This window comes from Bdellovibrio sp. SBM16, from assembly GCF_056175625.1.
On sequence record NZ_JBJKJG010000007.1, the window covers coordinates 114,548 to 170,985 of the forward strand.

A 56,438-nucleotide genomic window follows, 5' to 3' on the forward strand; every position below is an offset into this window, starting at 1 on the left:
GAGTTCGAAGCGGCATACATCGCAGCTGAAGAGAAAAAACAATACGTTAAGCAATTAAAAGCCCGTGATCTTTACGCCCGTATGATGAAGACATTAGCACAAACTGGTAACGGTTGGATGACGTTCAAAGACGCTTCTAACATGAAAGCCAACCAGACCGGCAAACCAGAAAACGTGATTCACTTATCAAATCTTTGCACAGAGATTTTAGAAGTGACTTCAAACAAAGAAACAGCGGTTTGTAACTTAGGTTCGGTAAACTTAGGCCGTCACATCGTCAATGGCGCGTTTGATTTCGAAAAATTAGCTAAAACTGTTCAAACAGCAGTTAAATACTTAGACCGCGTAGTTGATATCAACTTCTACCCGATCCCATCAGCCCAGGACTCTAACCACAAATGGCGCCCTGTTGGTCTTGGTATCATGGGTCTACAAGATGCTTTCTTTCAATTAAAGTACGCTTTTGACTCTGAAGCTGCACAAAAACTTTCAGCTCGTATTCAAGAAGAGATCTACTTCCACGCTTTAACAGCTTCGGCAGAATTAGCTGAAAAGCACGGCCCTCACGGTGCGTTTGCTGACACTAAAGCGGCTCAAGGCTTATTACAATTTGACCTTTGGGGTGTTAAACCAACTGACGAAGCTCGCTGGAACGCTCTTAAAGCGAAAATCAAAAAAACCGGTTTGCGCAATTCATTAATGATCGCGATCGCTCCAACTGCGACTATCGCATCTATCGTTGGTTGTTATGAAGCGACAGAGCCACAAGTTTCTAACTTATTTAAACGTGAAACACTTTCAGGTGAGTTCATGCAAGTTAACCGCTACTTAGTAGCTGATTTAAAACAACGTGGTCTTTGGAATGAAGAATTACGTAACGAAATCAAACTAAGCGAAGGCTCTATCCAAGGTATCGCGGCTATCCCGGCTGACGTTCAGGAACTTTACCGCACTGTATGGGAAGTCCCGATGAAAGCGTTAATCGATATGGCTGCTGACCGTGGAGCCTTTATTGACCAATCACAATCATTGAACTTATTTTCTGAATCACCGACGATCGGAAAATTATCTTCAATGTATATGTACGCTTGGAAACGCGGAATCAAAACAACTTACTACTTACGCTCTCGTCCAGCGACTTCAATCGCGAAAACGACAGTTTCTAAATCTTCAATGGCAAAAGGTGATGCAGCTGGCACTACAGCTATGAATGCAGCTCCGGCAGCACAAGCTGCACCTAAAAAAGAATATTCAGACTCTGAAGTGATTGCATGTAGCTTAGAAAACCCAGAAGCCTGTGAGGCGTGCCAGTAACAACTGGCCCCTTTACAAGAGAGAACGAGGAAATTATTATGATCTTAAATCCAGGATTTGATTTAAACTTACGCCCGATGAAATACCCGCTTTTCTACGAAATGTACAAAAACGGTATTAAAAACACTTGGACTGTTGAAGAAGTTGATTTTTCAACTGACTTAGTTGATTTACACTCAAAAATGACTGAATCAGAGAAGCATTTAATCCACAGATTAGTAGCTTTCTTTGCGACAGGCGATTCTATCGTTGGCAACAACTTAGTCTTAAATCTTTACAAACACATCAATTCTCCAGAAGCACGTTTATACTTATCACGTCAGCTTTATGAAGAAGCTTTACACGTCCAGTTCTATCTAACTTTATTAGATAACTACATCCCTCATCCGGATGAACGTGCAAAAGCGTTTGCCGCAATTGAAAACATTCCATCGATCAAAAAGAAAGCTGAATTCGCTTTCAAATGGATTGATTCAATCAACGAGTTAGAAAAATTAGAAACTTTAGAAGACCGCAGAAAATTTGTTATGAACTTAATCTGCTTTGCAACCTGCATTGAAGGTTTATTCTTCTTCGCAGCGTTTGCTTACGTGTACTTCTTACGTTCTAAAGGTTTACTTGCAGGTCTTGCGAGCGGAACTAATTGGGTATTCCGTGATGAGAGCATGCATATGGCTTTCGCGATGGAAGTAATCAACACAGTTCGCAAAGAAGAGCCAAACTTATTTAATGAACAAATGCAAGAGATGGTAGTTCAGATGTTAGAAGATGCTATCGAGTGCGAAATGACTTTTGCCGAAGATCTTTTAACCCACGGTATTGCCGGATTATCAGTAACTGATATGCGCCAGTACTTAGAATACATTGCTGACCAACGTTTAGAGATGTTAAGTATCCCTAAACGCTACAACGCTAAGAACCCATTCTCTTTCATGGAATTACAAGACATGCAAGAGCTTGCAAACTTTTTCGAGCGCCGTGTATCAGCCTACCAAATGGGTGTATCGGGCCAAGTTGCGTTTGACGAGACGTTTTAGTTTTAAAGCGTACGTCCGCATTTTGTCGCTAATAAAAAAGCCTACTGTTAAAAGTAGGCTTTTTTATTTCTATGAATAAAATTTTAACTAATTGACCGGGAATGTATTAAAAGTACAGCGGTGGTTAAAATCATTCTCGTTATCTGAAACCGCTGTTGGTGGTGACCATTCGCCGACCAGCTCGCCTGCATCATACAAATTATTGCCATTGGTATCGCGGTAATGTCGGGCTGCAAAGTAGTACGGAACCATGGGCTGAAAAGACGTTGTGCCTGACACGGGGTCAATATAAGTCGTAGCAGAAGAACTCTCACGGTCACCGTGAACAAAACACGTTGAAAGCGAGCGGCAATTCGAATCTCCCCCTGTCGATATTAACATTCCAGAATTCGGACTCACCTGCATCCAGTTAGCTGTCATACCTACACGCCATTCCAGCTTATATCCGCGGGTATTAAAGCCGGCCAATGTTAATAAACATGAATTCGGCGTACCGGCTCCCTGATTCTGTTCGTTACGGTTTCCGACGTAAGCCGGATCCATAACACAAGACAATGAACCAGAAAGGTTACTGCGCTCAACAGCTGTTGCGCTGGCGCCGCCGGCAAACTGCTGTTCGTAATCAGTAATCGCCGGATTGCCTGTAAATCGGTAAGAGTAGTCTGCAGAACGCAGTTGATAAGTATAAGTCATACCGGGCATTAAACCGATCGTAGGATCTAATGGCTCACCGAAGTGATAGAAATTCTCAACCGTGGTACCATTGCCTAATGGCGGAAAAGTTGGCTCTTTATCCACATACACGGCACCAGACACCGAGTTAGTAAAAGTTCCGGAAGCTCCCCAGCTTGGGCCGGTCCAGGTTGTGGTCAGAGTGTATCTGATGTCGCGGAACTTCGAAGGACTAAATTTTATCTCACAACGATCGTTGCTTCGGTTTTGTGTAATGGAAAAAGTCGGCGTTTGTAGCTGACGTGATACAAACATCGTCGTCGGGGCAGAATCTGAAGTAATACTGTCAGTTGTACGCAGTTTCATTTTTACCAGATAGCGAACTTTCGGATTGGTGGCGTCAGAATTATCCGCAATCCCCGTATCGCGGCGAATAATACGACCCATACGTAACTGAAAACTGAAACGGCCGTTAAAACATTGTGGATACTGACTAACTGAACTTCCGGTATCAGCAAGACCGATCCCTTGTGCGATCAACATACAGGTTTTACCAACACCGGCAGTCGATTGCAGCGATGAGGTAGAAATATTATCCTGACACATTAAACCGATTGAATTATCAATGATCGGAGCAACCGAATCATCCTCGCCTTCATAGACTTGCACTAAAATACGATTTGCCTTGCGACCTAAATCTTTACAGCTACCGGAAACTTCAACCAAATCAGAACCTTCAGGCGAAGCAAAAATTTCACCGCTATCCGGTAAAATTTCTAGCTCACCGCTGATAGTTCCCGGATCACTGGTGGTGCAATTTTCTTTACATGGCGTGAATGCAGATAAGAGCGTGGAATTATTTACTGCCCCAGTGCAACCCTGAAATATAAGTATAAAACTCAATACCAATAAACGAAGAAACATACTCTGAATTTATCGGTATTTCAGACTAAATTCTTAAAGGTTTTATAGGGTTATAAGCTTTTGAAACTTCACAGGAATAAGTTTTTCCATGAATTGTCTCAGATTGGTACGGTAACTGAATAAAACATAGGTCGAGACCATTACTAATGAAAACGACATAAGTCCTAATAAAACACCAATCATCAGGTGAAACACCACCCCAAGACTTAACCACAACAGCCGCGTGCGCTTAACAGAAACCATTACCCAGAAATAAACTTCAAAGATAATCGTCACAAAAGTTCCGATCGCAAAAAATACCGGAAAGTTTTTTAAGAATAATAAGTCAAAATCGGTAAATTGCGGATTTACCAAAACCGTCCAAAGAGCGGTCCCATCCCACCAGGTTTGACCTTTTAATTTTTCAAAACCTGTGTAGGCATAGATAGTAAAAAGTTGTAACTGCAAAAGTCTAAAAAAAACCGTGCTTAACTGGTCACTCCAGGATTTCGGGTTGTAGATAACCACTTTTTTACGAAATAAACCACGCAACGAAAAGTATTCATTGCAGCGGGTAAAGCTTAAGAAAAATAAAAACAACGTACCGATCACATCGGCACCAAACAGCACTGAGAAATTGCGCTGAATAAATCCCTGCGCAATGATCCAGGTCAAAATCATCAGAATTCTGTTAGATAAACCCAGCGTCGCAAGCAGCAAAAGCACAATGTAGAAAACGTGTACGGCGGCGGCCAGACTATCGGGCCAGAAAAATAATTTAACGTAGGGTTTATAGAACTCGCTAAAAACATCAAAGGCATTAGCCGCTGGAATCAACGCCTCTGGGCCATACTGATCAACATTGAGCTGGCGCCAGCAAGCGATATAAAACATGACACCACAAAGCAAAAAGCGAAACACGCCAAGACGTTCAAAATGACCTTCAGCAAAGAGAAACTCATTAATAAGTTTCTTAAAATTATTAACCTGGTCTTTGGCAGCTATAAACATTTTGATTCAACTCTTCAGTGGTAAGTAGATCGCTATATGGCGTATCTTTTAAGGCAATAACTTTATCTAAACTTGGAATACGGTTTAAGATTAACTGAAACTGAACTTTTGTGGCTCCCGGGTTTTGTTTACAGACCCACGGCACAAAAAACTGCTGCACACGAACCGGATCGATAACTATAAAACGCATCATATAGTTATGACGGCGCACATTCATTGCAAAATCAGAACCGTCTTTTTGCTCTGGATAGAAAAACTCTTTAGATTCCTGGGTCGGATTACCGTAATCATCTTCATAGTGGATGATATAGTGCACATACATGATATGGGCCGGATCAGGAGAGAAAAAATTCCAGGTCGTGTTGACGCCGGTGGTATTAGCCACCGCAAAGTAATACTGACCTAAATAGCGCCCTAAAAACGAAGACCCGTTTCCCATGACGATCATCATGGAAACGAAGTAAATAAATACACAGGTCAGGATAATGCGGCTTATGCAAGCTCTCCATCGATTGGAGTTTCGCCGTCGTCATCGGCTTCTTCATACATCGGAAGCTCATCAGCTGAGTCTTCATCAGATTCTTCAGCGTCATCAGCGGCAAGCATAGCGCCCTCACCCGCTTCGATCTGATCGATATTCTGCTCGGTAGCCTGTAATTCTTCCGAAGCTTGCTCATCTTCAACAAAGTTTGCCGGCACAGAACTGCCTTGTGCGGCCATAGCCAAAGCTTCTTCATATTTTTTTAGCCAGTTTACATCACGGCGGGGAACCTCTTCACCCATCGTCATCGCATCGCGGATATCCTGGGCTTTTTCAGCATCACGTTTTTGTTTTTGACGGATTTTTTCCTGCTCAAAAAAATCTGAAGATGTAGAGATGGTTTGAAGATCTGCCTCGATTAAACCTAACTCTTCTTCACCTTGCGAATAACTGACTTCTTTAACTTCCTGAGACATAGAATCAGTAACCATCGATAAGGTAGGTTTTTCTTCTTCTTCTTCACCGATGCCTTCAGGCAATAATTCATCAATCTGCGATAATGTCGGAAGTTCTTTTAAATTGCGTAAACCAAAAATTTCCAAGAATTTTCTGGTTGTTCCGTACTGCATTGGGCGTCCCGGTAGGTTTTCGGCTTTACCTTCGAAGCTACAAAGGCCTTTTTCCATTAAAGCACGCAGTAAGTGACCGGATTCAACACCGCGGATTTGATCGATTTCATTTTTAACAACCGGTTGCTTGTAGGCTACAATTGCCAAAGTTTCCAAAGCAGGCCCTGATAACTTAAACGAACGTGCCTTAATAGTGCGGCGGATAAAGTTCATATTATCGATCTTAGTACGTAACTGGTAACCGGCTGTAACTTCTTCTAACGTTACCCCGCGGCGGCCACTGGCGTATTCTACGGCTAAATTATCTAAGATACGCTTGATTTTATCCTTACGTACATTTGTGCCTTTAAAAACTTCTTTGATAGAGGCTAAAGAAACCGGACGGTCAGAAGCAAATAAAATAGATTCAATGATGCTTTCAGCATGTTCGTCTTCAACGAATTCAACTTCGTCGATTTGCGCCGACTCAAAACCATCAAGTTCTGATCCTTCAAGATCTACGTCTGCACCGGCAGCCGACATTTCTTCAGACTCTTCTTCAGAGGCTTCAGGTAAAAAACCTTCAGATTCAGCTTCTTCAGACTGAAATAAATTAGCTGTAATTTCGATGTCGCCGCCTAAATCAGCAGATAAATCCTCTACAACCGAGGCCTCTAAGCCTTCAGCTTGCGTGTCTTCGTTTTGCGCCTCTACATTTTGCTCTTCAACAACTGCAGCTTCGACAACTTCTTTAGCTTTTTTAGATTTTCTAGCCATAATTACACTTGCCCTTCTGGTTCACGATTAAATTCATCTTTTTGCTCAACAACTTCTTGTTGTTCCGGCTGAGCCATTGGTTCTGGTTGATCATTAAATAATTCAAAAGCTTCAATTGCATTAGCAACTAAAGTTTCGACCGAAGCAGGAGCTGCAGGAGAAGCCTCAATCGTTTCTGCGGTGTTTTCAAAACTTAAAACCGTCTCTTCCTCAACAAAATCAACTGTCTCTTCGATCATTGGCGTAAACAAAACTTCTTCGGCAATTACCGGCACTTCCGGCGTTTCTGTAATATCTTCGTTAAAGTCTCTAACTACGTTTAAGTCCAATTTAATATCGGCTGAATCAATCTCCATTTCAGCAGCTAAAATCTCATCATCTGAGGCCATGTCTTCAGATAACGACAGGTTTTCGCCTTCTGCCAGAGTTGCAGCAATTGTCTGTTCAAATGACAACTGTTCAGTCTGAGCGTTTACACCGCCATCCTGTAACACGAAGGTCTGCGGCTCAGAATCGATATTCTCAAGCTCTTCTTCTGTAATAACATTTGATTTCTGAAACAGATTTTCAGCTACCTGATCAGCATCAATGTTACCGTATTCTTCAACTTTTGAAAGAACATCACCTTCAACGGCCTTTTTCGGATTGACGTAGATATCGCCGTAGTTTTCTGTTTGGTAAACAGAAACATAGCCCATTTTACCTAGCTCTAATAATGATAAAAATGTGATTAAGCGATTACGTGAACGTTCTTTCAAATCTTCGATAGTGTGATTTAAAAGCTCAAACATCGTAACCTGACGACCAGGAATCAACAGGTCTTTCATTTCTAAAATACGACTACCGATTGACTGCAGTTTCACCGTAACTTTATGAATACGCTTAAGTGATGCCTTAATCATTTTACGGTATGAACCGATTAAAGAAAACAGGGCGTTATCTTCTAATTCAATTTCGTCTTCTTTTTCGTCCATTTTTTCGCGGAATCCGCGCGGCCATTGGTCACGGTTTAACAGCGGACGGTCATAGAGTGCTTTTGCAGCCTCTTTGAATTTTTCGTACTCTAATAGCTTTTGAACTAACTCTTTACGCGGATCTTCAGCACCCTCAACGATTTCACCGTTTTCGTCATACTGCGGAAGAAGCATACGCGACTTAATCTGAATTAACGTCGAAGCCATCGCGATAAAATCGCCGGCAACTTCGATATCAAATTCTTTCATTAATTTAATGAATTCAAGGTATTGCTTCGTAATTTCAGTGACGTTGATATTAAAGATATCCATTTCGTCTTTACGAATAAGATACAATAATAAATCCAAGGGTCCTTCAAATTGTTGAAGCTGAACGCGTATACTCATGCTGCATCTAACCTTATATTTAAACTTGGTTCGTCATTAACGAAACGTTTTAAAACTTATTTGCTCGCATCCTACGAACTATTACGCATCCAGCACTGATAATTGAAGCAAGCGTTTTTGGGTTATTCAACAACTTTCTTATGAATTGCCCAAAGATTAATGCATTATTTTTTGATTAGAAAACGGACATCACGGTCGTAACAATCAAGCGATACAGAAAATCCATCGGATAAGAAAGTATGCTCATCAATACACCAGAAAACAGTAAAACCAGCAAAATAATGCCTGAGATTTGCTCGTGTTTTTCAAGCTCGTAATTTAGCGATGCCGGTAAAAAGCGCGCTAACACTTTACCACCGTCTAAGGGGTGTAAAGGCACCATATTAAAGACCGCTAGCAATATATTGGTGCCGATAAATGTCTGAGCAAACATATTTACACCTGACGCATAATCGGTAAAAAGTTGAAATTTTAAAATAACGGCCCAAATTATGGTTGTCACCAGAGCCAGTAAAACGTTTGAAAGCGGCCCTGCCAGCGCGATCCAGAACATATCCGTGCGCACGTTTTTAAGATTTCTCGATTCAACCGGAACCGGTTTTGCCCAACCGAAGATAATCGGCGAAGCCATTGCACTGGTCATAAGAATCGAAACAATCGGAAAAATGAAAGTACCCATCAAATCGGCGTGCGCCATTGGATTCATAGTTAAGCGCCCCATACGCTCTGCCGTATGATCGCCGCGCCATTTGGCCACTAAGCCATGGGCAAATTCATGGAAACACAAGGCAAATAGCAGAGGACCGAAAAAAATAACCAGTTTTTGTACAATATTAGAATCCATTTCTTCATGGTCTTCTGTACGAGAACAAAAAACACTATTTGACTCAAAGTGTTACTTGCCTCAGACGCATGAAAGTTCTAATTTAATGAGCGAAAAATAAAATTGCATCGAAGGAGATTAAGATGATTGAAAACGCACGTCCCGCTTTAACTATGTGGTCAGAAGATGAAGTGGCTTTCCGCGAAGCCGTAAGATCTTTTGCTGAATCAGAAATCAAACCTCACGTTACACACATGGATGAACAAGCCCAAATGAAACCAGAAATCGTTTCTAAACTATTTGAAATGGGTTTAATGGGTATCGAATCTCCTGAACAATACGGTGGCGCAGGTAGCTCAATTGCTATGGCTTGTATCGCTATCGAAGAATTAGCTCGTATTGACGGTTCTGTGTCTGTTCTCTGCGACGTACAAAACACTTTAGTAACTAACGCCATCATCCGTTGGGGTACTCCAGGATTAAAAGAAAAATACTTACCAAAACTGGCTCGTGAATGGGTTGGGGCTTACTGCTTATCTGAATCGTCATCAGGCTCAGATGCATTTGCTTTAAAATGCCGTGCCGAGAAAAAAGACGGCAAATGGATTTTAAACGGTCACAAACTTTGGATCACCAACGGTAAAGAAGCTTCATTCTTTATCGTATTTGCCAATATGGACCCGGCAAAAGGCTATAAAGGCATTACAGCTTTTATCGTTGAAAAAGGTTTTAAAGGTTTTACGGTAGGTAAAAAAGAAGACAAGCTGGGTATCCGCGCGTCTTCAACCTGCGAATTAGTTTTTGAAAACTGCGAAGTACCGGAAGAAAACGTTTTAGGTGAAATCGGAAAAGGTTATAAAATCGCGATTGAAACTTTAAATGAAGGTCGTATCGGTATCGGCGCCCAGATGGTTGGTATCGCACAAGGTGCTTATGAAGCTACTTTAAACTACATCAAAGGCCGCGAACAGTTCGGTAAAGCGATCGGGCAATTTCAGGGCGTTCAATTTCAATTGGCACAAATGCGTATCGAATTAGAAGCTTCTCGTCTGATGGTTTACAACGCTGCCCGTTTAAAAGACGCTGGTCAGGATTTTATCGAAGCAGCGGCTATGGCTAAATACTATTCGTCAAAAGTGGCAGAAAAAGTAACTTCGATGGCCATCGATCTATTCGGCGGCAACGGCTTTACGAAAGAATACCCAGTAGAAAAATTCTGGCGCGACGCTAAAATCGGTCAGATCTACGAAGGTACTTCAAATATGCAATTACAAACGATTGCTAAAATTGAATTAGACCGCGCCTAGTGCGCAGGATACAAGGCTCAAGTATGCAAGAAGCTGTAGTTATCACTGGTGCAGGTAGCGGAATCGGCGAAGCTGCAGCTTATAAGTTTGCCAGCGAAGGCTTTGATTTACTATTGATCGGAAGAAATTCTGAAAAATTAGATAAAGTTAAAGCCCAAGCCCAAGCAAGAAATATCAATATCAAAATCGAAACCTTGAGCATGGATCTTAAGGATTTCGATGCCGCTAAACTTCAAACAAGTCTTTCCAAGCTTTCAAAGCCGACTATCTTAGTAAATAACGCCGGTGTTTACACACAAAATAAACCCGACGATACAAATATTGATGTCTGGAAAGAAATGTTTGAAGTAAACCTATTTGGTTCAGTTAAAATCACGCAAGCTCTGTGGCCGATTTTTAAAGCCAACAAACGCGGCTCGATCGTTAACGTAGCTTCTACACTGGGTGTAAAGCCAGCACCAAACACTTCAGCCTATTCAGCTTCAAAAGCTGCTATGGTGAATTGGACAGTGGCGTTGGCGCAAGAAGGTGGCGAATTCGGAATTCGCGCAAATGCAATCTGCCCGGGCATTGTCGAAACCCCGATACATGGGTTTTACCATGCCAAGGCCAGCGATAAAGATAAAATCTATTCAGGTATCACCGGCATGCAGTTACTTAAAAAAATCGGCCGGCCTGAGTTTATTGCCGAAAGCATTTTCTTTTTCGGTTCAGAACAATCGACCTGGACAACAGGCGCAATCCATAACATCGATGGCGGGATCAATATCAAGTGAGCGAACCAATTCGTTTATCTAAATTAATGTCAGAACGCGGTATCTGTTCACGCAGAGAAGCTGATGAGTACATCGCCAAAGGCTATGTCTTTGTTAACGGCGAAAAAATCACTGAGCTCGGAACAAAAGTTCTGCCCGATGTAAAAATCACCCTTTCTGCTGAGGCGATGAAACAGCAAAAAGGCTTAATAACAATTATGTTAAACAAGCCAATTGGTTATGTCTCGGCCCAACCGGAACCAGGCTACGAGCCGGCGATTAAATTAATTACGCCGGAAAACCAGTTCAAGGATCACCCAACCTACAAACAACGATTGAAAATTGGTGATTTGAAAAATATTGCTGTCACTGGGCGCTTAGATATCGACTCACAAGGTTTACTGATCTTTACCCAGGACGGGCGTATCGCAAAAAAAATTATCGGCGAAAACTCAGAGGTCGAAAAAGAATATATCGTGCGCGTAAAGTACCTCGGGCCTGAGGGTAAGCTTCCGATGGAAAAATTAAAATTATTAAATCATGGCCTTGAACTTGATGGCGAAAAATTGAAACAGGCCAAAGTCGAATGGATCAACGACGATCAATTGCGTTTCGTTCTGAAAGAGGGAAAAAAACGCCAGATCCGAAGAATGTGCGAATTAGTTAATTTAAAAGTTAACGGTCTAAAACGCGTACGCACCGGCAAATTGAAACTAGGCGATCTTCCAGAAGGCCAGTGGCGTTTTGTCACTGATAAAGAAGAAATCTAAACGCTTCAACATTTACACAAAAAATTGCCTTTTAGCTATTTTTTAGCCGATGGATGCTTTTCTAAAAAAGATTCACGCAGATTTTGTAAATATTTAATTTCTAAGTCAGTAAATCCCGCTTTTTTACGAAGATCGATATTAATCGGCTCCATGCGTTTTGGAAGCGACCAGCGCAAATCACGCATGCGTTTTGGGTAATCGGTTTCAGGATCGATGTTTTCTTGCTTACAGATTTTTACATACCACTCTGAGCCAAATAAAACGTGCCCGACTTCTTCACGGTTAATTCTTTCAACGGCCATTAAAACTGATTTTGAATCGACTCCCTTTAACCTACGGATCAAAGTGTCGCCAGCATCCAGCCCGCTACCTTCCAGATAGCGGTGCACTATGAGAATACGGTCAAGTAAAGTGTCTTTAGTGCTGGTGCAATCCCATAAAGCCGTGTGGGCCGGCCAGTCACCCCACTTGTGCCCGAGCTTTTCAATTTCGATAAGGCACATTTCTAAATGGTCGGCTTCGGATTTTGTGACCGCGAACAATTCTTCTTTAAAGGCCTGTGGAGCTTCGGGAAAATCACAGAGCGTACGAAGACCTAACTCCATCGCCTGCAATTCAATATTGGCCAAATCATGCAGCATACGGGCCTGGCCGGCAGAAGTTGATAGACCTTTTTTATCCGGATGAAAGCGTAAAGGCATTACCGGGACATCCCGGGCTGGGGCTAGATTTTCAGTTGATAGCCCCACACTGTTCTCTAAGCTGGTCATCGACTTAACCATTTCAATTTTCTTAAAGATGTTTTTTTCAGCAAATGCCCACATAACAGCCTAATGAAATAGTCCAAATTCACTTCTTGCGCAAGCTCATCCCTAGACAAAGTATAGGGCTTTTTATTACCATATCCCTTTAATACGACTTCAAGTTTAATTAGGAGCTAGTCATGGGTAAAGGTTGGAAAGCCGCCGGCAAAACAGAAAACGCACAGAAAAAAGGACAAATGTTCACCAAAGCTGCCAGAGAGATTGCGGTAGCCGCAAAAGCAGGAGGCCCCAACCCTGACATGAACGCCCGCCTGCGGTTGGCAATTGATATGGCTAAAAAGATCTCTTGCCCGAATGACACTATTGATCGTGCCATCAAAAAAGGAGCAGGCCTTTTAGATGATGGTAAAGTAATTGAAGAATTAACCTACGAGGGCTACGCCCCACACGGTGTTGGCGTGATCGTTGAATGCCAAACCGATAACAAACACAGAACAGCTCCCGAAATGCGCGCGATATTTAAAAAATACGATGGTAACTTAGGCGAATCTGGCTCGGTTGCCTGGATGTTTACGCACTGTGGATTTATCGTGGCTGCTAAAACTGGCTCGTTTGATATCGACGAAGAAGCTATTGAGTCTGGTGCCGATGATGTTTCTAAAAATGAGGATGGCTCATATGAATTCATCACCTCATCCGAGAACTTAGCCGCTGTCGGAGAAACTTTAAAAAGCCGCGGCTGGGTTGTGACTGAATCATACTTGGGATATAAAGCCAACAACACCACGGAACTTACCGAAGAGCAGCTTAAAGATGTACAAGAGTTTTTAACTGCGGTTGATGATCTTGACGATACCCACAAAGTTTACGCCACAGTTTAAGATCATTACACGGCTTAAAATAAAAAAGAGCGCTTAACAGATTAAGCGCTTTTTTTATTTTATCTTTTAAACAGTAAAATTAAGCTCTGCGAGAGTTGCTGGCCACTTTACGCTTGGAGCGCGGGCGGGATTTTTTCTTAGATTCACATTTTGGCAACTCAAGTTTATCAGTCGCCTGCAACTCGCCCAGCTCGCAGTCGTCTAAACTGATTTTTACAAACTGATACTGCCCGTCATTCTTCATATACGGATAAAGTGCATTTCTTTGTTCATCGATATAAAAAGTGAATTTAGAAAGATCGCCCAAAGCCTGCCATTTATCGCTTGGCCATTGGCAGATTTTTTTTCCCAGATCGTTCACGATAGAAATATCGTTTTCTAAAATAACGCTGTTTCTTAAAGTTCCAAAAATACGCTTATTACCGCGCGATAAAAGCTTATCTTCTTCCATCACTGAGCATACTTTTGGGGCATCTTTAACTTTGCGCATGCGGATACGTCCAGCTTCCGCGGCAATACAAAACGAGATCACAATCCATAGTGATAAAATAAGTTTCATAATAATTATGGTAGGGGCTATTGTTTCGAAAGTAAATAGGCAAAAGCTGTCGCGTAGTATTTAATTTGTTTTATCATCGAATATAAGCCATTTGTACGAGAAGGAGACAGTCCTGAATCAAGACCTATATCCTTTAAAAATCCCGCGTCATATTTAATGATATCTGAGGGAGTTTGCCCCGAATAGACCGATAAAACTAGAGCTACTAACCCACGTACGATAATCGCATCACTATCGCCGATAAAAAAAACTTTACCGTCTTTTAAGTCGGCCTTAATCCACACCTGCGACTGACAGCCTTTAACTTTTAAATCTTCTGTTTTTAGGTCTTCCGGAATGCCCGGCCAGGCTTTTCCAAGCTCAATTAATTTTTCGTATTTCTGTTCCCAGTCAGTGATTTTTGCAAACTGGGCCACCATTTCCTGAGCTTTTACTTCGATAGACATAGGTAACTTTCTATCACTCTTTTTTCTAAATTCAAACCTTGTTCACCTAAAATTTCGCGGAAAGATTTACGCGTTTGTTTTTGAACAAGCTCATAGCAAGACAGATAAAACTCTTGCACGTCTTTATACCCGTTCCAGAATGGTTTTAAGTCATTTGCTGGGATTGATTTTAAAGTTTTTTCGGCTTTGCTAAATTCACGTTTATTCAAAAACACGAGCTGATCCGAGATATCCCGGGGCGAAAAATCCTTCATCACCAGGCAATCTTCAGCTAAGGCCATCTCGACGTAGCTTAAATACTCCTTCATTTCTGTCCATAGATTTTGGCCAGATTTTCCGTAATCACTGCGGCAGAAAAACGTCGTGCAAACAACACCACGAAACTCCCAGATGCTGCAGCGGTTTTTTTCTGTGTCGTAGTAGTGGCACAACAAATCTTTACGATTACCGAAGTCGTGCTGTTTTTTATTGATAAAACGATACTGGTAATCAAAGTCAGGAAAAATACCAAGCGGTAGAGCAAACCGGCTTTCTTCGATCATTTTTTCAATGACTTTATGCCCATCTAATTTTTGTGCTAAAATCCCGCCGACGGCAAAATTAGGGATAAACGGAACAAAAGTACAACATTTTAAATTGGCCTCATAGCTATAAGGAAATCTTTTGTCTCGGGCGCGCAGGCAATTATCACAGGTCGCTTTTGTTTCTGCGATATCGAGATTTAAAATTTTTCGGTCTAAAAATTTTTGATAGACCTCGGGCAAAACCTGTTTAAATGCCATACTCTCACTTTGAGACGGGTGTTATGCCCGTTCCTACACCTGTTATTAAACTAACACCCCTTACAGGGTCAAATCCACCCTATTTGCTTAAACTGGATCAACCTGAACCGGTCTATTGGCACAGCGATTGGATATAACTCCTATATACGACGAGCTTTAAAAACAAAGGAGCACTGTATGAAAACAACATTACTACTTATCACCCTAGTAACAGCATTAGGTTCGACTTCCTTCGCGGCTCCGAAATCGTGGTCTTTTACCTACAAACCAAAAGCAAAAGACGCTTTCACGCTTACATTACAGGCAGAAACAAAACAAGAAGCCTTCAAAGTTGCGTCAAAATCATGCTTCCAAAAACTTACCAATGGCGAATACCCAGGCGAAGAAAAAGGTCTAGAATACATTGATATTTGCGCTAATCCAAAAATGTAGTTATGATGGTCTCTATAACGGAGATCCTATGGGTATTTTAAAAACAATTGGCGATGTGCTTTTCGGTAAAGATCCTGAAATTTTCGACGACAAAGGCAACGTGGTCCATAAGCTTCCTAAACGTAAATGGGACGACTGGGCAAACCGCTATATCAAAGGTGATGAGTACAACTGGAGAACCCACGTAGGCACAAAAGCGGGCGCAAAAAACGATCCAGCTCCAAAAAACGCCAAGAATTAATATATAATTAAATTACTAATAAAAAAGAGCAGCCGATAAAGCTGCTCTTTTTTTTATTCTCAGCTCAATAAACTATGAGTTCAAAGAGCAGCTAATTAAGCTGCTCTTGCCATTTAGCAATCTGGTTTAACGCCTGTAACGGCGATGTGTTTGAGATTGAAAGCTGTTTTAACTCATTCATCAAAGCCTCGGCCTTTGGATCAATAGCAGGCTTATCAAACAGCGATAGCTGGTTTGTCGATTTTGTTGGTTTTTCATTTTTTGCTGCTTGCGGCGCTGGCGCTTCAAGGACTACTTTTTTATTTTCTAAATTCGCCAGTAATGATTTTGCCCTGTCGGTGATTGACTTAGGAAGCCCCGCAAGTTCAGCGACCTGCACCCCGTAACTTTGCCCTGCCGGACCGAAGTTTAAGATATGTAAAAATTCGATTTTACCGCCGTGATCATGAATCTTCATATGCACGTTTTTAACCTGTGCAAAAACTTGATCCATCGAAGTTAACTCATGGTAATGAGTGGCAAAAAAGACCTGCGATTTAACGTTGTTTAAAATATGCTCTAAAATACTTTGCGCCAAACAAAGACCATCAAACGTAGCGGTACCGCGACCAACTTCATCCAGGATCAAGAGTGAATTCGGCGTGGCCTGTTTTAACATCGCTGCTGTTTCTGTCATTTCAACCATAAATGTTGAAAGACCTTCTGATAACTGATCACTCGCGCCGATTCGGGTAAAAATAGAGTCGTACAATGGCAAAGTGGCTTCAGTGGCTGGAACGTATGACCCCATCTGAGCAAGTAATGCCGTTAAGGCCACTTGACGCATTAAAGTCGATTTACCGGCCATATTCGGGCCAGTGATCAGGTAACAGTCGTTTTTATCCAGAGTGATGTTATTAGCTACGAATTTACCACGTTGAAATTGTTCAACCACTGGATGGCGGGACTGGATAAGTTTTAGTTCACCAGTTGCTGCAAATACCGGACGGCAATAACTTTCTTCTAACGATAACCACGAAAGCCCTGATAGAACATCTAACTCTGCACAGTAGCTCGCAAGTTTTAAAAGCTCGCTCGCTGTATTTAAAACTTTATTTCTTAAGGCATCAAAGATGGCAAACTCTAAGTCATTACGCTTAGTCTGCGCAGATAAGACCTTTTTCTCTAATTCAATTAACTCATCCGTACAAAAGCGCTCTGCATTGGCTAACGTTTGTTTGCGCTGATAATGGCCTGGCACCTTATCTTTGTGTAAATGTGTGATCTCGATATAGTAACCAAACACATTGTTATAGCGGATTTTAAGCGAGTTAATGCCTGTAGCTTCTTTTTCTTTAGCTTCAAGGTTTTCAATGTGTGCCTGTGCATTAGTCGATAATTCGATTAATTCATCAAGTTCTGCGGACACACCTTTTTGAATAAGAAAGCCCTGTTTAAGTGTTAGCGGCGCATCTTCTAAAATCGTGGCTTTAATTTCGCTGGCTAAAGCCGTTAACACTTCGGTATTGATTTGCGATGCGAGGATATTCTTAGATTTCGCGAAAGCATCCAGAGCGTAATCGACCGAAGTTGCAAGACTTGTTAAATCGCGGGCATTACATTGCGGCTGTGCGATCTTAGACATGCGACGTTCGATATCACCCATACCGGATAAAATCTCACGTAGTTTTTTAAGCAAATACATATCTTCACGGAAGAAATGAATTAGGTCTAAGCGCTTTTCGATAGCTTGTTTATTGCGTAGCGGAAATAAAATCCATTGCCGCAATAAGCGGGCTCCTGAAGATGTCTTCGTGCGGTTAATAGCCTGAAATAACGAACCCTGCTCATCCCCTTTGTAGGTAGAAAAGATCTCAAGGTGACGTAATGTTTGCGTTGATAGATTTAACCGGTGCTCAGTTTCACGCTGAACAAATGGCTTTAGAACTTTTTGAATTTTTTCATCAGCCAGACTTAAGACATATTGCTGTAATAAATCAGCCGATGCCGGGGAATTAGGTAAAACTTTATCTGCAACTTTAAAATTTGTAACTAACGGTAGCGACTTTTTAATGATCTCAAGCTGTTCAGCAGTAAATTGTGAATCATCAAGCACGAGCTCTGCCACCGGAAGAATCTGTATTAATTTTAACTGAGCCGTTAAATCAGCTACTAAAAAATAAAACGCTTCACCGGTTGTGGTATCAATAAAACTTACCGACTGGGCATCAAGAGCTGTAATGTAGTGGCTTTGCGTTGATTCTAACGTGTCCGAATCATAAACCATACCTGGAGTTAAAATGCGGGTTACCGCACGTTTAACCAAACCTTTAGCTAATTTCGGATCTTCGATCTGGTCGCAGATTGCAATCTTTAAACCCGCGGCCAACAGCTTATTGATCGGACCAGAAATTGAATGATGGGGAACACCGCACATCGGGGTTTGATCTTCGGATTTTTTATTTCTTTGCGTTAACGTGATTCCTAAGATCGGCGCAGCCTTAACCGCATCGTCATAAAACATTTCAAAAAAATCACCCATGCGAAAAAGCAAGATCTTATCTTGATGCATGGATTTAATATCCCAAAACTGTTTCATTAGGGGTGTTAATTCGCCGTCTTTTTTAGCCACGTTTTACCTCTGATAAAGTCCAATTATAAGGTGTAAAAAAGGGCCTATAAAGTTTCAATGTAAATAGGTGGTTTTTGCCTTTTTTTGCTGTGCGTATTATGGGTGCTTATTTAAGTGGCTTTATCATCTCAAGTTGCTGCGGAATAAAGCCTAATTTTTGATTAAAAGCGATCATCTTCTGATTGGAATAATAAACCTGCGTGCTGATAAGTTTTGCGCCCTGAGATTTAGCCCAGTCTTCACCGCGTTTTTTAAGTTCAGATCCTATGCCGTTTTTTCGGTAATCATCATGCACCCAGAGTGAATAAATATGTCCGCGCAGCTGACTATGTTTTTCTTCCAACACCAACCAGTGCATACCGATGACTTGATGTTTTGGGTTTTTAGCAACCATCAGCCAGGCCGTTGTTCCAAATGCCATTTTTTTTAATTCTTCGACCCAGAATATCACCCTGGCCTCAGTTACTTTGTGGTGCGGATCCCAGTTCTGCGGAGCGCTCTCATGAATGTAGGCTACCGATCGTAACTCAGCTTCATCATTAATGTTTAAAAGCGAGTATTTGATTGGCTGCATCTGTTTTACCCTAAAGCTGCAAAAAGCTTTTGATAAATTCCGTCAAAGCCACCGTTTGACATAATCAAGATAACATCTTTTGGCTTGGCCGTTTGTTTTAAATACTTAACGATGTCATCGGCAGAGGCCATCACGTGCGCCGGCTTATTCTTCTTTTTTAAATCAGCTACAAGTTCTGCTGAAGAAAAACGGTCGGTCTCGGCAATCTTACCCTGATCAAAGGCTTCGGCGATAATGACTTCATGGCCTTCACTGAACGCATCGACGTAATCTTTTTGAAATACTTTACGCCGAGACGTCGCAGAGCGCGGTTCAAAAACTGAAAACACTTTGCGGTTTTTATATTTATTCTGAATTGCCAGCACCGTTTCTTTAACTGCGGTCGGATGATGTGCAAAATCTTCGATCACCAGGATCCCGCCCGGCTCACCTAACACATCCTGACGGCGCTTTACGCCGGCAAACGTAGATAAACCTTTCATCACACCATCAAGCGGCAGCTGGTTAGCAAAAGCCTGGGCCACGACCGCCGTCGCATTTAAAATATTATAACGACCGGTCATGGTTGTGACAAAATCAGCCAGCTTTTCACCGTTATGTGTCACTGAAAACTTGGTATAGCCTTCAGTTTCTTCCAGAACTTCACAGACAAAATTATTAGATTTACCAAAACCGTATGAAAATTTATTTTTAATCTTGCAGTGATCAGCCACTTCACAAACGTTTTTATCATCACCCCAGAAAACAAAATTGCCGTTGTCTGGTATGAGTTTCATTAAACGCAAGAACGCGGCCTTAACGGCTGCAAAATCTGCATAGATATCAGCATGATCAAATTCAACCGAAGTTAAAATCACATTATGAGGACGGTAGTGAATAAATTTCGGAACTTTATCAAAGTACGCCGTATCGTATTCATCTCCTTCGATAACAAACACATTCTGCTTCGGATTTCTAAAACTTTGCGAAAAGTTTTTTGCGATTCCACCAATTAAAAAACCCGGTTCAAACCCGGCTTGATCCAACACCCAAGACATCAAAGATGTAGTCGTCGTTTTTCCGTGCGTTCCAGAGATCACATAAGATATACGCTCATCAATAATAAACTCGCCCATGGCTTGCGGCAGTGAACAGTAAGGGATATCCAGCTTAACCATTTCTTGTGCCTCTTCATTGCTGGCTGAAATAACGTTTCCGACAATAACAAAGTCGGGCTTAGGGGTAAGATTCACTTTACTATACGGTTTTTGAATCTGGATTCCTAAACTCTCAAGCTGAGTCGACATTGGCGGATAAGGATTTGAGTCGCTGCCGGTTACCTTATACCCTTTATCTTTTAATAGCCCTGCCAATGAGGCCATTGCCGTACCACAGATTCCCATTAAATGAACATGAGAACCCGGTTTGATTGATTTTAAACTTTGCTGAGCCATTATCTAAATCCTTTTAGATGGGTTAAAATAATTTTTACTAAATTGTTCGTTTAATCGCCTCGTAAATCCAAGAATGAATCTGAGGACGCAGTTGCACATAGGCGCGGTTTTCACGGCCGTAATTTACACGATTACTTAAAGCTAATACCAGTAAATCCTGACGGGGGTCATACCAAAACGATGTTCCGGTAAAGCCGGTATGTCCGATCGAATGAATCGAAAAATGCGGGCCACAACTTGCGTTTTCAATTGAAGGCATCATATAGCCCATTGCCCAATCCCCGACTTCTTGATCGATCGCACGGGCCGCAAATAACTGCGCAGTCTTTTGTTTGATCTTATACCTTGCAATTCCGTGTAGCTGAGAGCGCAAATTCAAGCCAAAAGCTGATACGTCATCGATGGAACCAAACAGTCCGGCATGCGAAGAAACGCCTCCCAGTGCCCATGTATTTTCATCATGGACTTCGCCGCGCATGACTTTATGCCGAAACGGACACTCCTCAGTTGGAGCATAATGACTGATATCGTTTAGCGGCACATTATCAACATGAAAATCCAGGGATGTGGTCGGATAGAAATCGTTTTTAGCTTCTTGCCAAACCTGCAGAAGATCTTTCTTATAAAAAGCTTCAAGGATAAAACCCAGAGTCATAAATCCTAAATCTGAGTACACGGCCTTGCCGGTCGGCTTCAACTCGGTGTTATTAATCTCTTTAAACAACCACAGGCGTTTAGTCTGCCAAGAATCATTTAAGCGGATATCTTTATAGAACGGACGCCACCACTCTAGACCTGATGTATGAGTCAGAAGCTCGGTGACCTTCATCTGGGCAAAAGCAAAATCCGGAAGAATGTCTTTTACTTTGGTTTCTAAATTCCACAAGCCCTGGTCGTAAGCCCGCATCATGGATTGCTGCGTAAAAATAACTTTGGTTAAAGAAGCCAGATCATAGATAGGAAAAGTTTGTCCAACCTGAATATCACAAATCATACGGCCGTGATGATAGGCGCGTACAACAACCCCGGGAGTCACATCCTGAATTGCAATCTGAAGTTTTTCGATTAAAGCACGTTCAATACTGTTATGGCGCATAAGAATAAACTACCATGTTAGGTTTTTTGTCACAAGTTAGCACTGCACGCGTATTAAAAAATAACGGACGCTGGACGACGGCGTGGCCGGACTCTACTCCTGAAAAAACCGGGATCTTGGTTTGTTGAGCAAAACGCAGCAATGTTTCCTGCACCAGACTTTGCCCGTTGGCTTCTAAACCATCGGTAAAATCACCAAACACCACGGCCGCTACATTGGTAAAAACACCGGCCTGGCTTAGGTGCTGCAAAAAGCGGTCAATTTTATACCCCCGCTCGCCGATATCTTCAAAAAACAAAATCACGTTATCTTTTTTCTGATACTTTGGGTGCAACTTGGTTCCGACAGAAACCATGAAGGTGCAAAGATTTCCACCGCGCACCGTACCTTTAATGACTTTGCGCTTTTTTGCTGCCGCATTCATCGCGGTCAAATCAGTAAACGATACAGCGTTTTTCTCGCCGGTAATCGTTTGAATAAGTTCAGCTTCTACCGCTGCAGGCAATTTGTTTTGCCCGACACGGTCAAGCAGTGACCCATGTAAAGATGGCCATCCCCATTTTTGATTCAAAAACTGGTGCATACTGGTGATGTCGCTTAAACCAATAAACAGTTTAGGCGGCGCTTTTTTCTTGAGCTTTAGCATTTCCGGCCAGAGACGAAAGCTGCCGTAACCGCCGCGTAAACACCAGATCGCTTTTGAATCTTTGGCGTAGAGGGCTTTTTTTAAATCCTGAAACCGGAAGCTGTCCGAATTAGAGAGGTATAAATCTGGCTGCAAGATATGCGGATTAAAGCGCGGCTTAAACCCCATACTTTCAATCCACTTAACCCCCAAACGAAAATTTTCTTCAGAACAGGCCGAGGCCGGCGCAACGATATCAACGATATCGCCACGCTTAAGAAAAAAGGTGTCTGTTTTTGCTGATTTACGAGATGACTTTTTCATACTTCTTTAATCTTTTCTGAATTGCATCGGTGTAACGATCACCGGAGAATAATGTTTTTAAATCTTTATCTGAAAAATACTTTTTAACCGCTTTATCTTTAACGATCGCATCTTTTAAATGCGCACCGCTTGTCAGACCATGGGCTAATTTTTGGATAACAGCATAGGCCTCTTCACGAGAAAAATTATGTTTCTCGACCAGGTGTAATAATAAATGCGAACTGTAAAGTACACCGCCTAACAGATGAGAATTGTTTAACATTTTCTCGCTATCAACAAACAACCCGGATAACAAAGTATTCATGCGGCGAACGATATAGTGAGTCGCCGTAAAACTATCTGCAAAAATAACACGTTCATTTGAAGAGTGAGAAATATCGCGTTCATGCCAAAGCGGAATATTTTCAAATGCAGTCCAGGCATAGCCTTTGATCAAACGTGCAAGGCCCGTGATATTTTCGGCACTGATCGGATTTTTCTTATGCGGCATCGCCGACGACCCCTTCTGGCCCGGCGTAAAACCTTCGATAACTTCTGAAACCTCACTGCGCTGCAAGTGCCTTAGCTCAATAGCCAGGCGTTCTAGACCTGCCGCCAAATAGGCCAAAGACATAAACACTTCGGCGTGCCGGTCACGTGGAATCACCTGGGTGGCAAAGGGCTCAACTGTAAGCCCTAACTTTTTAGCAACCTCGGCTTCGATATCCATATCAAATGATGCCGATGTACCCACAGCACCTGAAAGTTTACAGATTTTAAATTGCTGATGCGCCTTTTTAATACGAGTCTCTGCGCGCGATATTTCCGAATAAAAGCCGGCCAGCTTAAAACCGAAGGTCGTGATTTCGGCAAAGATTCCATGGGTACGTCCGGCACATACTGTTTTTTCATGCTTTTTGATCAATCTTTTCAGCGTGGCCTTCAATAATTTAATCTCTGCTTCGAGAACGTCAAAAGCTGCCGACATCTGCAAGCTCAGAGCAGTATCTAACACATCTGAACTGGTCAGACCGAAGTGAATAAAGCGGCCGTTTGGCCCAACCGTTTCCGCGACCTGGCTGACAAAAGCAATCACATCATGCTTGGTCGTTTTTTCGATCTCCAAAATGCGGGCCAGATTAATCCGGCTTTTTTTCTTAATATCCTGATAGGCCTTAACCGGAATCAAACCCTTCTGGCTCTGCACTTCAGCCACAACCGTTTCTACCTGTAGCATGTAGTGAAATCTATTTTCTTCTTGAAAAATATTTTTCATTTCTTCGGTTTGATATCGACTAATCATTAATTAAACCCTTTGATCTGCACTTTTAACTTTATGCTTTTTATTAAATTCACGCGAAAACTGATTAAACCATTTGTAAACATTCTGGCTTGAGTAAAAACTAAAGCACGGAAAGCCAGAAACACGAGCGTTAGCATTGACCTGTAGTTTATGGCTGTTAGCTACGTGCAGGGTGTAATCGGCAAGGCTTACAAACGACAGACTGGCAAAACCAAACCGCGACTCAATTTTTTTACGCAAACGATCTTGAAAATCATGATGAAATTGTTGATTTAAATATTGATGCTGGGGGATCAGAGTCCAGATACTTAGCTGGCCGTCCCGCGGCTGCAGGTAAAAACAATTATCAAAAATTGACTGGTAGTTGCGGTCTTCCAGATACCAGAAATCTTCACGGGTAAAGTCAGCCGACATCTTGTAATTGTAGCTTACCCAAATCAGATCCGACCTATCCGAGCTTTTAACGAGTGGCGCTGATTTTTCTTTGACAAACTCCAGACAGGAATCCGTCTGCTCGATAAACAAATGATCAAAACTTACCAGCCCTTTGTTTTTGATTTCGAGCTGAATATTCTTAGCTTGCTTATTAAATTTCAAATCCACGACATCTTCTTTGACAAAAAACTGAATGGGATCGTTGGAATCAGATATAACCAGCGACGGCGGCAGCTCTTTGCTGAGATTTAAATCTTCTAAGAAATAATCTTTTAGTCGCTGGATAAACCCCTCGGTTAACCGGTAATTCTGTTGATGGGCATGAACCGAATTATCCTCTGGGTTAAAATAATGAACGACGCCGTTATGGTACATCCGGTGCTGATCAAAGGCTGCAAAGGCTGTATTTTTACTGTGATCTAAAATTAAGTACGAAACCTCAACCCCGAGGGACCTGAAAAGCGAGCTATATTTTACAGCATTTGAGCTAGATGAAATGACCAATGAGCTGAGCATAACAAAAATTAAACCAGCCATAGGTAAATTGCACAATTGAAGATTGAAAATCTAACGCCCGTAGACTTAACCTGTTGATCATAGCTTCAGCTTACCCCTATACTAAGAATTAAGAACATGAAAAAACAGCTTTTGCGCCACATCTTAAGATTTCTTTTTGCATTCGTTTTAGTCACAGCGGGTCTGTTCATCCCGACGACCACACTGGCACAAACAACGGCACCAGAAGCCGATGACTCTTTCGATCCGTTTTCTGATTACAATGACTTTGAGCAAGAGACAGATGAAGAAGCAGATATTCATTTTTTACGCAATGGCCGCTATCTGACCCTGGGATTATTGGCAGGCTACCGTGGTTTTACCAAGGGTTTTGCCGAGGGCTACGAGCCTTCACTAAACTATGGTGTGCAGTTTAGTTATTTTTTCGATCTAAATCTGGCAGCCGCATTAAGTTATTCAACTGGCGATCATGGCGTCGCTTTTCAAAGTTTTGATGACACGGGCTTAACTGACCCGAGCCAGTCTTACACCGGAACGGTCAATATCCAGATTTTCGATATTCACCTAAAATACTACATTAACACCGACAACGTCACAAAAGGTCTTGCTGAACTGAACCCATACCTGATGGTTGGAACCGGAATGTTTGTCAGAACCTATAATCTCAACGAAAGTTTCGCCAATGACCCGGATAAAGTTGTCGGCTTTCGCTTAGGCGGCGGTATCGAGATCCCGCTTGTGCAGCGCCGTTTTTACATTGGCGCACAGGGCTTATTTAACTATGTACAGTTTCCGGATGAAAACAATTACTTCATCGACGAAGGCGGTTCAGGCAACCCGAACTTAAAAAGCATATCACCGCATTTAGACGGTGATATCTTTGAAGTGAATCTGATTTTAGGTACGAATTTTTAGTTTCTGACCAACGCAACGATCTGCAAGATAATACCGATCGCTATCAGCGCCGGAGCCACGTATTTTAAGATCGCCTGCCAGTAATTAATCAAAGCATAGCTGGATTCTGACTTTTCATCTAAGAACAAATCCTTTTGATCCGCCAACGGCAGGGCTTTAAAAAATAAAAAAGCCATCCCTAAACCAGAAATCGGCAATAGATAGTTGATCAGGAATGAATCGATATTTTCAAGCAGCGTCTGATCAAAGAGTTTGATGTTCTTTAATCCAGAACCAGAAAAGGCCGGAATAACCGTAAATCCGAGCGTAATCAGAATAATCAGCCAGATTGATGTTTTGCGGTCAGACTTTAAGTATCTCTCCGAATAATTTGAAGCCAGAGTTTCAAGCAGCCCGACACTGGCATTAAGTGCTGCGGCCCAGAGACAGATAAAAAACGCCAGCCCAAACAGGGCGCCGAACTGGATTTTCATAAACAGGCGCGGCAGAGATTCAAACAATAAGCTTGGATCGGTAAGAGGTTTTTCGCCGATCGCAAAGGCAATCGGAAACACCAGTAAAACCGAAAATAACGAGATCATCACATCGACCATCATTACGCGAAAGCCGACCTTTGGCAGATGATCTTCATCTTTAAAATACGATCCGAATGTGACCAATGCCCCAACCCCGATAGATAAGGTAAAAAACACGTGCCCGATGGCATGGCCCAGCGAGCGTAAGTTAAGTTTTGAAAAATCTGGATAAAAGATAAATCGCAACACTTCAGGTGTCGAATCGAGCGAAAGTGACCGCACCAATAACATTGCAAATAAAAAGACAAACACCGGGATAATAATCGTTGTAAGAATTTTTTCAAAACGATTGGTCATTCGCTGCCCTACGATCAACGCAGCTATAATTAAATGCACCGAAGCCAAGGCAAACTGTAGCCAACCATTATCGGTTAATACCTTCATATTCAGAGACGAAATATACTGAAGCGTATCGCCACGAAAAAAACCGACCACAAACTGGGTGATATAGTGCAAAACCCAGCCGCTGATCACCGAGTAATATGACAAAATCACCAGCGTGATGAACAGCGTAAGCCGAGAAATCCAGAAGTATGGTTTTTTATGGGTTGTTGAAACACGCTGGGTAATTTTTAACAGGCTGGCTTCCGATTTTTTACCCAACATCAGCTCAGCAATCAAAATCGAAACACCGACCGTAAACGCCAGCAGAAGATACAACAGAATAAAAGCACCGCCCCCGTTTTCACCGGCCACGTACGGGAAACGCCAGATATTACCAAGACCGCAGGCAGAACCCACAGCCAGAAGGTAAAATGCGAAGCGGTTTCGCCACAGAATTTTTCCGGTGAACTTGTTATTAGGCATTATAAATTACTTTCACCGCCGCGACGAGATTTCATACAGAAAATTCTGATAGGAATTCCGTGGAGGTCAAAACGCTCTTTCATGTTTTTGATCAAGAAACGGCGGTATGAATTATCAACGCCTTCCGGATGATTACAAAAGGCAATAAACGCCGGTGGCTTTTGGTAGGTCTGGGTTAAGTAATAAAATTTAACATTCGTGTGTCCCCATACCGGAGCCGGAGCTTTACGGATGGTTTCAAAGAAAAAGTCGTTTAATTCAGACGTTGAAATTTTTAAACCACGCTTGTCAGCCACACGCTCGATTTCATCAAATAGATCTTTTATGCCATGGCTTTTCAAAGCACTGGTAAATACCAACGGCACATCGACAAAAAAGTGAAATACCCGGGCGATCTGCGCACGGAATGTTTCACGGTAACTCTCGATTTCTTCCTGACCTAAGTCAGATTTGTTGGCCACCACAATCACACCTTTATGGTCATCTAAAATCGCCTGCATGATCTTAGCATCCTGCTCCGAGGGACCAAGGGTTCCGTCAATAACCAGCAAGACAACATCAGCACGACGGATAGATTCCTGTGACTTAAACGCAGAAATGATCTCGATATCTTCTTCCCGTTTTGACTGACGACGAAGACCGGCCGTATCAACCAGGATATAATCACGGTCATTATAATGAAATGGAGCATCGACCGAATCAATAGTCGTTCCCGCAATATCACTCACTAACATCCGGTTTTGCTTTAAAAGACAGTTACAAAGTGATGATTTACCCACATTTGGTTTGCCGACCATCGCAATACGCAATGACTTGCCGGTTTCTTTCGGAACTTCCGGAACATTTTTAACGATCCACTCCAGCACATCACCGACGCCCCGGCGTTGCTCGAAGCTTGCATCGATAACATCTAAACCAAATTCATAAAAATCAGCTTTTTGCATGTCGGCTTCATGGGCACGGTCAACTTTATTGATAACCAATAACATCGGCTTACCAGTCTGTTTGGCGATTTTGATAATATCACGGTCTTCGGGCACTAATCCGACACGGCCATCCATTACACAAACTATGTAATCCACCGAAAATAAAAACTCGGTCACTTGTTCTTTGATCAGTTTCGAAAATAAATCCGAGGCCTCTGTCACACCGCCAGTATCGATAAGATCAAATTTCTTACCCCACACATCCACCGGCTGAATTAAGATATCACGGGTTACACCCGGCTGATTTTTTACCACCGCTTTACGTGAATCAGTTAGAATATTAAAAAGCGTAGACTTACCGACATTCGGACGGCCAATAATAGCTACCTTTGGCGAATCAACAAAACCCTCATCTGAACCATTATTCTGAATCAACGACATACTTCAACTCTTTCAGGGTTTGTTTATTCTCAAACCAATTTTCTTTAACTGTTACATTTAATTCTAAATACACTTTTTCGCCCATTAACGCTTCGATTTCTTTACGCGAAATCTGCCCGATCTCTTTGATTACCGAAGCGCCTTTTCCGATAAGAATCGGCTTATGTGATTCTTTGCCGACCATGATATCCGCGTAAATTTTAGGGCACGGCTTGGCATCTTCGTCGAACTTTCTGATTTGCACCGCCAGCTGATAAGGAATTTCGTGCGTCAACACTTCAAAGCATTTTTCACGGATAATCTCAGAGGCCAGATCACGCATATTTTCGGTAGTAAATAATTCTGGATCAAAAAGAGGCTTTTCTGATTCCGGAAGAATTTTAATCATCTCTTTTAGTAATTCTTGGCGTTCCGGATCTTTGTGCTTCTTATTGGAAACTGTTAAAGCACGGCCACCAAATTTTTCAACCAAACCGCGTAAAATCATCACCCGGTGTTCAGTTTCTTTAAGGTCTACTTTCGTGATCACAGCTAACCAAGGCTTTCTTGATTTTGAAACAAGCTCTAAGATCTCTTCATTTCGCTCAGCTGTATCTTCATCTACCGACAGTACGGCAACAATTGCATCCGATGATTTAATAACGTCATGAGCCTCTTTTTCTAAAAAGGTATTAAGTCCAGATGTTGATTTTACCAGCCCCGGAGCGTCGATAAAAACAATCTGTCCTTCTTCGGTTGTATGCAATCCTGTAATACGACGGCGGGTCGTTTGTGGCTTTGGTGTTACAATCGACACCTTTTCTTTAACCAAAAAATTTAATAACGAACTTTTGCCAGCGTTCGGTTGTCCGATCAGGCCTAAAAATCCGGCTCTGAATCCTGCTTTTGTCTTAATCATATATTTTTCCTCTTGGCCTGGTCATTTTCTAACGCTTGCATTAACTGCTGAGCGGCACTTTGCTCGGCAGCTTTTTTACTCTTACCCGTCGCACGAAACTTCTCAACAGATTTGCCTTTTTCATTTAAGAAAATCCCGACTAAAAACTCTGGGTTATGCGACGGACCTTCAGTACCAATCAACTGATACTCTGGGGTTCCTAGTTTTAATTTTTGTGTCAGCTCTTGCAGACGTGTTTTGTAATCACGTTCAAACTCAAGATCTGGTTTAATTTGTTCTATATCTGCCTTAAATTCTTTCTGAATCCATGCTTTGATCTGTGCAAGGTCAGAATCTAGATACATCGCACCTAAAATAGCCTCGTAGACCGAACAAAGAATTCTTGGTTTTAAATTTGATTCCTGCTCTTTTTCGCCCGGACCCATGATCAATAGACTATCTAGTTTGAAAGCTAAAGCTTTTTTGGCAAGCACATCCTGGTTGACTAGGCTTGCACGTTTTTTTGATAACATCCCTTCATTGTCCTGCGGAAAGATCTGCATCAACTGTTCTGCTAAAACAAAACCTAAGATGGCATCCCCTAAAAACTCTAAACGTTCGTTGTGAGACATTCTTCTTTTATCGTTAATGCAATAACTTTTGTGCGTTAAAGCTTCGACCAAAAGTCCGGGTTTTTTGAACTTGTAATTGATTGCCTGTTCTAAACTTTGCGGAGTCATAAAATAACCCCTTCTAACTGGCCTTCGCCGGTTTCAAAATTTACTCCGGTAATTTTAACCTGCAGCTCTTTGCCGGAAAGCTCTTTAAGTTTTTCTTCACTTAAGTTTAAACGCACGGGCCAATAATTACGCGTTAAACCTTCGGCCTTTCTTGAGGCCTTATTGAGAATCAATGTCTGGTGCACATTGCCGACCTGTTTTAACGCCTCTGCCTGAAAGCGATGAAGACTTAATTCACGCAAACGCGCTGCCCGCTCTTTACGGACATGATGCGGAACCTGTTCCATCACTGCAGCGCGAGTACCCGAGCGCTCGCTGTAGGGAAAAACATGCAATCTTGTCCATGGAGTTTCGCTTAAACGTTTGTAAGTGTTTTCGAATTGCTCTTCAGTTTCACTCGGAAAACCGGCGATCACATCCATACCGACAAACACATCTTTAATCTTTGAAATCTTATGTAACGCACTCTCGACGTGTTGCTCAGTGTATTTACGTTTCATCTGTTGAAGAGTCTCTGTATCGGCAGACTGAATACTCATATGAAAATGAGCACAAAGGCGCGGGTTTTCATACATGGCTATTAAACGATCCGAAATTTCAATGGGCTCTAAAGACGATAATCGAACGCGGGAAATCGTTGTTTTCGCCAGTACCGTTTCAACCAGATCGTCCATGTTTTTTCCGTTATCTTCATAGTCACCGATATGAACGCCCGTTAAAACTACTTCTTTTTTACCTTCGGCGACGACCTGATTAACTTTTTCTACGATATGAGCAATTGAAATAGAGCGGCTCTTGCCGCGCGCGTAAGGTATAATACAGAACGAGCAAAAAGAATTGCACCCGTCCTGGATTTTTAAGAATGTTCTGGTGTGCGAAGCTTCTTCACCGCCATCAGCTTCAAGCTCTTCTTTTTTAAAGATGTTCGACTTGAAAGTCTTTTGACTTAATTCACCACGAAAATGTTTTTTTAATAAATCCGGAAGCAATCCCTTATGCGAATTAGCAATGACCAAATCCGCTCCCGGAAGATTTTCAAACGCACCGGTATCAACCTGTGCGGCGCAGCCGGTAACTACGATCGTAGAAAATGGCTGCTGTGCCTTAATTTTTCGAATCGTCTTAACGGCTTCTTTGGTGGCTTCAGCGGTTACCGCGCATGTATTTAAAATGTGGATCTGTGTTTTCGCCTTGTCTAAGTTATCAAGACTTAGGCGACCAATCCCCAGTTTAAAACCATTCGTCGTCATATTCTTCTGAATAAGACCGCCATCGTAAGTATTTACCTTACAACCGAACGTGTGCACCACGAAGTCATTAGCCTGCGACGTTATCAGATTTTGATCCATCCGCCTCCTAATAGTACTTTTTCTTTTGAATAAAACACCGCAGCCTGACCAGGTGTGATCGCGCGCTGAGGTTCTTTAAATTTTAATTTATAGCCGTTTTCTGATTTTACGACTTTTGCTACCGAACCTTTGTGTTGGTATCTGATCTTTACTGACAACTCATCACCGTCATTAAAAGCACTGATAATATGCGGCTCAATCACATCAACTTCGTCGTGAAACAGGTATTTTTCTTCGCCGACCCAAACCGTATTATCGGTGGCATCGATTTTGAGAACAAATAATTTTTCGTGATAGGTCATGCCAAGACCCTTACTTTGCCCGATGGTATAATGATGAATACCGTCATGCTTAGCCATAACTTCATTTGAAGGATAGCGTTTGATCACGCCTTTTTTTGATGCAAGAACGCTTTCGGAAACCTGACCTTTAATAAAATTATCGTATCCCATATTGCCAACAAAGCAGATGCCTTGCGAATCTTTTTTCTTGGCTACAACTAAACCTTGCTGTTCTGCGATTTTACGCACCTCTGGCTTTTTTAAATGCCCGACCGGAAACAACAGCTTCGGCACGATCGCCGGATCAATCGTAAATAGGAAGTAAGTCTGGTCTTTCCAGTCGTCTTCAGAGGTTTTTATTTGGTAGTCCCCGTTGGCGCCCTGAATAATCTGTGCGTAGTGCCCGGTAGCCAGATAATCGCACTCAAGTTCTTTCATTTTTTTAACTAAGTGGTCAAATTTTAAGTAGGTATTGCAGTTCACGCACGGAAGCGGTGTCTGCCCCTGCAGATAGGCATTAACAAACGGGTCTATAACCGAAGCTTTAAATTTAGCTTCGCAGTTTAAAACATAAAACGGGATATCCAGCTTATCCGCTACTGAACGGGCATCATCGACATCCAGTGACGAACAGCATGTGCCATTACCTTCAGTGATGTCGCAGTTAGTGTAATCCCAGACCTGCATCGTTGCGCCGACAACATCATAACCTTGTTCTTTTAAAAGTGCGGCTGCCACCGAGGAGTCAACACCCCCGCTCATCGCAACCAATACTTTTTTCTTTTTCGTCTCATTAGACATTTGCATTTTCCATTTCGTTCACACTGCGTAAGTGCGCAACTATTTCAACTAAGTGGTGAATAAATAAATCAATATGTTCGCGGGTTGTACTCCAGCCAAGACTTACCCGTAGCGAATTCTGCGCCTCTTGGCGGCTAAGGCCCACGGCCAACAACACAGGGCTTGGTTCCGGGTTACCGCTTGAACAGGCAGCTCCGGTACTTACGGCAAACCCCTTTAAATCAAGACTGACCAACAGAGTTTCGCCGTCAACACCTGTGATAACCAGACTTGAAGTATTAGCCAGACGTTTTGAACTTGCGCAGGTAACACTGGTATGAGGTATTTGTGCCAGCACTTCGCACTCAAAATAATCGCGCAACTCTTTTAACTCTGCTTCTTTGACTGCAACCTGATGAAGCTGATCAAGCATCACGCCTAAAGAAGCGATACCTAAGATATTTTCGGTGCCGCCACGGCGTGAACGCTCCTGACCACCACCGTGAACCAGGTTGATGTACGGCGCGTTCTTACGCACGAATAAAACGCCGCAGCCTTTGAGCGCGTAGAATTTGTGCGCCGAGATCGTAGCGTAATCAACCCCAAGTTCTTGCAGATTAAAGTCGGTCTTACCAAAAGCCTGCACACAATCAGAATGCACCAAAACATTTTTGCTTTTAGCCAATGTCACGATTTCTTTAACGGGAAATACCGAGCCGGTTTCATTATTGGCGTACATGCAGCTGATCAGCGCAGTACGCTCAGATAATTTTTCTTTGATAAAATTAATATCTAACTCACCATCTCGGGAAACCGGGATCCAATGAATCAGTGCACCTTCAGATTCTAAAAACTGGGCGGTCTTAGTGATGCTCGGATGCTCAACCGAAGAAATCAAAAATTCATTTTTGACCGGCTGGCCAAAATGATTACCGGGGCGGTAGGTATTCCAGACGGATTTTAAAACCGTGTTATTACCTTCACTGGCTCCGGAATTAAAAATAATCTCTAAGCTTGAAACTTTTAAATAATCAGCCAGCTTCTTTCTGGTTTCACGTAAGATCGTTTTCGGACCACGCGAAGCCAGATGAATTGATGATGGATTTCCCCACAGTTGCAGTAACTGCGGCATCTCGGATAGAACCGATGGCGATAGCGGAGCTGTCGCATTGAAATCCAGGTAGATTGGTGATTTAAGCATAACCCCAGACTTGTACACGATAATGTTAAAATTGGAAAGTTCTGAAGGCTAATAACAGTTAAATTTATCTATGTAAAATTAACCATTTACAATGAAACAATAAGACTAACTATCGGCTAAAACTTTAAGCCATTCTCGTCGTGCGGGTATAGGGCTTTTTCTTTAACGGCGGATAAACAGGCCTAGGTTCATTCTTTGACGGCATATCCTCAACCACCGGCGCCTTATAATCGTTATATTTGACTTCGCGGTTTTGCACCATAACAAAGGCAAACATTCCGACAATACTTGCAACTGAGAACCATTGGATAAGCTGTGTAATCATAGTTTCCTCCTGAAACTACCTGTAAGACACCGCCCACCCCGGACCAAGGTTAAAGTAAACGTCAAAAATATCGACGATTTTGTAGAATTTACCGGGCAGCAAGTCATGGTTTATACCGGCTGCGCCAGAAGAAAAGCTTGTTTAGGCTAAATTTCGCAAGGCAAAGGTCCGATAAAAAACCATGGGATTTGAACAAAACTGGGAACATTTTTTTCAAGATGCGATTTTATCAGTCGAAGAACTTTTAGCGTCTAATCCCGATCCAGAGCTTTTAAAAAAATCAAAATTAAAAATCGCCTTCGATCACAAATTTATCAGCTGGAATGAATATAAAACCTGGGCCTCTGCATTTTACGGTGTTCCGGTTTTAGAAAAACTAGATGAACAATCAATCACAAAACTTCGCAAACAACATCTTGAAGTAGTTGAGGGTTACAGCCAGTACACGGCGCTCAATTCCGAACTTATCCCGCTGCAAACCTGGGATGGGCATCTGTTGGTTGCAGGCTTAGAGTATAGCGAAAAAGTTTTATCCCTGCCGCAGGCTATTTTTGTTTTGTGTTCGCCGGAAAATCTGGCTTTTATTTCAAACACACCGGTAAGAAAAATTCTTGAACCACTCGATCCGGTTATTGAGATCAGAGAAAATACACCTGCGCCGCAGTTACATGCTGTGTCTGAATCCGGCATGACCGGGCAGCATGTATGGCAAAACTTAGAGACCAATCACGGAGATTTCTCTGAGATCGCTCGCAAAAATTTTGACGCCTACGTCGTGCTGCGCGTAACCGCGCAACAAAAAACCGAACTCTATAAAATGGATGAAGATCTCGAAAAAGAACAGCTGGATCTCATGCTATTTTCTTATGATTTAAACGAAGATAACCCGTTTGCTAATGTTTTTAAAAATCATTTCACCGAAACTTTTAACATCAACCAGCTAGGTCTAAAAATCCTGGATTTTAAATACGCTTGTATTTCGGCAATCAAGCTTGGACCAAAAGTTGTTGGCTTTCTTGTAGGATTTAAAACCACTCACCTTTCTCAAGACGATATCACCACCCTGGAATCAATCTCGGAAAAAGCCGTTTAATTGCCAGGCCTGGCGTTTTAAATTTTCTTCTCCATAAAATGCACTTCCGGGTGATCTAAGCGCGGCCCCAGATCGAGCCACCCGTTTTTTTCGTAGAATTTAATCGCGCGAATATTCGTTGGGCTTACGCTAAGCCGAAGTTTTGTTAAATTCATATTTTTGAAGAATTGAACAACATACTGATCTAATTGATCTCCGATACCATGCCCACGAACTTCAGGCGTTAAATAGTACAAATTCACATAACCACAACTTGGATCTGTATTTAAAAAACCTAATTCAAGTTGCCCTATGATGTTACCATCACACCAACAGTGCACAGCGAGCCATGGGTCTTTGGCGATTTTTGCGGCTAACCACTCAAGGTAACGTTCGGCCCCTTTACCATCGCTTTCGTGAAATTTTGAGGCATCACCAAAACTTGCAACAAATGAATCTTCACGAAACTTAGTGCAGACTGCTTTATCCAGAGGTAAATTTATCGGCTTAAACTCAATAGTCATAAAAATTACTTCCCGGGTTTTCTACTTACGACCTGCCAGCTTAAAGGTTTTCGAGTGTCACTTCGCGTTCAGTTTCAGAAGTTTTAGTAATGTTGATGCGGGTGATATCCCAGTCGAGCGGCCATAAATCATCAGAAATCTTGGACGACCATTCGACAAATACCATCGCATTTTCGTCTGCAAATATCTCCCAAAACCCCGTGGCGTCGATTTCTTCCATATCTTCTAAACGGTAGAGATCAACGTGAACCAGGTTTTTATACTGCTGAATCAATGAAAACGTTGGTGAACTGACCAGATTGATATTCAGTTTTTTCGCCACTAGACTAACAAAAGTTGTTTTGCCCGCACCTAAATTTCCTTCAAGTAAAAAAAGATTTTTACCTTTTAGCTTAGGCGTAAGAAACTCTACAACCTTGTCCCAATCAGACATGCTTTTTATAAAAAACACATCTTTAGACATTAATTTAAAGCTTTCACCATTTTTTGCACCGAAGTTTTTAAACCATCGGTTAACGAATAACAAATCAGGCTGTGCCCGATATTCGCTTCTACTAAATACGGAAGTTTTTTGATCAACTTCGCGTGGGCGTAATCAAGGCCGTGACCTACGTGTACACGTAAACCTAAACGATTGGCTTCATGTGCCGCTTCAACCAGGCGATTGTATTCAGCTTTTTTCTTTGCGCCTTTGAGCAACACCCAGTGACCAGTGTGAAACTCGACAGCGTGCGCCCCGCACAGCGCCGAAGCTTCTACCTGAGCAATTGAGGGCTCGATAAACATTGAAACTTTAATTTTGGCTTTCGCCAATTTGTGCGTCATTGCCTCGAGCGTTTTAAAACCTTTTAAAACATTTAAGCCCCCCTCAGTGGTCAGCTCGGCTCTTTTTTCAGGAACCATGCACACCCAGGTCGGTTTGTGTTTTAGAGCGATTTTAAGCATTTCATCGGTTGCACCCATCTCGAGATTGATTTCGAGAGGAGACTTTTTGCAAAGTAAGGTGACATCGTAATCCTGGATATGGCGGCGATCCTCACGTAAATGGATAGTGATTTGTTTAGCCCCACCGGCCTTGGCCAGTTTTACCATCTCAAGCATATTAGGGTATTCTGTGGTCGCCCCCCGCACCTGTCTGAGGGTGGCTGCGTGATCAATATTAACACCTAAACGAACTTTATTCTTTGAACTCATACTAACTTAACTCTTTTTCTAAAAAGGTAGCGATCTCTTCTGCGATCGCCGAGATTTTTTCTTTTGATGAACCTTCAGCTAAAATTCGGATGAGCGGCTCTGTGCCGGAAAAGCGGATAAATAAACGGCCATCGCCGTTTATTTCTTTTTCTTTTGCGGCAATTAATTCTTTATAACCTTTTATTTGATCTAGCGGCTTGCGGTTACGTACGCGGCAATTGATTAAAACCTGCGGCATCTCTTCAAAGATGGCGGCTAAGTCACTTAATTTACGGCCGGTTTGGCGCATAACCGATAAAACGTTGAGTGCGGCCACCGTGCCATCTCCGGTTGTTGAGTGATCAAGAAAAATGATATGGCCGGATTGCTCGCCGCCAAGATTGTAATTATTCTTACGCATCTCTTCGACAACGTATTTATCACCAACATTAGTCTTAATGGTCTTAATGCCAAGTTCGGTCATCTTTTTTTCCAAACCGAAGTTAGTCATCTGGGTGACAACGATGGTGTTGTTTTTAAGTTCGCCTTTTTTCTTCATGTGAACTGCACAGATAGCGATGATTTTATCACCGTTAATGATCTGACCTTTGTCATCGACCATAACGATACGATCTGCATCCCCGTCTAAACCGATACCCACATCTGCGCGGTATTGGCGAACAGCCGCCGCAATATTTGCTGGATGAAGGGCACCGGATTTATCATTGATGTTGGTGCCGTTGGGCTGTGAGCCCAAATGAATTACTTCAGCCCCCAGCTCTTCAAAGATCGCAGGACTTACTTTGTAAGCTGCTCCGTGAGCCGTATCTAAAACAATGCGCATGCCTTCTAAAGTGTGCTCTAACGGGAAGGTGCTCTTTGCATGCACAATGTAGCGCCCCTGGGCATCTTCAATACGGCGGGTACGGCCGACTTCATTTGATGGCGGCAATAATGACAATAGATTATCTTCGGCAACCAATCGTTCGATGTCCTTTTCTAAAGTATCATCTAATTTAAATCCGTCTGGCCCGAAGATTTTAATGCCGTTATCCTGATAAGCATTATGAGAAGCCGAAATAACAATACCGGCAACGGCACGCATAGTACGGGTTAAATAACCAATACCCGGCGTTGGCAATGGCCCTACCAGCTGAACATAAATCCCCATCGAGTTTAAACCGCTGGAAAGCGCCTGTTCAATCATGTAACCAGAAAGACGTGTGTCTTTTCCGATAACAACTTTCATGTTCTTAGACGTTGAAGAAATTCTTCCGGTACGGATCAGGTATCCGATGGCCTGACCGACTTTAACAACCACATCGGGCACCATCGGAAACTGATTTGCAGTTCCGCGAATGCCGTCTGTACCAAACAATTTTGTTATTTTTTTATCTGCGCTTTTATTCTCTGACATAGAGTCAGATTCTAGTTTTTTATCTTCGCTATTTCAACACGAATCACGTTAGGCTTAACATTTAGAACCTTTACCCCGGACGGCACATCGATACGGCTGTTCGGGACATCAATCTCAATTAAACCTTCACCACTATCAGAGAGGTCGAAAACAACTTTTTTGAAGATATCCTTATATTTTTTAAGCACCGGTTGGGCACCAGAAATCTTAACACGGAGTTTATCATGGCTTTGGCCTGCAACCATGTAGCCTGGAGGCAACACCAGCTGAACATCCATCTCTTTTGTGGTCACAAAATCACGGCGGCCCAGAATTGAAATCCAGAGGATTAAAGCAACAAATAACGAGACCACTTTGTAACTTAAGTTATCTGAGAAGAACGATTTCACGAAACGTAACTTATCGACTTGAGGTTGCGGCATTAAGTAGCCCCTTCGTGATGATGAACTTTATATTTTAATCCAAAAGCTTCGTACAGGGCCATACGCACATCGATCAATTCGACGTTCGGCCGCATATGGCCGCCGGTTACGATACTGATGGATTTTGTCTCTTCTGAGACCACCAAAACCACCGCATCTGTTTCTTCCGTTAAACCAATGGCTGCACGGTGACGCGTACCCAAATTTTTATCCAAGGCCGGGTTTTTACTGAGCGGTAAAAAACATCCCGCATAGGCAATTTTACCGGAACGGATTAACACGGCCCCGTCATGCATTGGAGCCTGTGGGTGAAAAATCGAAAGAATTAATTCAGCCGATACGCGCGAATCCATCTCGGTACCGATTTCAATGTGGTAGTCGACCATAATGTCTTTTTCGATAACCAGAAGTGCACCATAGCCTTTTTCGGCCGCAGTAATTACCCCTTTGGCAATTTCTTCGACCATGTGGGTTTCCATCACTGCTGAGACGTCAGAAAAAAGCGGATGACTGCCGATTTGCGCCAAGGCTCTGCGAATCTCGGCCTGAAATAACACCACAATGATAACAAATAAATTCGAGAAAAATTTATCCAAAAGCCAGTTCATCGTGAACAGCTCAAACCAGATCGTCATGATGTAAGTGATCGCCAGAATACCAAGACCGGATAAAATCTGAACCGTACCCGTGCGGCGGATAATCATCAGCACACGGTAGATAACCAACCACACAAGCAGGATGTCGAAAACATCCTGCGCTCTTAAGTGTGAACTAATAAATACTAAATTTTCCCAGAACGTTTGAAAATAAGCCATGCTTTACCGGTAGTACTTACGATACCGGTACTGGTTTTTTTCCAGTCGGGATTGGTGTCGTATTGTCTGGATCAATAATCATACCCTGATTGCCCCCACCGCTTGATGAAGAGCTGCTTTCTTTTTTATTGGCACGAACTTTATGAATCTCAGAAACCGCAGCCCCTTTAACCAACATATCAACTTCAGAGCCGTCGATAGTTTCAAACTCTAACAGAGCTTGCGTGATTTTTTCTAAAGCTTCACGGTGATCTTTTAAGATTTTTAACGCCGTTGAGTAACCCGTATTGATGATTTTTGAAATCTCAGCATCGATTTCCTGCGCCTTAGCTTCCGAGTAATGCTTTTGCTGATTTCCGTGCCCCATTCCTAGAAACACCGGACCATCGTTTTTCTCAAAACCAATCGGGCCTAATGGAGACATACCCCATTCGCAAACCATTTTACGGGCCATACCGGTGGCACGCTCAATATCGTTTGCAGCACCTGTCGTGTAATCTGTAAAAATCAACTCTTCTGCCGCTCGTCCACCGAAAGCAAAAGCAATCCAGTTTTCTGCCTGACGTTTTGAGAAAGAAACGGCGTCTTTTTCAGGTAAAGTCTGCGTAAGCCCTAAAGCCATACCACGAGGGATAATCGTTACTTTGTGGATAGGATCAAGACCTGGAAGCATAATACCTACAAGCGTGTGGCCTGCTTCGTGGTATGCCGTATTTCTACGGTCTTCTTCTGAGATCACCATCGACTTACGTTCCGCACCCATGATGACTTTATCCTTCGCTTTTTCGAAATCTTCCATCTCAAGGTATTTTTTATCGGCACGGGCCGCAACTAACGCAGCTTCGTTGACTAAATTTTCTAGATCAGCACCGGAAAACCCAGGAGTACCGCGTGCAATTTTAGATACATCGACATCAGGGCCTAGCGGCGTTTTTTTCATATGCACCGTTAGAATCTGCTCACGGCCTTTAAGATCTGGTTTACCCACAACAACACGACGGTCAAAACGACCCGGACGAAGTAAAGCCGGATCCAGTACGTCTGGTCTGTTGGTCGCAGCAATTAAAATAACCCCTTCAGTCGATTCAAAACCATCCATTTCAACTAACAATTGATTTAGGGTTTGTTCGCGCTCATCATGACCGCCGCCCATACCGGCACCACGGTGGCGTCCGACAGCATCGATCTCATCGATAAAGATTAAACAAGGCGCATTTTTCTTACCCTGCTCAAATAAGTCACGTACACGGCTTGCGCCCACGCCCACAAACATTTCTACGAAGTCAGAACCAGAAATTGTAAAAAACGGCGCACCGGCTTCACCGGCCACAGCTCGCGCCAGTAAAGTTTTACCCGTTCCCGGAGGGCCAACCAACAGTACGCCTTTAGGGATACGGCCACCGAGCTTGGTAAATTTTTTCGGGTCTTTTAAGAAGTGAACGATTTCTTGTAAATCATCTTTGGCTTCATCTACACCGGCTACGTCTTTGAATGTCACGCGGTTTTTATTTTCAACTAAACGGGCACGTGATTTACCAAAAGACATTGCTTTACCGCCACCAGCCTGGATCTGGCGCATGATAAAAATAAACATACCGACGATAAGCAGTAACGGTAACCAGTTAATAAAAAATGAGGATAGAAAACTGTCCGACTGGGCGTTTTCATATTTCGGAATGTAACCGAATTTTTTAATCTCTTCGTAGGCTTTATCGGTATCGCCAGAAAATTCGAAACGGTGGCCTGAGTAACGTTTTTCAAATTCGGGTTTAATTTCACCACGGATGACTTTTGCATCCGGCATGAAAATAATTGAATCATCTTTAACTTCTTTTAACTCGACCGCTTTTAAGAATTTTGGATAATCAAAATCTACAATTGTTTTTTGACGTTTAATTTCCCAGGCCTGGAAAACAAAAATCGACATAATTAAGATAAAAAACCATAGGGCCAGTGTTTTTTGATTTGTCTTCATCGCTGAATACTTTCTGCGCGCCTCCAGCGCGACTTCCTACTTGCTACGAATCTGTTTTTACTAATTCTAGCACAACTTGCTGCGCGTTAATAAACCAATTAACGCCAGCCACAGAAAATATGAGGTCTTTTTGATTTTTGTCGAGCCGCTTAATCACTTCTTCTAGTTGACCCTGTGAAAATTCGCGCTGCCCGATCCCCTTCAGGGCCCTTGCTAAGCATTTAAACTGGTCTGAGTGACCCAATTGCAGAAATAGTGTGCGATCAAACAAGGCTTTGGTCGGAGTGTGGTGTTTATCAAGCTCATAATTAATATCAATGAGTTCATCGTCATTGTGAATCTCATTTAATAAACGCGCCAAGGAGTCGCTCAAATTACCCAGTGACCCCGGAACTTTGGCCGCCAAAGTTGGCAACCATTCATTGCGCAGCCAATTACGCAGATAGTCGTTACGCTGGTTACTCGGGTCTTCAAGCCAGGTTAAACCTTCAACAGCGGCGTAAACTTTAAGTTCATCCTTGGTAAAAGATAATAACGGACGTAACGTCTGCCCGTTCCAGAATTTAAAGCTGGTTAACCCCTCAGGACCGCTTCCGCGGATCATTTTTAACAGCCAGGTCTCAAGCAAATCATCTTTGTGATGGGCTGTCACAAACACGCTATGCGGAAAATCACCCTTAAGCTTGGCAAAAAACTGCAGGCGTTTTTGCCTGAATTCGTCTTCGCTTTTTAATTTTTCCAGGGATTTACCGGAGAAAAACTCTAAGCCATAGGCCTCGGCCTTGGCCTTTACCATTTGCATCGCCTGATCACGGTATGTTTGCACGTCGGCTGAAGCGGATTCACCGTGATGGAAATGGCCCACGATCATTTGGGCTTTTGGTTTTAGTTTGTGTAAAACCGATAACAGCACCATGGAATCCAGGCCGCCGGAAACAGCCAAAATAAAAGAATCACGGTTTTCCAGCCCGTGCTTTTTTAACTGTTTCCAGACTGAATGCTCAAAATCATTCCATGACATAAATAACTTTTATGTAAATCTTGTCGTACTGACAACCTGAATATCGGTAAATTCGGTAAAACCGTGCATTCCCAGCTCGCGGCCGATTCCTGAAGTTTTAATGCCGCCAAACGGAAGCATCGCATTCGAGGCCACCGCATCATTGATTGCGACAAGTCCGGATTCGAAACGCAGAGCAACTTCCTGCGCATGATGAATGCTTTCAGAATACACCGAACCGCCCAAACCAAAGTTCGTCTGATTGGCAAGCGTAATGCCTTCTTCAAGGGTATTAAACTCAAAAACCAGCAAGGTGGGCGAGAAAAACTCGGTGTTTTTTAAATATTTAGCCAATTCATCGGTCATTTTTTTAATTTTAACAATTCGAATAGGCACAAAAGCCTGCCGTGAAGGTTCATCCGCCAAAGCTTTTACTAAAATATCTTCCGGGCTTCGCTCATAAACAACATCGCCAAAATTTTTTAACACACTAAAGCGGGCTTCATCTTCGCCTTTAAAGCGGGCCGCAGCCAACGGCCCCAAGGTGGTATTGCGGTCAAAAACACTTCCCCATTGGTATTTGTCAAAATTTAAGATCAATTTTTCAATGAACTCTTTGCAAACTTTTTTATCGACAATCGCCCGCTTCGCCGCAATACAGCTCTGTCCGGTGTTTTGCAGTCGCGAGCGCGTGATATTTATCGTTGATTTTTCTAAGTTGGCATCAGCCAAGACCAGGTGGGCATCGCTGCCGCCAAGTTCAAACACCCCGCGCTTCATGTACTTGCCAGCATATTCAGAAAGGGTAAATCCGGCCTTCACCGACCCGGTCAGACTTACGCCGTGCACACGACTATCTGCGATGACTGATTCAGTTAAACTGTGATCAAAAATTAAATGGTCAAAAATATTTTTAACTTCAACCTGAGATAAGATTTTTTTAATATAGTTACCGGTCGAAGGCGTATTTTCCGAGTGTTTCAGCAAAACCGTATTACCAGCAAGCAGTGCCGGAAAAATCATGCGCACCGATTGCCAAAATGGAAAATTCCACGGCATCACCCCGAGAATAATACCTTTTGGTTTATGGTAAATCTGATGGCTGATATTTTCGGAATCAGAAAAGGTTTTAACCGGCTTAACATCAAGCTCTGGACACGGATTCGTGCACATATACTCAAGAGCCTGCAACGACTTGTCGATTTCTGCGAGTGACTGAGCATAGGGTTTACCCATCTCTTCAGTGATGGCCTTGGCTAACTCATCCTTGGTCTGATGAAAAAGACCCACCGCCGGGCGTAAGACTTTTTGTCTTTCGGCAAACGAGAGCGCTTTCCAGCGGTTAAAGCCAATATGCAGATTCTCTAGGGAGCGCGAAATATCCGTAGCTGTTGCAAACGGATATTCATGCAAAAATGCCCCCGTTGCCGGGTTATACGTTTTAAATGTAGCCATAGGATTATGTCTTAAGTTTTAGGGTCTTCTTTTTTCATAATTTCAATCTCTGCCGTCACTTTAAATTTGTGATTTTCGGCAAATTTCGAAAATTCTTTTACGAAATCGATCTTTTGAATCAAAGTGATCATTTCGTTTGTCGCTTTTAACGTGATATCGTCCTTGGTTTTTAAAACCTGTCCGACAACTGTCGTTAATAGTTCTTTAGAAATATCAGTAGGCGAACCGGCGGTTAAAATCTTTTTAATCGCATCAGTGATTTTGGGATCTTTTTTTTCGTTGTCTCCGTTAGCCATAGTTGAGCACCCGCATCCTGCGCATCTTGCGCTACTTCCCGTAAATGGTTTTGATTCGTTTTTTAAAATTATTGATCATGATCGGCAAATTCACACTGACCAGCGTGTTAGCCATCGGGCCCGGAACCAGCATCCCAAAAGTGGCCTCAACTGAGTAGTTCACCTTACACTTATCAGCACCTTCCGGGGCAATTTGCCAGCTGCCTTTCATGGTTTTAAACACATCGCCGCCAATAAAATGAAAATCCAATTTTGACGGAGCTGTTTCAGTTGACTGTAACTTGTATTTGAATGTTTTAACCAAAGAAACATTGTATTCCATTTCTTTAACTTTGCCGTCGTTTTTGGTGATTTTTACCGATTTAACCTCGGGTAAAAATTCAGGGTATTTTTCAAAATCAGATACGATTTTGAAGAATTCTTCCGGTGTGCAGTTAAAAACTTCCGATGTTTGTGCTGTTGCCACGATAATCTCCTTATTGATCTTTTAACTTTTCTTAAATAATGCTTCAGCGGCGGCTTTCAGTTTAGCCTTTTCATCAACAGCCGGACCTTTACCGGACGGCTGAAAAAAATCACAGAAATTAAATTTTTCTTTATCGCGAACGACATCCGCCGATGGTTCACGACATTCGTTATAGGCTTTAGGATCGTAGAAATGACAGTTTTTACATGCGTGCAGATCTTGCCTGCAGTGCAAACACTCTTCGCGGTAGCCGACTTTTGCATCGACTTGATTCACCTTTTGGCATTTAAAACAAATCAGTTCCATAGTTTACGCTAACCCAAGGTTACTTGACTTCGGATTTAATTGAAAAATCGTGGTAAGTTTCGACATTTCTGATTGTGCCGGTTTGCGAACGCATCACCACCGAGTGCGTGCGTGCTTTACGACCCGGGTAAACTTTAACACCTTTTAGTAAAGGGCCGTCGGTTACGCCGGTTGCACAAAACATCACATGCCCTGAAGCCAGTTCATTTAAAGTGTATTTTTTATTTAAATCTTTAACACCCATGCGGGCCGCTCGCTGTTTTTCGTCTTCGTTTCTGAATTTCAGACGACCCTGAAAATCTCCGCCTAAACAGCGCATTGCGGCCGCAGAAATAACACCCTCAGGTGCGCCGCCGATACCAAACAAGACATCAATGCCAGAGTCTGGCCAGGCTGCTGCCACGGCGGCAGATACATCGCCATCGCCGATTAAGTGGATACGTGCGCCGGCTTTTCTGACTTCGGCGATTAAAGCTTCATGGCGAGGGCGGTTTAAGATAACCGCTGTTAATTCATTAACAGGTTTTTTTAAAGCTTCTGAAATGCGGTTTAAGTTTTCAGTCGCTGATTTATCAATATCGATGCAGCCTTTAGCTTCTGGGCCCACGGCGATTTTATCCATGTAAGTATCCGGAGCATGTAAAAAACCACCACGTTCAGCCATGGCCATCACTGAAATCGAACCTACACCGCCGGTCGCACAAATCGTTGTTCCTTCTAACGGATCTAAAGCGATATCAATGGCCGGAGCATCGTCCGTTTTATTACCAACTTTTTCACCGATATATAACATCGGCGCTTCATCACGCTCCCCTTCACCGATCACCACAGTTCCATCCATACGGACAGAATCAAAGGCCTTTCTCATTGCATCTACGGCAGCCTGATCTGCGGCTTTTTCTTGGCCTGAACCAATCCATTTAGCTGAGGCAATTGCGGCTGCTTCGGTAATACGTACAAATTCTAAAGCCAGGTTTCTGTCCATGGGGTGTCCTTTTTTACTGCGTCTTGATATTTGCCTGCCAGACGCTTGGGTTTTAACTTTTCATTTACACTACAGTGAGTGGTCTCAGCAATGGCACAAATCTTTGTGTCATTAAATACTTTGTATTGAAATCGCAACACGATGCCTTCAATTTGCGCCTGCATCTCGATACGCACATTGTCGTTATATTTAATCGGTGCTTTATGTTTTACGCGGGTTTCAACCACTGTCAGATCGAAAATATTCTGATGTTCAAAGGCCAATTCGCTTGGCAAGTGGGCAACAAATTTTTTGCACCATGCAACGCGCGCCTCTTCTAAATAGCGTAGGTAGTTCGTGTGGTGAACAATCCCCATCAGATCAGTCTCGTAAACGTGTACAGTTCGCGCATAAGTAAACATCGACATATCTTGACATAAGGGCACCTGCTCACTCAAGATCATTTCTGATGAAGAAACTTCCTCTCATTCTTACGGTGGCCCGTATCTTTGCGACGATTCCAGTGGCAGTGTTGTTACTCTACAGCAGTGACTTTCCCGGTTATTACTTTGACTGGATTGCGGTAGTTCTTTTTTATGCAGCCTCTATCACTGATTACTACGATGGCTATTTTGCCCGTAAATATAATGCCGTAACTAACTTAGGTAAATTCTTAGACCCGGTAGCCGATAAGATTTTGGTCATGGCTATTTTGGTCATACTTCTGCAACAGCAGAGAATTGACCCGTGGATGGTCATTCTCTTTTTAACCCGTGACACCTTGGTTGGCGGCATCCGTGCTGCGGCTTCAGCGGACGGCCTGGTGATCCCTGCCCAAACTACGGGCAAATGGAAGGCGGCATTACAAATGATCGCCGTTCCTTTCATGATGGTGAATGAAATACATCCCTATATCCCCAACCTTAAAATAGGCTATGGACTTCTCTGGTTCAGTGTTTTATTAAGCCTTATCAGCGGATGGGATTATTTTAAACTCTACTTGGACGAGAAAAAGTCTTAAAAAGGGATAGGTCATGCTTCACTATATGCAAATGAGAAATTGGTTTATCGTGTTCATGGCTCTAACACTTACCTACATGATTCATCAGAAAATGAACCAGCAGCGTGGCGGTCACTCAATGGCCGGCCTGCGTGCACAGGCGTTCGTGACCTCAATCTTTAAATAGTTGCGCTGCTAATTTAATCAGCCAGCGCCACTACTCACTTTAGACTTACAGTAAAAAGAAAAATTTTAACCAGCTTAAGAAGCCTTCTTGGCTCGGAATATCGGCACAATTGGTGAAGTTTTGCAGTAAACGGGCATTTCTGTCAGTCATACCTTTTGACAAGCGCCATGGCTCGTACGGAAAAAACGCAGCCACCACACAATTGCCTGCTTGTACAGCGCCCCACTTGCGGTCTTCACTCGAAGCCATATGAATTTCGTTTGTACGTAGATCTTTAATCGCAACTGAAAACGAGAACACCTGCGCATTAAAGGGCTGGTCATTGGTGATCACGGCCTGTGGCGCGACCTGCTCAATTTTTTGCACTTCACCGACAACTTTCGATTTAAATACAAATGAAAAATTCCAGATAAACACCCAGAAAAGAAAAAAGAAAACGATGAAACTAATTACGGCTTTTTTTGCTGTTGATAATATTTTTAACCACATTCTTATTTTGTACCACATAACGCAGGACGTTCACAAAAGAAAACCTTTAAGAGACTACTCTCAAAAGATAGACTTTAAGGATTGTGTTTACCAGCTTAGAGAAAAAGATATTAACAGTTTTAGCTTTTGTTCAATTTAACCACATTGTGGACTTCATGATTATCATGCCGATGGGTACACAATTGATGCGCCTATTTGATATTCAAGCCCAGCAGTTCAGTCTTTTGGTTTCAAGCTACACCTTCTTTGCGGGCCTTTCCGGTTTTTTAGCTTCATTCTATATGGATCGTTTTGACCGCAAAAAAAGTCTGCTGTGGTTATTTACCGGCTTTACCTTAGCTACGATATTTTGCGGAATTGCCCGCGATTATCACACTTTATTGGTTGCGCGTGCGCTTACCGGTTTTTTCGGTGGCGTGATGAATTCAATCATCTTATCCATTACTTCCGACCTGATCGATTACAAACGCCGGGGCATGGCGATGGGATTTTTAGCGACGGCATTTTCCGCAGCTTCGATTTTTGGCGTACCGTTTTCAATCTTTCTTTCACAATCTTTCGAATGGTATGCGCCGTTTATCTTTTTAGCCCTTCTGTGTGTAATTATTTTAGTTGGTATTTACCGTTACGTTCCGAGTGTTAATAGCCATCTTACCGAAAAATCTATTCCCAATGTCCCGCGCCCGACTTTCTGGGCACCGGTATTTGCGGTGTTGCAATCACCAGTGCAAAGAATTTCATTGGTCTTTATGTTTTTTGTGATGTTTTCGCATTTCAGCATCATTCCATTTATCGCAACTTCGCAAGTGGTGAATGCAGGGTTAAGCGAACAACAGCTGACCTTAATCTACTTGATCGGCGGTATTTGCTCATTCTTCAGTGCGCCGATTGTCGGTCGCATGTCCGACAAATACGGTAAAGCCAAGATTTATCTTTATTCGATTTTATTTTCAATACTGCCGATTTTTTTAGTGACCCACCAGGGTAAAGACAGCCTTTGGGTTGTCTTGCTGGTTGCCAGCCTGTTTTTTATTTCAGCAGGATCTCGCATGATTCCGGCCCAGGCTCTGGTCTCAGCGGCAGTTTCATCACAACAGCGCGGAACTTTTATGAGCCTTCTCAGCTGTTTACAGTCTTTAGCCATGGCCGCCGGCTCATACATTGCAGGCCTTATCGTCTCGATCGATCCTAAAGACGGTCGTTTATTAAATTACCCCGCTGTTGGCTACATGGCCATCGGTGCTGGTTTATTCACATTAGTTATTTTACAAAAATTAAAATATTTAGATCAGCCGACCGCTACTGACCATGAATCAATGGTTGAGGCTGAAGTACAAGGACAGATATAATTATGAGTTTAGATGTTATTATCAATTTTATTATTGGCTTAACCGTTGGTGGCATAAGTATTTTTGCCATTTCACGTGCGGTTCAGCGCATGGTGCTTAAAGAAGCCAAAGAAGAAGCCGCCGATATCGTTAAAGAAGCGCAGGATCAGTTTCAGTTAGAAGAAGACGAACGCAACGAAGTCGTCCAGGAAATCGAACTGACGGCCTGGGGTAAAGTCGAAGAAGCGCATTTACTGATGGAAGGACGCTGTTCTGATCTAGAACAACAGATCGCCGAACGTAAAAAATCACACGAAGAAACCGATAAGACAAACCGTGCGAGTCTTTTTAAACTGGAAACCGACTTACGTGATCTATCTATGCGCCTTGCTGACCAGCAAAAATCATTTCAGGTATTTGTCGAAAAACTAAACCAGCTAAAACAGAATTATCAGACTCAGTTGCAGAATAAAACCCAACTTAAAGAAGCAGATGTTATCCGCGACATCACCACCCAGCTGATTACTGAAGCTAACCAAGATTTTGAAAATTACATTAATTTTGCCGAAGAAGAGCATAAAGAGTTTGCCGAACAAAAAGCCAAACGTATCTTGGGTTTATGTATTGACCGCTTCACCAAAGAAATGAGCACGGAAAGAAATATCGCTTCGAGCTATTTTCCAGATGAAAAAATCCGCGCTCACTTTTGCCACGCTTTAAAAGAAAATATTGCAGCGGTTGAAGAAGTTACCGGCTGTGATATTTTTATCGATGAAAATCCAGATCCAGAAAGATTACTAAATATTCAGGTCATTGGTTACGATCCTGTTCGCCGTGAACTGACCCGCCGCTTGTTTGAAAAAATCTTTAAAGACGCAGAAAAACACAACAAGCCGCTGCCGGCCGAGCACATCCGTAAAACCGGCGAAAACTTAAAAAATGAACTATTAAAACAAATCAAAAAAGACGGCGACTTACAGGCAAAAGAACTGGGTATGCAGAATATCCACCCTGAAATTCGCCAGGTCATGGGTTCGTTACGCTACCGTTATTCATACACCCAGAACCAATACTTTCACTGTGCTGAGGTGGGCTGGTTTGCTTCACTTTTGGCTGCAGAAATTAAAGCTGATATTAAAAAGTCTAAGCGAGCCGGCTTACTGCATGATTTAGGTAAAGCCCTGGATCATCAATTCGACGGTTCACATGCCGTAATCGGCGCTGATTTTATCGAAGCCCGCGGCGAAGACCCGGAAGTCGTACATGCCGTACGCGCCCATCACTACGATGTACAGCCGGAGGCCGATATGGATTTCTTAGTTATCGCAGCCGATGCAATCTCGGGCGGACGCCCAGGCGCTCGTCGTTCAACAATGGAAACGTATACACAAAAAGTGACCGGTCTGCAGGAGATCTCAAAGCGTTTTCAAGGCGTTACCGATGTGTTTGTCTTAAATGGCGGACGCGAGTGCCGTGTACTGGTTAACTCACGCCAGGTTGACGATCTAGGAGCCTTACAGATCGCTGAAAAGATCGCCAAGACCATTGAAGATGAAATGCAATACCCAGGTCAGATCAAAGTCGTTGTTGTACGTGAAACCATTGCGACCGAGTCCCGCCAAGGCCATCAGGACGGCGGACACCGGGGCAATCACGGACACCGCGATGGCCACCGTGAGCGATCTCGCTAACTAAAGCTTTGCTGCAATAATCCGGGTGACAAACTTTTGTACACCCGTGAAATGAATTCCACATAAGCGTATTTTAATTTATAGAACACCGTTTATCTGCGAAAACATGAGTTCAGAAAAAAACTAACAGAAAACTAACGATTTCTGAGGCAGGCCCATGTTTGATTTCGGAGTATTAAATTCAACCGCAACCCACGTCAGTGAATTTTCAATTCTTTTCGCATTCTGTTTATCCTTTGTCATGGGATGTACGATAGCTTACACCTACATCAAAACCTTCCGCGGGCTCTCGTATTCGCGTAATTTTATTCATTCTTTAATTCTAAGCCCGATCGTAACGGCCATCGCCATGCAGGCCATCGGGGATAACGTAGCCCGCGGTATCGGCATGATGGGCGCAGTCTCACTACTGCGTTTTAGAACTAACATCAAAGACCCACGCGATATGTTTTTTATCTTTGCCTCGCTGGCATTGGGTTTGGCCGCCGGAGCGCATTCTTACATTATTGCGGTATTTGGTACGCTGGCTTTTGCGATTGTCGCTGTCATTCTTCACAAAACGCCGTTTGCCAACGAAACCTACTTTGACGGATTATTGCGCTTAAACCTGGATAAAACCGGTGATGACGTTCGGGCTTTAGAAAAACTGCTATCTGAACATTGCCAACAGTTTTATCTGCTCAATGTGCGCGAAGTAGCTCAAGGTGACCGCGTCGATTACACATATCAAATTAAATTTAAACCCGGCAAAACATCACATGATCTGGTTGTGCAGGTGCAAAAGCTTCCTACTGCCAAAGCCGTCAATGTGATGATGCAAGAAACTGTCGTGGATTTATAGGGTGAGTGCTATGAAACAAATAACCAGTAAAAACCATAATGTTCTGATCGCTTCCCTCATCGGCGCGCTGGTGATCTGCGCCGTGCTTTATAATTCAATCCGGGTTGAGCGCATCGGCTTTTTAGGAATCGCTGATTCAAAAGAGCTGCAGATCAATTTTGAATATCCGGTTGAAGTTAAGCGCGTGCATGTCATCCAGGGGCAGAATGTACGCAAAGGCGATCTGATTTTGGAACTTGATCAGTCTGAGTTAAATACCCGTATCCGTGATGTGGATTTTAGAATGAACCGCCTTCAGTCCGAGATCACTTTACGCAAGCAGATCGGCCGCATTATGCCAAAAGCCAAGCCTGCAAAAAATGCCGGCGTTTTTATGGACCCATTACAGTCTGAATATGATGATCTGGTTAAAGAAAAAGACTACCTTGAGAAAAAGAAAAAAAATCTCTATGTGTTTTCGCCTGCTGATGGCGTCGTCGGACAGATTAACTTTAAAGTCGGCGAAAAAGTCGATGCTTTTGTTACACTGATGTCTCTGGCCAACAGCTCGCCGACTTTTGTAACCGGCTTTATTAATGAAGGCATGGATGTGTCGTTAGTCGAAGGCCAACAGGTCAAAGTCCGTTCGGCCGCAAGAAACGATGTAACCACCACTGCGGTGATTAAAAGTATCGGTCGCAGAACGGTTGAGATGCCATTGCGTTTATTAAAGTATCAAAACGTTGTTGCCTATGGCCGCGAAGTAACTTTAGAGCTGAGTGAACATAATCAATTTTTAATCGGTGAAAAAGTGATCGTTGACCCGTCGAAACCACTTTTTAGCTTTATGGCTATGGCGAAAGCCTCAAAATTTGAGATACTTCCAAATTTTGAACAATCAAGCCATTTTTCGCTTAAGAAAATGGAAATCGGATCAGCCATTTACGAACAGACTAAACTTGAGCCCTCTGGTGCCATCTGGTTAAACGATTTAAACAAATATCTCGTGATCAGCGATGACACCAATGCCACGCACTCACCGCTACTGTTTTTAATGAACCGTGACGGAAGCGTTGATAACGCCTTACTTAAAATAAAAAACTTACCTGAAATCATGGATATTGAATCGATCGCCCAAGATGAGAATTTTATCTACCTTCTCTCATCCCAGTCGCGTAATTCAAGTGGTGATGTTAAAGCACACCGAAGTTTAATGGTTAAAGTTAAGCGCGATGGTCTGGATTTAACGGCAGTAGCCAGTTTTGAACTGCGTCCGTTATTATTAAACGCTCTGGCAAAATCGGCAGATGCAGAACTAAAACAGCTTGGCCAAACCATACAAAACGGCAGCAGTAAAAACGGCGATCTTGATATTGAAGGTATGACGTTAATCGGAAACGATATTTTATTGGCTCTAAAAGCCCCTCACACCGCGAATGCTGAAAGCTATGTGCTGCGCTTAAGTAACAAAGACTACATTTTTACCCATAAATATTTTTACAGCCAGCAGGTTTCTCTGGAAGCAAAGCTTAATTTTACCGGCCGAAGCGAGACCGACGAAAAAAACACTATGGGCTTAAGTGACCTGGTCTATGCAGATGGCAGCTACTACCTGTCTACGACTTGCAGCAAAGGCAACTGCTCAGCTCTGTGGAAAACAGATCAGTTAAAAACAGATCGTTTAAAGCTATTAAAGACGTTTCCGGTAAACCAGCTTGAAGGGATCGCCATCGGCTTTAAAAATGAAATTTTAGGCGTTTTCGATGAAGGTAAAAACGAACCGTACTATTTTATCAATGAAGCACACTAATCTAACCTTACTAGCATTATGTTTCGTTGCGATTCAGGCATCTGGTTTTCAGTCACCATTTAAAGATGCGCAGCTAAGCGTTGCTAATAAAGATCTCGAAGGACAAAAGTACGAATACACTCTGCAATTTAAGCTGTATGGCTTTGATGAGTACCGCAAGTGGAGCAAGGTTAAAGAAATTGACTCGCGTTTTCGCAGCCTAAACAGTCAGTTTGTAAACTCTGAAACAGATCTCAATAATATCCGTAGCTACATCCAGGCACTTGATGTTAAGCAAAAACAAAAACAGTTTGCCGAATACAACAAATGGATGAGCCGTTTTCGTGATTCATTGACCGCTACGTACGAAAACTCAAATGCCGATGTAAATACGGTCTTAAAAATCATCGCCCAGGACGAAGAAAAACAAATCATGGGCCTTGAGCTGAATGAACAAAAAAACGAATTAGTACCGCTGCTGCAGCAAATGAAACTAAACTGGGAGCAGGTTCCGGAAGAAGCGGTCTTAAATGTTAAAAACATTCATCAGCTGATTGATTCTTTCAGTACCAACTACTTAACCACTCAGTCAGCTAAAGCCTACGATTTGTATTCAAAATTAGCTATGGCCGAGTACGAGTTTAAACGTGCCGAAGACAGTGCGATCTTTGACGGTTTTGAAGTGATCTACGAAAAAGATTATGAAAAAGCCAACAACGAAGCTGCTTTCGGGTTAAAGGCCGTATTTAATTTAAACTTTTTGCGCGAAGACCAGACACTGTACTACTCGGACCGTTACAATTTACAGCGAAAGCTGTTGACCGAAAGAACCAGTGCGCAGACACGAACCAATGAGCTTAAAAACATCAAAGAGACTTTAAAGAATGATATTGAACTGGTGCAGCAGCTACAGAAAACCAGCTTTAAAGAAGATAAATTTTTAAATAATAAAAAGAATATATATAATGTCATTGATCTGCAGACTATTCAAAGTATGCAAAAAAATAAGTTCGACAAAAATGCAAAGCTGATTTCTCTAAAAACCTCGATCTTAGATAAAATTTTGACCTTGATGTACGAATCTGAACGCCCATTAACTTTGGCGGAGCTTAAAAAGTATGTCAGATAACCAAGCCGGCGTTTCACCGCTGTTCTTTGAACGCTACGAGATCAAGTATTTGATCCCTTACCGTTTAGTCGATCCGATCTCTGAGTATGTAAAAGCATACTGCGATATGGACTATTATTCGCAGATTTCGCCAGACAGCTTTTATACCATCAACTCGCTCTACCTGGACTCGCCGTCACACACTTTTTATCATTTTTCTGACGGCGTAAATCCAAAGCGCCAGAATATGCGCATACGCTCGTATGGAGATGAGCCGAAGCCTCCGTATTTTTTCGAAATCAAAGAAAAAACCGCAGACTTTGTTAAAAAAAGCCGCGCCAATGTTAAAACCGCAAATATCCAGTCTGTCCTCGAAGGAACTTACAAACCTGAAGACGTAGATATGGGATCAAAAAAAAATCTGGAAAAATTCTTAAGCTATGCCCAGATCTACAATGTACGCCCGCAGGTCTTAACCCAGTACCGCAGACGGGCTTTTTTATCTAACGTCGAAGATTACGTACGCATTACTTTTGATGTTGATCTTAAGTGCAAAGAAGAACATGAGTTTAACCTCTGGCCAAACCCGCGCGAGATGCTAAGCTATGATTCTTCCTTAATTTTTGATGATGGCGCAAGCCAAGAGAGCCTGGCTATCTTAGAGCTGAAATGCGAAAGTCGTGTGCCACTGTGGTATTTAGATCTAATACGTGTTTTTGAACTCGAGCGCGGCTCGTTTTCAAAATATAAAAACTCACTTGAGCGCGTAACCCGTCTGTACCTATAAAGCACATCGTCTCAGTGTGAGACAATATGCTTAAAACCACTTCTGTCAGCCTAAAATGTTACCTTACGGTTTAATTCCCTGATTAAAGCGGCCTATTGCAGCTCAGTTGGCAACTCACTTGCTTTACCGTAGAGCATGATCAAAACACTCACTTTTTTAATGCTTTTACCTGTATTAACTTATGCTTCACCAAAAGCTGGCTTTATCCAAACGTCGATGTTTGAAAATTCGTTGCGCCGCGATGCCGTTGATGTCGAAAAGCTAGGGATCGTGAAGATTCAGACCAACTTAGGTTCAAAATCCGGTCGTTGTACCGGCTATTTTGTTAAAAACATCAATGAGCGATTTTTTATCGCCACTGCCCAGCACTGTGCTAAATATAATTTTGAAAAATACTGCAATGACAAAGGTGTGCACATCACAACAGCCAGCGGCAACCACAAAGGGTTTTGCGAAAGCGTGTTAATTACCCATGATAAGAGTGATTTCGTGATCATCGAAGCGCGCTTTATCAATCCCGAGGCCGTTAGAAAAAGCATAAAATTTTTAACCTTGGCCGACAGTGTTCCGGCCGCAGGCACCAATCTTAAGTTGATCGGTTATCCGGGCGACGAAGAGCGCAGAGGCCAGATAACTGTATCAGAAAAATGTCAGGTTTTATCAACTAATCGTTCAGCCATGCAGGAGTTAACCAAAGAAGAACTGGAATTCTTAGGGGCGAAGAAAAGTCTGCCTCAGGCTCCGCACGTTCAGGCTGATCCAATCAGGCCTCAGGCGGTTGATCCTGAAGTCGCTGCAGCCAAAAAATATGCAAAAGACATCAAGGCTTATGCGGTTAAAAAATTACATAACTGCTCAGTCTACGGCGGTAACAGTGGCGGACCTCTTTTAGCATTCGGTAGCGATGTCGTTGTCGGCATGCCAATGAACTACCTTCGTCTTCCGGTGACGCGAAAATTTAGCGAACACAGTGGAATGCACTTTGAAACCACGCAAAGCTTTATCGAAAATAACCGCCGCGCTTTTGAAGATCTAAAAATAGAACTTCACACCTTGCCCGTGGGCGGTTTGTATTTCTAGATAATTTCGGCACCCTTTAAAAGGACTTTTCCTGAGCCTTGCTTTACCGTGCCTAAAACAAAAGATTTTTCACCCATTTCGTGCAAAGTCTTTATGACAGCCTCGGGCCGATCAGTCGCCACCACAAAACCGACACCCATGTTAAATGTTTTGTGCAGCTCTAATTCAGATAAACCACTCATCGCACATACCGTCTGCATAAAGGCCGGAAGTTCTGCAGTTTGAGAGACCTCGTAA

60 protein-coding genes (2 of these 60 running past the window's edge) are annotated in these 56,438 nt (G+C 42.7%); 19 read left to right on the forward strand and 41 right to left on the reverse strand.

Features of this window, described 5'->3' with window-relative positions:
- Both AC04MM_RS08780 and AC04MM_RS08785 read left to right on the forward strand, forming a co-directional pair.
- On the forward strand, positions 1–1,314 hold the 3' portion of the coding sequence (locus AC04MM_RS08780) for a ribonucleoside-diphosphate reductase subunit alpha (protein ID WP_475380099.1). 1,134 nt of this gene lie to the left of the window's left edge; the window shows 1,314 of its 2,448 coding nt (coding positions 1,135–2,448); the start codon falls outside the window, past its left edge; the stop codon is at positions 1,312–1,314.
- Positions 1,315–1,352: 38 nt separating this feature from the next.
- Positions 1,353–2,351 carry a ribonucleotide-diphosphate reductase subunit beta gene (locus tag AC04MM_RS08785; RefSeq protein WP_475379971.1) on the forward strand — a complete coding sequence of 333 codons (999 nt, stop codon included), beginning with the start codon at positions 1,353–1,355 and terminating at the stop codon, positions 2,349–2,351.
- Positions 2,352–2,438: 87 nt separating this feature from the next.
- Here AC04MM_RS08785 and AC04MM_RS08790 read toward each other — a convergent pair whose 3' ends face one another.
- From AC04MM_RS08790 to AC04MM_RS08815, 6 genes are all read right to left on the reverse strand, one after another.
- Positions 2,439–3,947, reverse strand: coding sequence for a hypothetical protein (locus AC04MM_RS08790; protein WP_475379972.1), 1,509 nt, complete (start codon positions 3,945–3,947; stop codon positions 2,439–2,441).
- Positions 3,948–3,989: 42 nt separating this feature from the next.
- Entirely contained in the window at positions 3,990–4,937 is a 948-nt protein-coding gene (locus AC04MM_RS08795; RefSeq protein ID WP_475379973.1) for an HTTM domain-containing protein, read from the reverse strand.
- A complete protein-coding gene (locus AC04MM_RS08800; protein WP_475379974.1) occupies positions 4,909–5,376 on the reverse strand; it encodes a hypothetical protein in 468 nt (155 codons plus the stop codon). The genes AC04MM_RS08795 and AC04MM_RS08800 overlap by 29 nt, the downstream gene beginning before the upstream one ends.
- A 53-nt stretch (positions 5,377–5,429) precedes the next feature.
- Complete coding sequence (gene scpB / locus AC04MM_RS08805) at positions 5,430–6,803, reverse strand: SMC-Scp complex subunit ScpB (protein ID WP_475379975.1); 1,374 nt, start codon at positions 6,801–6,803, stop codon at positions 5,430–5,432.
- Between the two features lie 2 nt (positions 6,804–6,805).
- Positions 6,806–8,164 (reverse strand): segregation and condensation protein A, encoded by a 1,359-nt coding sequence (locus tag AC04MM_RS08810; RefSeq protein WP_475379976.1) that lies wholly within the window; start codon positions 8,162–8,164, stop codon positions 6,806–6,808.
- Positions 8,165–8,339: 175 nt separating this feature from the next.
- Positions 8,340–9,008, reverse strand: coding sequence for a site-2 protease family protein (locus AC04MM_RS08815; RefSeq protein WP_475379977.1), 669 nt, complete (start codon positions 9,006–9,008; stop codon positions 8,340–8,342).
- Positions 9,009–9,130: 122 nt separating this feature from the next.
- On the opposite strand from AC04MM_RS08815, the gene AC04MM_RS08820 reads away from it, so the two are divergent.
- From AC04MM_RS08820 to AC04MM_RS08830, 3 genes are read left to right on the forward strand one after another with little or no spacing between them, the layout of a single operon-like run.
- Positions 9,131–10,294, forward strand: a complete 1,164-nt coding sequence (locus tag AC04MM_RS08820) for an acyl-CoA dehydrogenase (protein WP_475379978.1) — start codon at positions 9,131–9,133, stop codon at positions 10,292–10,294.
- Positions 10,295–10,317: 23 nt separating this feature from the next.
- Entirely contained in the window at positions 10,318–11,070 is a 753-nt protein-coding gene (locus AC04MM_RS08825) for an SDR family NAD(P)-dependent oxidoreductase (RefSeq protein ID WP_475379979.1), read from the forward strand.
- Entirely contained in the window at positions 11,067–11,819 is a 753-nt protein-coding gene (locus tag AC04MM_RS08830; protein WP_475379980.1) for a pseudouridine synthase, read from the forward strand. The genes AC04MM_RS08825 and AC04MM_RS08830 overlap by 4 nt, the downstream gene beginning before the upstream one ends.
- A 35-nt stretch (positions 11,820–11,854) precedes the next feature.
- On the opposite strand, the gene AC04MM_RS08835 is transcribed toward AC04MM_RS08830, so the two are convergent.
- The gene (locus tag AC04MM_RS08835; RefSeq protein WP_475379981.1) at positions 11,855–12,643 is read right to left on the reverse strand and encodes a DUF455 family protein; all 789 of its coding nucleotides are present in this window, start codon (positions 12,641–12,643) and stop codon (positions 11,855–11,857) included.
- A gap of 119 nt (positions 12,644–12,762) precedes the next feature.
- On the opposite strand from AC04MM_RS08835, the gene AC04MM_RS08840 reads away from it, so the two are divergent.
- Positions 12,763–13,464 carry a YebC/PmpR family DNA-binding transcriptional regulator gene (locus AC04MM_RS08840; protein WP_475379982.1) on the forward strand — a complete coding sequence of 234 codons (702 nt, stop codon included), beginning with the start codon at positions 12,763–12,765 and terminating at the stop codon, positions 13,462–13,464.
- 79 nt (positions 13,465–13,543) lie between these two features.
- Here the strand turns inward: AC04MM_RS08840 and AC04MM_RS08845 are convergent, their stop codons facing one another.
- The 3 genes from AC04MM_RS08845 to AC04MM_RS08855 are packed head-to-tail and all read right to left on the reverse strand — an operon-like array spanning position 13,544 to position 15,251.
- Positions 13,544–14,023 (reverse strand): hypothetical protein, encoded by a 480-nt coding sequence (locus tag AC04MM_RS08845; protein ID WP_475379983.1) that lies wholly within the window; start codon positions 14,021–14,023, stop codon positions 13,544–13,546.
- A 17-nt stretch (positions 14,024–14,040) separates the two neighbouring features.
- Positions 14,041–14,469, reverse strand: coding sequence for a SufE family protein (locus tag AC04MM_RS08850; protein ID WP_475379984.1), 429 nt, complete (start codon positions 14,467–14,469; stop codon positions 14,041–14,043).
- On the reverse strand, positions 14,454–15,251 hold the full coding sequence (locus AC04MM_RS08855) for a hypothetical protein (protein ID WP_475379985.1): 798 nt from the start codon (positions 15,249–15,251) through the stop codon (positions 14,454–14,456). Before AC04MM_RS08855 ends, AC04MM_RS08850 begins: the two co-directional genes overlap by 16 nt.
- A gap of 177 nt (positions 15,252–15,428) precedes the next feature.
- On the opposite strand from AC04MM_RS08855, the gene AC04MM_RS08860 reads away from it, so the two are divergent.
- Together AC04MM_RS08860 and AC04MM_RS08865 are read left to right on the forward strand one after the other, a co-directional pair.
- Complete coding sequence (locus AC04MM_RS08860; protein ID WP_475379986.1) at positions 15,429–15,683, forward strand: hypothetical protein; 255 nt, start codon at positions 15,429–15,431, stop codon at positions 15,681–15,683.
- A gap of 28 nt (positions 15,684–15,711) precedes the next feature.
- Positions 15,712–15,924: a hypothetical protein gene (locus AC04MM_RS08865; protein ID WP_475379987.1), complete on the forward strand. Its 213-nt coding sequence runs from the start codon at positions 15,712–15,714 to the stop codon at positions 15,922–15,924.
- A gap of 91 nt (positions 15,925–16,015) precedes the next feature.
- Here AC04MM_RS08865 and mutS read toward each other — a convergent pair whose 3' ends face one another.
- The 7 genes from mutS to AC04MM_RS08900 form a co-directional block, all read right to left on the reverse strand.
- Positions 16,016–18,502, reverse strand: coding sequence for a DNA mismatch repair protein MutS (gene mutS, locus AC04MM_RS08870; RefSeq protein ID WP_475379988.1), 2,487 nt, complete (start codon positions 18,500–18,502; stop codon positions 16,016–16,018).
- 139 nt (positions 18,503–18,641) lie between these two features.
- Positions 18,642–19,109, reverse strand: a complete 468-nt coding sequence (locus tag AC04MM_RS08875; protein ID WP_475379989.1) for a GNAT family N-acetyltransferase — start codon at positions 19,107–19,109, stop codon at positions 18,642–18,644.
- Positions 19,110–19,114: 5 nt separating this feature from the next.
- Positions 19,115–20,542, reverse strand: a complete 1,428-nt coding sequence (gene mpl, locus AC04MM_RS08880) for a UDP-N-acetylmuramate:L-alanyl-gamma-D-glutamyl-meso-diaminopimelate ligase (RefSeq protein ID WP_475379990.1) — start codon at positions 20,540–20,542, stop codon at positions 19,115–19,117.
- Positions 20,543–20,579: 37 nt separating this feature from the next.
- Entirely contained in the window at positions 20,580–21,638 is a 1,059-nt protein-coding gene (locus AC04MM_RS08885) for a serine hydrolase domain-containing protein (RefSeq protein ID WP_475379991.1), read from the reverse strand.
- The gene (locus AC04MM_RS08890; RefSeq protein ID WP_475379992.1) at positions 21,628–22,587 is read right to left on the reverse strand and encodes a S66 peptidase family protein; all 960 of its coding nucleotides are present in this window, start codon (positions 22,585–22,587) and stop codon (positions 21,628–21,630) included. The genes AC04MM_RS08885 and AC04MM_RS08890 overlap by 11 nt, the downstream gene beginning before the upstream one ends.
- Entirely contained in the window at positions 22,568–23,869 is a 1,302-nt protein-coding gene (gene purB, locus AC04MM_RS08895; protein ID WP_475379993.1) for an adenylosuccinate lyase, read from the reverse strand. Before purB ends, AC04MM_RS08890 begins: the two co-directional genes overlap by 20 nt.
- 3 nt (positions 23,870–23,872) lie before the next feature.
- On the reverse strand, positions 23,873–24,841 hold the full coding sequence (locus tag AC04MM_RS08900) for a hypothetical protein (protein ID WP_475379994.1): 969 nt from the start codon (positions 24,839–24,841) through the stop codon (positions 23,873–23,875).
- Between the two features lie 96 nt (positions 24,842–24,937).
- On the opposite strand from AC04MM_RS08900, the gene AC04MM_RS08905 reads away from it, so the two are divergent.
- Positions 24,938–25,735, forward strand: coding sequence for an outer membrane beta-barrel protein (locus AC04MM_RS08905; RefSeq protein ID WP_475379995.1), 798 nt, complete (start codon positions 24,938–24,940; stop codon positions 25,733–25,735).
- Here the strand turns inward: AC04MM_RS08905 and AC04MM_RS08910 are convergent.
- From AC04MM_RS08910 to AC04MM_RS08945, 8 genes are all read right to left on the reverse strand, one after another.
- Entirely contained in the window at positions 25,732–27,117 is a 1,386-nt protein-coding gene (locus AC04MM_RS08910) for a sodium-dependent transporter (protein ID WP_475379996.1), read from the reverse strand. The two genes, AC04MM_RS08905 and AC04MM_RS08910, sit on opposite strands and share 4 nt — an antisense overlap.
- The gene (gene der / locus AC04MM_RS08915) at positions 27,117–28,484 is read right to left on the reverse strand and encodes a ribosome biogenesis GTPase Der (RefSeq protein WP_475379997.1); all 1,368 of its coding nucleotides are present in this window, start codon (positions 28,482–28,484) and stop codon (positions 27,117–27,119) included. The genes AC04MM_RS08910 and der overlap by 1 nt, the downstream gene beginning before the upstream one ends.
- On the reverse strand, positions 28,465–29,382 hold the full coding sequence (era, locus tag AC04MM_RS08920) for a GTPase Era (RefSeq protein ID WP_475379998.1): 918 nt from the start codon (positions 29,380–29,382) through the stop codon (positions 28,465–28,467). Before era ends, der begins: the two co-directional genes overlap by 20 nt.
- The gene (rnc, locus tag AC04MM_RS08925; RefSeq protein ID WP_475379999.1) at positions 29,379–30,101 is read right to left on the reverse strand and encodes a ribonuclease III; all 723 of its coding nucleotides are present in this window, start codon (positions 30,099–30,101) and stop codon (positions 29,379–29,381) included. Before rnc ends, era begins: the two co-directional genes overlap by 4 nt.
- Complete coding sequence (gene mtaB / locus AC04MM_RS08930) at positions 30,098–31,450, reverse strand: tRNA (N(6)-L-threonylcarbamoyladenosine(37)-C(2))-methylthiotransferase MtaB (RefSeq protein ID WP_475380000.1); 1,353 nt, start codon at positions 31,448–31,450, stop codon at positions 30,098–30,100. The genes rnc and mtaB overlap by 4 nt, the downstream gene beginning before the upstream one ends.
- Positions 31,435–32,532 carry a tRNA 2-thiouridine(34) synthase MnmA gene (mnmA, locus tag AC04MM_RS08935; RefSeq protein ID WP_475380001.1) on the reverse strand — a complete coding sequence of 366 codons (1,098 nt, stop codon included), beginning with the start codon at positions 32,530–32,532 and terminating at the stop codon, positions 31,435–31,437. The genes mtaB and mnmA overlap by 16 nt, the downstream gene beginning before the upstream one ends.
- Positions 32,525–33,712, reverse strand: a complete 1,188-nt coding sequence (locus AC04MM_RS08940) for a cysteine desulfurase family protein (protein WP_475380002.1) — start codon at positions 33,710–33,712, stop codon at positions 32,525–32,527. The genes mnmA and AC04MM_RS08940 overlap by 8 nt, the downstream gene beginning before the upstream one ends.
- 124 nt (positions 33,713–33,836) lie before the next feature.
- The gene (locus AC04MM_RS08945) at positions 33,837–34,037 is read right to left on the reverse strand and encodes a hypothetical protein (RefSeq protein WP_475380003.1); all 201 of its coding nucleotides are present in this window, start codon (positions 34,035–34,037) and stop codon (positions 33,837–33,839) included.
- Positions 34,038–34,218: 181 nt separating this feature from the next.
- Between AC04MM_RS08945 and AC04MM_RS08950 the strand changes: the two genes are divergently transcribed.
- Complete coding sequence (locus tag AC04MM_RS08950; protein WP_475380004.1) at positions 34,219–35,130, forward strand: hypothetical protein; 912 nt, start codon at positions 34,219–34,221, stop codon at positions 35,128–35,130.
- Between the two features lie 17 nt (positions 35,131–35,147).
- On the opposite strand, the gene AC04MM_RS08955 is transcribed toward AC04MM_RS08950, so the two are convergent.
- The 14 genes from AC04MM_RS08955 to AC04MM_RS09020 are packed head-to-tail and all read right to left on the reverse strand — an operon-like array spanning position 35,148 to position 46,350.
- Positions 35,148–35,633 carry a GNAT family N-acetyltransferase gene (locus AC04MM_RS08955; RefSeq protein ID WP_475380005.1) on the reverse strand — a complete coding sequence of 162 codons (486 nt, stop codon included), beginning with the start codon at positions 35,631–35,633 and terminating at the stop codon, positions 35,148–35,150.
- A gap of 40 nt (positions 35,634–35,673) precedes the next feature.
- The gene (gene tsaE, locus AC04MM_RS08960; RefSeq protein ID WP_475380006.1) at positions 35,674–36,066 is read right to left on the reverse strand and encodes a tRNA (adenosine(37)-N6)-threonylcarbamoyltransferase complex ATPase subunit type 1 TsaE; all 393 of its coding nucleotides are present in this window, start codon (positions 36,064–36,066) and stop codon (positions 35,674–35,676) included.
- A gap of 29 nt (positions 36,067–36,095) precedes the next feature.
- Positions 36,096–36,827, reverse strand: coding sequence for a pyridoxine 5'-phosphate synthase (locus AC04MM_RS08965; protein WP_475380007.1), 732 nt, complete (start codon positions 36,825–36,827; stop codon positions 36,096–36,098).
- 1 nt (position 36,828) lies between these two features.
- Positions 36,829–38,223 (reverse strand): phosphoglucosamine mutase, encoded by a 1,395-nt coding sequence (glmM, locus tag AC04MM_RS08970; RefSeq protein ID WP_475380008.1) that lies wholly within the window; start codon positions 38,221–38,223, stop codon positions 36,829–36,831.
- 11 nt (positions 38,224–38,234) lie between these two features.
- Entirely contained in the window at positions 38,235–38,645 is a 411-nt protein-coding gene (locus AC04MM_RS08975; RefSeq protein ID WP_475380009.1) for a CdaR family protein, read from the reverse strand.
- Complete coding sequence (cdaA, locus tag AC04MM_RS08980; protein ID WP_475380010.1) at positions 38,645–39,460, reverse strand: diadenylate cyclase CdaA; 816 nt, start codon at positions 39,458–39,460, stop codon at positions 38,645–38,647. The genes AC04MM_RS08975 and cdaA overlap by 1 nt, the downstream gene beginning before the upstream one ends.
- A 16-nt stretch (positions 39,461–39,476) precedes the next feature.
- Complete coding sequence (gene ftsH / locus AC04MM_RS08985) at positions 39,477–41,435, reverse strand: ATP-dependent zinc metalloprotease FtsH (RefSeq protein WP_475380011.1); 1,959 nt, start codon at positions 41,433–41,435, stop codon at positions 39,477–39,479.
- Between the two features lie 43 nt (positions 41,436–41,478).
- A complete protein-coding gene (tilS, locus tag AC04MM_RS08990; RefSeq protein WP_475380012.1) occupies positions 41,479–42,456 on the reverse strand; it encodes a tRNA lysidine(34) synthetase TilS in 978 nt (325 codons plus the stop codon).
- Positions 42,457–42,465: 9 nt separating this feature from the next.
- Entirely contained in the window at positions 42,466–43,890 is a 1,425-nt protein-coding gene (locus AC04MM_RS08995; RefSeq protein ID WP_475380013.1) for an aldehyde dehydrogenase family protein, read from the reverse strand.
- Between the two features lie 11 nt (positions 43,891–43,901).
- Positions 43,902–44,186 carry a hypothetical protein gene (locus AC04MM_RS09000; RefSeq protein WP_475380014.1) on the reverse strand — a complete coding sequence of 95 codons (285 nt, stop codon included), beginning with the start codon at positions 44,184–44,186 and terminating at the stop codon, positions 43,902–43,904.
- 31 nt (positions 44,187–44,217) lie between these two features.
- Positions 44,218–44,652, reverse strand: a complete 435-nt coding sequence (locus AC04MM_RS09005) for a type II toxin-antitoxin system RatA family toxin (RefSeq protein ID WP_475380015.1) — start codon at positions 44,650–44,652, stop codon at positions 44,218–44,220.
- A 21-nt stretch (positions 44,653–44,673) separates the two neighbouring features.
- The gene (locus AC04MM_RS09010; protein ID WP_475380016.1) at positions 44,674–44,928 is read right to left on the reverse strand and encodes a hypothetical protein; all 255 of its coding nucleotides are present in this window, start codon (positions 44,926–44,928) and stop codon (positions 44,674–44,676) included.
- A 49-nt stretch (positions 44,929–44,977) separates the two neighbouring features.
- Positions 44,978–45,943, reverse strand: coding sequence for a class II fructose-bisphosphatase (glpX, locus tag AC04MM_RS09015; protein WP_475380017.1), 966 nt, complete (start codon positions 45,941–45,943; stop codon positions 44,978–44,980).
- Entirely contained in the window at positions 45,922–46,350 is a 429-nt protein-coding gene (locus AC04MM_RS09020; protein ID WP_475380018.1) for an acyl-CoA thioesterase, read from the reverse strand. Before AC04MM_RS09020 ends, glpX begins: the two co-directional genes overlap by 22 nt.
- A 41-nt stretch (positions 46,351–46,391) precedes the next feature.
- Here AC04MM_RS09020 and pgsA point away from each other — a divergent pair, with 41 nt between their 5' ends.
- Together pgsA and AC04MM_RS09030 are read left to right on the forward strand one after the other, a co-directional pair.
- Complete coding sequence (gene pgsA, locus AC04MM_RS09025) at positions 46,392–46,943, forward strand: CDP-diacylglycerol--glycerol-3-phosphate 3-phosphatidyltransferase (RefSeq protein ID WP_475380019.1); 552 nt, start codon at positions 46,392–46,394, stop codon at positions 46,941–46,943.
- 31 nt (positions 46,944–46,974) lie between these two features.
- The gene (locus tag AC04MM_RS09030; protein WP_475380020.1) at positions 46,975–47,109 is read left to right on the forward strand and encodes a hypothetical protein; all 135 of its coding nucleotides are present in this window, start codon (positions 46,975–46,977) and stop codon (positions 47,107–47,109) included.
- Positions 47,110–47,154: 45 nt separating this feature from the next.
- Here the strand turns inward: AC04MM_RS09030 and AC04MM_RS09035 are convergent, their stop codons facing one another.
- The gene (locus AC04MM_RS09035) at positions 47,155–47,598 is read right to left on the reverse strand and encodes a hypothetical protein (RefSeq protein WP_475380021.1); all 444 of its coding nucleotides are present in this window, start codon (positions 47,596–47,598) and stop codon (positions 47,155–47,157) included.
- A gap of 83 nt (positions 47,599–47,681) precedes the next feature.
- Between AC04MM_RS09035 and AC04MM_RS09040 the strand changes: the two genes are divergently transcribed.
- The 7 genes from AC04MM_RS09040 (at position 47,682) to AC04MM_RS09070 (ending at position 56,201) form a co-directional block, all read left to right on the forward strand.
- Positions 47,682–48,947, forward strand: coding sequence for an MFS transporter (locus tag AC04MM_RS09040; protein ID WP_475380022.1), 1,266 nt, complete (start codon positions 47,682–47,684; stop codon positions 48,945–48,947).
- Positions 48,948–48,949: 2 nt separating this feature from the next.
- Positions 48,950–50,617, forward strand: coding sequence for an Rnase Y domain-containing protein (locus AC04MM_RS09045; RefSeq protein ID WP_475380023.1), 1,668 nt, complete (start codon positions 48,950–48,952; stop codon positions 50,615–50,617).
- Between the two features lie 241 nt (positions 50,618–50,858).
- Positions 50,859–51,458, forward strand: a complete 600-nt coding sequence (locus AC04MM_RS09050; protein ID WP_475380024.1) for a DUF4956 domain-containing protein — start codon at positions 50,859–50,861, stop codon at positions 51,456–51,458.
- 10 nt (positions 51,459–51,468) lie between these two features.
- A complete protein-coding gene (locus AC04MM_RS09055; RefSeq protein WP_475380025.1) occupies positions 51,469–53,247 on the forward strand; it encodes an HlyD family secretion protein in 1,779 nt (592 codons plus the stop codon).
- Positions 53,201–54,355 (forward strand): hypothetical protein, encoded by a 1,155-nt coding sequence (locus tag AC04MM_RS09060; RefSeq protein ID WP_475380026.1) that lies wholly within the window; start codon positions 53,201–53,203, stop codon positions 54,353–54,355. Before AC04MM_RS09055 ends, AC04MM_RS09060 begins: the two co-directional genes overlap by 47 nt.
- On the forward strand, positions 54,345–55,121 hold the full coding sequence (locus AC04MM_RS09065) for a VTC domain-containing protein (RefSeq protein ID WP_475380027.1): 777 nt from the start codon (positions 54,345–54,347) through the stop codon (positions 55,119–55,121). The genes AC04MM_RS09060 and AC04MM_RS09065 overlap by 11 nt, the downstream gene beginning before the upstream one ends.
- 135 nt (positions 55,122–55,256) lie before the next feature.
- Entirely contained in the window at positions 55,257–56,201 is a 945-nt protein-coding gene (locus tag AC04MM_RS09070) for a trypsin-like peptidase domain-containing protein (protein ID WP_475380028.1), read from the forward strand.
- Here AC04MM_RS09070 and purM read toward each other — a convergent pair.
- Positions 56,198–56,438, reverse strand: partial view of a phosphoribosylformylglycinamidine cyclo-ligase gene (purM, locus tag AC04MM_RS09075; RefSeq protein ID WP_475380029.1) — the 3' portion only. 773 nt of this gene lie beyond the right edge of the window; 241 of the gene's 1,014 nt are visible here — the last part of the coding sequence; the start codon falls outside the window, past its right edge; it ends in the stop codon at positions 56,198–56,200. The genes AC04MM_RS09070 and purM overlap by 4 nt on opposite strands.

What these genes read in the sequence shown, in the direction of transcription:
- AC04MM_RS08785 (WP_475379971.1), top strand. Translation starts at nt 1,353, where the DNA reads ATGATCTTAAATCCAGGATTTGATTTAAACTTACGCCCGATGAAATAC.
- AC04MM_RS08790 (WP_475379972.1), bottom strand. Translation starts at nt 3,947, where the DNA reads ATGTTTCTTCGTTTATTGGTATTGAGTTTTATACTTATATTTCAGGGT.
- AC04MM_RS08795 (WP_475379973.1), bottom strand. Translation starts at nt 4,937, where the DNA reads ATGTTTATAGCTGCCAAAGACCAGGTTAATAATTTTAAGAAACTTATT.
- AC04MM_RS08800 (WP_475379974.1), bottom strand. Translation starts at nt 5,376, where the DNA reads ATGGGAAACGGGTCTTCGTTTTTAGGGCGCTATTTAGGTCAGTATTAC.
- scpB (WP_475379975.1), bottom strand. Translation starts at nt 6,803, where the DNA reads ATGGCTAGAAAATCTAAAAAAGCTAAAGAAGTTGTCGAAGCTGCAGTT.
- AC04MM_RS08810 (WP_475379976.1), bottom strand. Translation starts at nt 8,164, where the DNA reads ATGAGTATACGCGTTCAGCTTCAACAATTTGAAGGACCCTTGGATTTA.
- AC04MM_RS08815 (WP_475379977.1), bottom strand. Translation starts at nt 9,008, where the DNA reads ATGGATTCTAATATTGTACAAAAACTGGTTATTTTTTTCGGTCCTCTG.
- AC04MM_RS08820 (WP_475379978.1), top strand. Translation starts at nt 9,131, where the DNA reads ATGATTGAAAACGCACGTCCCGCTTTAACTATGTGGTCAGAAGATGAA.
- AC04MM_RS08825 (WP_475379979.1), top strand. Translation starts at nt 10,318, where the DNA reads ATGCAAGAAGCTGTAGTTATCACTGGTGCAGGTAGCGGAATCGGCGAA.
- AC04MM_RS08835 (WP_475379981.1), bottom strand. Translation starts at nt 12,643, where the DNA reads ATGTGGGCATTTGCTGAAAAAAACATCTTTAAGAAAATTGAAATGGTT.
- AC04MM_RS08840 (WP_475379982.1), top strand. Translation starts at nt 12,763, where the DNA reads ATGGGTAAAGGTTGGAAAGCCGCCGGCAAAACAGAAAACGCACAGAAA.
- AC04MM_RS08845 (WP_475379983.1), bottom strand. Translation starts at nt 14,023, where the DNA reads ATGAAACTTATTTTATCACTATGGATTGTGATCTCGTTTTGTATTGCC.
- AC04MM_RS08850 (WP_475379984.1), bottom strand. Translation starts at nt 14,469, where the DNA reads ATGTCTATCGAAGTAAAAGCTCAGGAAATGGTGGCCCAGTTTGCAAAA.
- AC04MM_RS08855 (WP_475379985.1), bottom strand. Translation starts at nt 15,251, where the DNA reads ATGGCATTTAAACAGGTTTTGCCCGAGGTCTATCAAAAATTTTTAGAC.
- AC04MM_RS08860 (WP_475379986.1), top strand. Translation starts at nt 15,429, where the DNA reads ATGAAAACAACATTACTACTTATCACCCTAGTAACAGCATTAGGTTCG.
- AC04MM_RS08865 (WP_475379987.1), top strand. Translation starts at nt 15,712, where the DNA reads ATGGGTATTTTAAAAACAATTGGCGATGTGCTTTTCGGTAAAGATCCT.
- mutS (WP_475379988.1), bottom strand. Translation starts at nt 18,502, where the DNA reads ATGAAACAGTTTTGGGATATTAAATCCATGCATCAAGATAAGATCTTG.
- AC04MM_RS08875 (WP_475379989.1), bottom strand. Translation starts at nt 19,109, where the DNA reads ATGCAGCCAATCAAATACTCGCTTTTAAACATTAATGATGAAGCTGAG.
- mpl (WP_475379990.1), bottom strand. Translation starts at nt 20,542, where the DNA reads ATGGCTCAGCAAAGTTTAAAATCAATCAAACCGGGTTCTCATGTTCAT.
- AC04MM_RS08885 (WP_475379991.1), bottom strand. Translation starts at nt 21,638, where the DNA reads ATGCGCCATAACAGTATTGAACGTGCTTTAATCGAAAAACTTCAGATT.
- AC04MM_RS08890 (WP_475379992.1), bottom strand. Translation starts at nt 22,587, where the DNA reads ATGAAAAAGTCATCTCGTAAATCAGCAAAAACAGACACCTTTTTTCTT.
- purB (WP_475379993.1), bottom strand. Translation starts at nt 23,869, where the DNA reads ATGATTAGTCGATATCAAACCGAAGAAATGAAAAATATTTTTCAAGAA.
- AC04MM_RS08900 (WP_475379994.1), bottom strand. Translation starts at nt 24,841, where the DNA reads ATGGCTGGTTTAATTTTTGTTATGCTCAGCTCATTGGTCATTTCATCT.
- AC04MM_RS08905 (WP_475379995.1), top strand. Translation starts at nt 24,938, where the DNA reads ATGAAAAAACAGCTTTTGCGCCACATCTTAAGATTTCTTTTTGCATTC.
- AC04MM_RS08910 (WP_475379996.1), bottom strand. Translation starts at nt 27,117, where the DNA reads ATGCCTAATAACAAGTTCACCGGAAAAATTCTGTGGCGAAACCGCTTC.
- der (WP_475379997.1), bottom strand. Translation starts at nt 28,484, where the DNA reads ATGTCGTTGATTCAGAATAATGGTTCAGATGAGGGTTTTGTTGATTCG.
- era (WP_475379998.1), bottom strand. Translation starts at nt 29,382, where the DNA reads ATGATTAAGACAAAAGCAGGATTCAGAGCCGGATTTTTAGGCCTGATC.
- rnc (WP_475379999.1), bottom strand. Translation starts at nt 30,101, where the DNA reads ATGACTCCGCAAAGTTTAGAACAGGCAATCAATTACAAGTTCAAAAAA.
- mtaB (WP_475380000.1), bottom strand. Translation starts at nt 31,450, where the DNA reads ATGGATCAAAATCTGATAACGTCGCAGGCTAATGACTTCGTGGTGCAC.
- mnmA (WP_475380001.1), bottom strand. Translation starts at nt 32,532, where the DNA reads ATGTCTAATGAGACGAAAAAGAAAAAAGTATTGGTTGCGATGAGCGGG.
- AC04MM_RS08940 (WP_475380002.1), bottom strand. Translation starts at nt 33,712, where the DNA reads ATGCTTAAATCACCAATCTACCTGGATTTCAATGCGACAGCTCCGCTA.
- AC04MM_RS08945 (WP_475380003.1), bottom strand. Translation starts at nt 34,037, where the DNA reads ATGATTACACAGCTTATCCAATGGTTCTCAGTTGCAAGTATTGTCGGA.
- AC04MM_RS08950 (WP_475380004.1), top strand. Translation starts at nt 34,219, where the DNA reads ATGGGATTTGAACAAAACTGGGAACATTTTTTTCAAGATGCGATTTTA.
- AC04MM_RS08955 (WP_475380005.1), bottom strand. Translation starts at nt 35,633, where the DNA reads ATGACTATTGAGTTTAAGCCGATAAATTTACCTCTGGATAAAGCAGTC.
- tsaE (WP_475380006.1), bottom strand. Translation starts at nt 36,066, where the DNA reads ATGTCTGATTGGGACAAGGTTGTAGAGTTTCTTACGCCTAAGCTAAAA.
- AC04MM_RS08965 (WP_475380007.1), bottom strand. Translation starts at nt 36,827, where the DNA reads ATGAGTTCAAAGAATAAAGTTCGTTTAGGTGTTAATATTGATCACGCA.
- glmM (WP_475380008.1), bottom strand. Translation starts at nt 38,223, where the DNA reads ATGTCAGAGAATAAAAGCGCAGATAAAAAAATAACAAAATTGTTTGGT.
- AC04MM_RS08975 (WP_475380009.1), bottom strand. Translation starts at nt 38,645, where the DNA reads ATGCCGCAACCTCAAGTCGATAAGTTACGTTTCGTGAAATCGTTCTTC.
- cdaA (WP_475380010.1), bottom strand. Translation starts at nt 39,460, where the DNA reads ATGGCTTATTTTCAAACGTTCTGGGAAAATTTAGTATTTATTAGTTCA.
- ftsH (WP_475380011.1), bottom strand. Translation starts at nt 41,435, where the DNA reads ATGAAGACAAATCAAAAAACACTGGCCCTATGGTTTTTTATCTTAATT.
- tilS (WP_475380012.1), bottom strand. Translation starts at nt 42,456, where the DNA reads ATGTCATGGAATGATTTTGAGCATTCAGTCTGGAAACAGTTAAAAAAG.
- AC04MM_RS08995 (WP_475380013.1), bottom strand. Translation starts at nt 43,890, where the DNA reads ATGGCTACATTTAAAACGTATAACCCGGCAACGGGGGCATTTTTGCAT.
- AC04MM_RS09000 (WP_475380014.1), bottom strand. Translation starts at nt 44,186, where the DNA reads ATGGCTAACGGAGACAACGAAAAAAAAGATCCCAAAATCACTGATGCG.
- glpX (WP_475380017.1), bottom strand. Translation starts at nt 45,943, where the DNA reads ATGGACAGAAACCTGGCTTTAGAATTTGTACGTATTACCGAAGCAGCC.
- AC04MM_RS09020 (WP_475380018.1), bottom strand. Translation starts at nt 46,350, where the DNA reads ATGTCGATGTTTACTTATGCGCGAACTGTACACGTTTACGAGACTGAT.
- pgsA (WP_475380019.1), top strand. Translation starts at nt 46,392, where the DNA reads ATGAAGAAACTTCCTCTCATTCTTACGGTGGCCCGTATCTTTGCGACG.
- AC04MM_RS09030 (WP_475380020.1), top strand. Translation starts at nt 46,975, where the DNA reads ATGAGAAATTGGTTTATCGTGTTCATGGCTCTAACACTTACCTACATG.
- AC04MM_RS09035 (WP_475380021.1), bottom strand. Translation starts at nt 47,598, where the DNA reads ATGTGGTTAAAAATATTATCAACAGCAAAAAAAGCCGTAATTAGTTTC.
- AC04MM_RS09045 (WP_475380023.1), top strand. Translation starts at nt 48,950, where the DNA reads ATGAGTTTAGATGTTATTATCAATTTTATTATTGGCTTAACCGTTGGT.
- AC04MM_RS09050 (WP_475380024.1), top strand. Translation starts at nt 50,859, where the DNA reads ATGGGATGTACGATAGCTTACACCTACATCAAAACCTTCCGCGGGCTC.
- AC04MM_RS09055 (WP_475380025.1), top strand. Translation starts at nt 51,469, where the DNA reads ATGAAACAAATAACCAGTAAAAACCATAATGTTCTGATCGCTTCCCTC.
- AC04MM_RS09060 (WP_475380026.1), top strand. Translation starts at nt 53,201, where the DNA reads ATGAAGGTAAAAACGAACCGTACTATTTTATCAATGAAGCACACTAAT.
- AC04MM_RS09065 (WP_475380027.1), top strand. Translation starts at nt 54,345, where the DNA reads ATGTCAGATAACCAAGCCGGCGTTTCACCGCTGTTCTTTGAACGCTAC.
- AC04MM_RS09070 (WP_475380028.1), top strand. Translation starts at nt 55,257, where the DNA reads ATGATCAAAACACTCACTTTTTTAATGCTTTTACCTGTATTAACTTAT.